The organism is Streptomyces sp. NPDC047081, from assembly GCF_040643775.1.
Classification (GTDB): domain Bacteria; phylum Actinomycetota; class Actinomycetes; order Streptomycetales; family Streptomycetaceae; genus Streptomyces.
The window spans coordinates 115,344-168,730 of sequence record NZ_JBEYUY010000021.1; the positions used below are offsets into that span (position 1 = coordinate 115,344).

A 53,387-nucleotide genomic window follows, 5' to 3' on the forward strand; every position below is an offset into this window, starting at 1 on the left:
TCCGATCGCGGACGCTGTCGAGGCCGCCCTCCGCACCCTGCCCCACCTCACCGTCGACCGTCTCGGCAATTCCGTCGTCGCCCGCACCCACCTCGGCCGCCCCCAACGCGCCCTGATCGCCGGTCACTTGGACACAGTCCCGGCCGCCGGAAACCTGCCCTCCGCACTCCGCGACGACCGCGTCCACGGCCTCGGCGCCTGCGACATGAAGGGCGGTGTCGCCGTCGCCCTCCGCCTAGCCGCCACCGTCCCCGCCCCGACCCGCGACCTCACCTACGTCTTCTACGAGTGCGAGGAGGTCGAGGGCGACCGCAACGGCCTGCACCGGATCGCCGCCGACCGCCCCGAACTCCTCGCGGCCGACCTGGCGATCCTCATGGAACCCTCCGACGCCGGCGTCGAGGCCGGCTGCCAGGGCATCCTCACCGCCGACATCGTCGTACGCGGCGAACGCGCCCACACCGCCCGCTCCTGGCGCGGCCGCAACGCCGCCCACCTGGCCGCGCCCGTCCTCCAGCGGCTCCACGACCACACGCCCGAGCGGGTCGTGATCGACGGCCTGGAGTACCGGGAGGGGCTCAGCGCGGTGGCACTGCGCGCTGGGGTCGCCGGGAACGTCGTACCGGACGAGTGCGTGATCACCGTCAACTCCCGGTTCGCGCCGAACCGTTCGGCCGAGGAGGCGGAGGCGTACGTACGGAAGCTCTTTCCGGAGTACGAGGTGGACGTCACCGAGGTCGTGCCGGGCGCCCTGCCGCGGCTGGACCGGATCGGCGAGGTCGCCGCGGCGCTGGACGCGGCTCCCCGGCCCAAGCTCGGCTGGACGGACGTGGCGCGGTTCGCGGCGCTCGGCATGCCCGCTCTCAACTACGGGCCGGGTGACCCGTCGTTGGCCCACACGGCGGGGGAGTACGTGCCCGTGGAGCAGCTGCGCGCCTGCGAGGAGAGGCTCAGGGGCTGGCTGGGCTGAGTCCCGCCAGCGTCCTCAACTGCAGCCACAGCACCAGCCGTTCGTCGGGATCGTCGAGGTCGATCCCGATGTGCTGCTGGGCCTGGCGCAGCCGGTAGCGGCAGGTGTTCGGGTGGACGGCGAGCAGCTTCGCCGCCCCCGCCATGTCGCAGCCCGCGTCGAACCAACTCACCAGCGTACGCGCGTAGTCGGTGCCGTTCGCCGAGTCGTACGCCAGCACCCGCCGCCACGCCCCCGCGCTCAACTCCCGTCGTTGACCGAGCACTTCGGCCAGCCGCAGCAGCGTGACCCGCGCCCGCACCTCGTCCACCGTCGCCACCGGCAACTCCGGCCCCAGCACCCGCAGCACCAGGTCCGCGTCCTCCCGCGAGGCCACCGCCTCCGCAGCCCCGGCCACCACCTCGCCGAGCGCCGCCCGCACCGGCACCCGCAGCGCCTGCCCCGCCCGCGCCACGATGTCCTCCGCCAGCCGCTTGTGGCTTCCCTTCCGGGGTGCGGACGGCGCGGGCAGCAGCGCGTAGACCACCCCGTCGACCAGCACGCACGCGTGCCGCCCGTAACGAGCCTCGCACTGCAGCCGTACGACGTCCAGCAGCCGCAGTGCGGTCTGCTCGGTGTCCGGGAGGCTCGCCGCGTCCAGGACGAAGGCGGCCACCCGCACGGCACCCTCAAGTCCCAGCCGCTGCACGGCGGTTGGGGCGTCCGCCGTGCCGTCCAGGAGGCGGCGCAGGAGGTCGCTGTTCTGGTGGCGGGCGAGTTCCTGGGCGGCGCGGGCCCGCAGCAGGAGCAGCGCGGCCGTGGACGCGCCCTGCACGAGGGCCTGTTCGGCGTCGGCGGCGAGGGTGCCGTCGTCGACCACCCAGATCGAGCCGAGCGTCTCGCCGCCGGCCCGCACGGCGACCGCGAGCCGGGGCAGGTCGCCCTCGTGGAGCGCGGGCAGCCGTACCGGACCGTCGGCCGCGAACAGCACCCGGTACTGCTCGGTGTTGCGTGAACTGGCCGGCACCTGGAGGCCGAGGATGCCCTCCCGCCGGTCCTCGTCGACCGGCTGCCCGGAGACGGTCGAGTAGGCGAGGATCCGCTGGCGCGGGTCCTCCACGGCCGTCGCCCCGCCGGTCGCCGTGGCCACCGCGTCCGCGAGCGCGAACAGGTCCCCGTGCCCGCCGGCCGCCGGCGCGGGCCGGGCGCCGATCGCCGAGCTCAGCAGCAGATGCACCTGGTGCCAGGCCGCGTCCTCGCCGACCGACAGCAGCGCGAGCCCGCACGCCTCCGCCTCACCCACCGGCCCGTCCCCGCCGCGCACCACCACCCCGGCCATCCCGGCCTCCGCCGCCGCCCGCACCAACGGCCCCGCGGCAGCCGCCCGCACCCCCACCGCCAGCAGCAACGCCCCCGGCGTCCGCGTGAGCGGCACATGGGCGTCGTACAGCACCGCCTCCGTGACGGGCGCGGCGAGCCCGGCGGCGGGCGCGGCGAGCAGGCGTACGGAGGTGCCGCCGACGACGTCGAGGAGGTCGCCGAGGGTGCAGGCGTCCATGAGGGTGCTCCCGGGTGCGGTTGGCTGATTCTGAAAGGAACGTACGCAGGCCTTGTCCGTCCGCACAATGTGAGGGCGCCCACCTGGTCGCGAGACTCGTCCCATGACTCTCGACCGTCCGCCCGGAGTGAGCATCCGCAGCGTCCGCGACGTCGCCGGCCTGGCCGCCGTCGCCGACTACTTCAGCGACGTCTGGCAGACCCCGCGCACCGCCCCGCCCTACCCGGCCGAGGTGCTGCACAGCCTGGTCCACGCGGGCGGGGCCGTGCACGCCGCGTACGACGGGGCGCGGCTGGCCGGGGCTTCGGTCGCCGTGTTCGGGCCGGGCGGCGACACGTACTCGCTGGTCGCCGCCGCCGACCAGGGGCTCGGGCTGGCGGTGAAGCAGGCCCAGCGGGACTGGGCCCTCGGCCTCGGTGCCCGCACCATGCGCTGGACCTTCGACCCGCTGATCGGCCGCAACGCCCGCTTCAACCTGGCCAAGCTGGGTGCCACGGGGACGGAGTACCTCGTCGACTTCTACGGCCCCATGGCCGACGGGGTGAACGACGGGGACGAGAGCGACCGGATGACGGTGACGTGGGAGCTGGGGGAGGAGCTGGGGGAGCCCTCACCCCCGTACGAGACCGGTGAAGGCGACCGCGAAACGGCCCCCGCCACCCACACCGCCCCCGACGGCGGCACCCTCGCGTGTCGTGACCTCGCCGACCGGCGCATCTGGTGCCGCGTCCCGCAGGACATCGTCGGACTCCGCGCCGCCGATCCCGCCCTCGCCCTGCGCTGGCGGCGGGCCGTCCGCGAGGTGTTCACGGAGGCCTTCCGGGAGGGCTTCACGGCGACGGGAATGTCCCGAGACGGCTGGTACACGCTCACCCGGAAGGCCACGGCATGAAGCTCGAACGCGTGGAGATCGTCCACGTCGCGATCCCCCTGGTCACGCCGTTCCGCACGTCCTTCGGCACGATGACGACGAAGGACACCTTCCTGCTCCACGTCGTGACGGACGCGGCCGAGGGCTGGTCGGAGTTCGCCGCGGACCCCGAGCCGCTGTACTGCTCGGAGTTCACGGCCGGCGCGGAGCTCGTGCTGCGGGACTTCCTGCTGCCGAGGGCGGCGGCGCTGCCCGACCTCACCACCCCGCTGCTGGCCCCCGCCCTGGCCAGGATCAAGGGCCACGAGCTGGCGAAGGCGGCGCTGGAGACGGCGGTCCTGGACGCCGAACTGCGGTCGTACGGCATGCCGTTGGCGAGGTATCTGGGCGCGGTACGGGACAGCGTGCCGGCCGGGGTCTCGGTCGGCATCAAGGAGTCCGTCGCCGAACTGCTGGACGATGTCGAGCGCTATCTCGCCGAGGGCTACGTCCGTATCAAGCTGAAGATCGAACCGGGCTGGGACCTCGATCCGGTACGGGCGGTCCGCGACCGCTTCGGCGAGGATCTGCCGCTCCAGGTCGACGCCAACACGGCGTACACGCTCGCGGACGCGGAGCACCTGCGGCGCCTGGACGAGTTCGGCCTGCTGCTGATCGAGGAGCCGCTGGACGAGAACAACCTGCACGCCCACGCGCAGCTCCAGAAACGCCTGCGCACCCCCGTCTGCCTGGACGAGTCCCTCCACAACGCCCGCGATGCCGCGTCCGCGATCGCGATGGACGCGTGCCGGGTGGTGAACGTGAAACCGGCCCGCGTCGGCGGCTATCTGGAGGCCCGCCGCATCCACGACGTGGCCCACGCGCACGGCGTGCCGGTGTGGTGCGGCGGCATGCTGGAGACGGGAATCGGCCGCGCGCCGAACCTCGCGCTCGCCGCCCTTCCCGGCTTCACGCTCCCCGGCGACACATCGGCGTCCAGCCGTTACTTCGCGGAGGACATCACCGAGCCGTTCGTGCTGCGGGACGGCCATCTGCCGGTCCCGACGACTCCGGGAATCGGTATCGAACCGCTGCCGGAGGCCCTGCGGCGCTTCACTCTGGAACGGCGAGACTTGTACGTAAGCCGACCGGCACCTGGCCGGAAGTCACCGTCACGTTAGATTGATCCCGTGCTCTCTCGCCTCACACGCCCCCAGGCCCTCGCCGTCTGTGCCGCGCCCGTCGTGGCGCTGCTCGCCACGGCGGTGTTCGCGCCGCTGCCGTTCTCGTTGGCGCAGCCCGGGATGACGGCGAACGTGCTGGCCGACAACAAGGGGACTCCCGTGATCACGATCTCGGGAGCGGCGGTGCGGAAGACGACCGGGGAATTGCGGATGACGACGATCGAGGCGACGAACCCGGACACGCGGGTGTCGCTGAGTGACGTGCTGTCGGCGTGGTTCGCCACGGACAAGGCGGTCATGCCGCGGGATTCCGTTTATCCGAGCGGGCAGAGCACGAAGCAGATCGAGGAGCACAACAGCGCGCAGATGAAGGAGTCCCAGGACGAGGCGACGCAGGCCGCGCTGGACTACCTCCACCTCAGCGACAAGAACGTCAAGGTCACGCTGAAGCTGGCGGATGTGGGCGGGCCGAGTGCGGGGCTGCTGTTCACCCTGGGCATCATCGACAAGCTCGACGGGAACGGCAGTGGGGGCGAGCTCACGGGGGGTCGCAACATCGCCGGTACGGGGACCATCGACGCGGATGGGAAGGTCGGGGCGGTGGGGGGTGTGGCGCTGAAGACGCAGGCGGCTCGGAGGGATGGGGCGACTGTGTTCTTGGTGCCGAAGGATGAGTGTTCCGACGCCAAGTCCGAGCTGCCGAAGGGGCTTCGACTGATTCCGGTTACGACGCTCAAGGGGGCGGTTTCGTCGCTGGTCGCGCTGGAGAGCGGGAAGGGTTCCGTGCCTCGCTGTTGAGGGCCGGGTGCGGGTGGGTGGGGGCTGGTCGCGCAGTTCCCCGCGCCCCTAAGGGGCGCTTGCTGCCAGCGGTGGCGTCGCGAGGCGTAGGCCTATTTCCACTAACGTCCAGCCGACTCGGGTGCGGAGGGGGCGGCGGGGGTGCGCCGCCGCTGCGAGGCTGTGGGTCTTGGCCTCGGCCTGGAGTTCGGTGGCTCGGGTGTGGTGCAGCGTGAGGTGGATCCCAGGGCCGATCACTGGGTGCTCCTTCGGTCCGTTTCGATGGGGAACAGGTGTGTGTGCAGGCGGACCTGTTCGGCTTCAGGGTCGTCCTCTGGGGCCTCGGACGCGCGATAGCTGTTGAGCAACTCGTGCATCTTGTCGATGAGTTCGTGTGCCTGCTCCGGAGTCAGCCGCAGGCTCCAGTCGCTCAGATCCGTCGAGTGGTCGGTCCAGCGGGGGGACCAGCGATCGCGGGTGGCCAGCCAGGTGGCCAGCTCGCGGTTGTGGTGGTTCGCGAGTTCCTGTAGGAGCAGGTCGGCGGCCCCGCGCACTTGCGGATCCGTGCTCTGGACCAGTTCGGCGTCCCACGTGATGCCCTTGTCCGCGGCCTGCCACCACCGTTCCCGCCCCTTTCCCTGCTCGGGCGCGTCCTTGATGAAACCGTGTGCCGCCAGTTGCCGCAGGTGGTAGCTGGTGGCCCCACTTGACTCGCCCAGTCGTTCGGCGAGCATCGACGCGGTGGCCGGGCCGTGCCGGCGCAGTGCGTTGAGCAGTTCCATACGCAGGGGATGGGCGAGGCCGCGCAAGGAGCGTGCGTCGAGCTTCCGTACATCGGACTGTTCCGCCATGCGTACAAAGGTAGCTATGCAAAGGAGCCTTTGCAACAGGTTCTTTGTAAGTCCCGCCCCTACTTGACCAGCCCCTCCGCCTTCATCCACTCCAGCGCCACCTGATGCGGATCCTCCCCGTCCACGTCAACCTTCGCGTTCAGCGACTGCGCCACCGTGTTGTTCAGTTTCTTCGTCACCGGGGCCAGCACCTCCGCGATCGCCGGCCACTTCTTCAGGGACTTCGTGTTGATCTCCGGTGCCGCGTTGTAGTTGGGGAAGAACTTCTTGTCGTCCTGCATCACCGCGAGGTTCATGGACTTGATGCGGCCGTCGGTCGTGAAGACCTCGCCGTACGTGCAACTGCCTTTCTTCACCTGGGTGTAGATGATCCCGGTGTCCATCTGCGTGATGTTCTTCGCCGGCACCTTCATGCCGTACGCCTTCTCCAAGCCCGGCAGCCCGTCCGCCCGGTTGGCGAACTCGCTCTCCACGCACAGCGTCACCGCACCGGGGTTCTTCTTCGCCAGCGCGGCCACGTCCGAGAGCGTCTTCGTGCCGTACTTCTTGAAGTTGGACTGGTTCATCGCGAGGGCGTAGGTGTTGTTGAGGGCCGAGGGGGACAGCCAGGTCAGGCCGTTCTTGAGGTCCGCGTCCCGTACCGCCTCCCACTGCTTCTGCGGGTCGGTGATCGGTTCGCTGTTGCCGAGATACGTGATCCAGGCCGTGCCCGTGTACTCGTACATGCCGTCCGCGTCACCGGACTTGACCGCCTCGCGTGCGCCGATCGACCCCTGGATGCCGGTGCGGTCGAGGACGTCCGCGCCCGCCGCCTGGAAGGCGATGCCCATCATCGCGCCGAGGATGAGCTGTTCCGTGAACTCCTTGGAGGTGACGGTGAGATGGGCCCCCTTGAGGGGCTCGCCCTTCCCCACCGTGCCCGGCTGCACGTCGTCCACCATGGGGGAGCCGCTCTGCAGCCCGCAGGCGGAGGCCAGCAGAAGAGTGCCGGTCAGGAGGAGACATCCGCGTTTCATGTTCCCGCCTCCAATCCCCTTGGCCTGAGCACGAGTTCGGCCAGCGACGCCAGCCAGTCCACCAGCAGGGCCAGTACGACCGTGAGGATCGAGCCCAGCATCAGCACCGGCATGCGCTGGGTGGTGATGCCGGTGGTGATGAGGACGCCCAGGCCGCCGCCTCCGCCGAAGGTCGCCAGCGTCGCCGTACCGACGTTCAGGACGAGGGCCGTGCGGACGCCGGCGAGGATCAGGGGGACGGCCAGGGGGAGTTCGACCTTCGCGAGGACGCCGAGGGGGGACATGCCGATGCCTCGGGCCGCCTCCAGGAGGGTCGGGTCGTTGGCCTTGAGGCCCGCGATGGTGTTGGACAGGACCGGCAGGACGGCGTAGACGATGATGCCGATCAGGGCCGCCTTCGTGCCGGTGCCGAGCCAGATCACCAGCAGGGCGAGGAGGCCGATCGCGGGGGTCGCCTGGCCCATGTTGGCGAACGCCATCGCCACCGGGGTGGCCTTCCGGAACGCCTTGCGGGTCAGCAGGATGCCCAGCGGGATCGCGATGATCAGCACGAAGAACGTGGAGATCGCGGTCAGCTCGATGTGCTGCCAGAGGGCCTTGGAGACCTGGCCGCCGGAGAGGGCGTTCTTGGAGATCGAGTCGAGGGTCGCCTGCTCGAACCACAGCCAGGTCGCGAGGAGGACGGCGATCAGGACGGCCGGCAGGAACGTCAGCTTCTGCCAGCTGATGCGGCGTGCCGTGCGCTGCGGGGGCGGCGGAGCCTCCTGCTCGGCCTCGCCCTCGTCGCGGAAGGCGAGGCCCTTGACGTCGTGCTCGCCGTCGGGCCGTTTCTGCTCCGCGGGGCTCGTCACGCCTTCGCCTCCCCGCCGGGGCCCTCCTGCTCGGCGTGCGTCTGCGCGGCCCGCGCCTCCTCCAGTTCGTGCTGGTGCTCCATGGCCTCCAGCCGGTCGGCCTCCAGGAGTTCGTGCACGGAGTTCATGAGCGTCTCCATGTCTACGACGCCCTCGTACTCGCCGCGCCGCCCGGTCACCGCGACCCGCCCCGCGTTGTCGGTGAGCACCGCCTCCAGGGCGTCGCGCAGGGTCCCGTCCCTGGTCACCGTGTCGTGCACGAGCGTGCCCGCGCGGGCGAGCGAGCCGCGGGCCCGCATCAGGTCGCCGCGCCTGAGCCACTTGTAGGGGCGGCGGCGCTTGTCGAGCAGCAGGATCTCGTTCGTACCGCTGCCGCGGAGCTTGTTGAAGATCTCCTGGAGCGGGTCGTCGACGGTCACGGTCGGGTAGTCGGTGATCTCCACGTCCCGCACCCGGGAGAGGTTCAGCCGCTTCAGCGCCGCGCCCGCCCCGACGAAACCGGACACGAAGTCGTCGGCCGGGTTGGTGAGGATCGCCTCGGGGGTGTCGAACTGGGCGATGTGCGAGCGTTCGCGCAGTACGGCGATACGGTCACCGAGCTTGATCGCCTCGTCGAAGTCGTGCGTGACGAACACGATCGTCTTGTGCAGCTCGTGCTGCAGCCTGATCAGCTCGTCCTGGAGATGATCACGGGTGATCGGGTCGACCGCGCCGAAGGGTTCGTCCATCAACAACACGGGCGGGTCCGCCGCCAGCGCCCGCGCCACGCCGACCCGCTGCTGCTGGCCGCCCGACAGCTGGCGCGGATAGCGGCCGTGGAACTCGCCCGGGTCGAGGCCGACGAGGTCGAGCAGCTCCTCGACCCGGTTCTTGATACGGGACTTGGACCAGCCGACCATCTTCGGCACGAGGGCGATGTTCTGGGCGACCGTCATGTGCGGGAACAGGCCGGCCGACTGGATGGCGTAACCCACCTTGCGGCGCAACCTGACCGGATCCATGTCGGTCACGTCCTCACCGTTGATCCGGATGCGACCACCCGACGGCTCGATCAACCTGTTGATCATCTTGAGCGTGGTCGACTTACCGCACCCGGACGGGCCGACGAAGATGACGATCTCGCCGGCCTTGATCTCCATGTTGACGTTGTCCACGGAGGGGTTGGGGTTGCCCGGATACCTCTTGGTGAGGTTCTCCAGCTCGATCGTCGCCCCCTGGGTGCTGTCAGGCACGGATCCCCCTCGGAATGGTCAGCCGTCCGATCAGGACGTACGCGGCGTCGAAGAGCAGGGCCAGCACGATGATCCCCAGCGTGCCCGCGAGGACCTGGTTGAGCGCGTTCTTGCTGCCCAGGGAGCCGATGCCGCGGAAGATCTCGTTGCCGAGGCCGGGCCCGGAGGCGTACGCGGCGATCGCGGCGATGCCCATCAGCATCTGCGTCGAGACCCGGATCCCGGTCAGGATCGGCGGCCAGGCCAGCGGCAGCTCGACCCGCAGCAGCCGCGCCGCCCGGGACATGCCGATGCCCTTGGCCGCGTCCACCAGCGCGGGGTCGACCCCGCGCAGCCCGACGATCGCGTTGCGCACGATCGGCAGCAGCCCGTACAGGGTCAGCGCGATCACCGTGGGCGGCACGCCCAGGCCGACGATCGGGATGAGCAGACCGATCATGGCGAGCGAGGGAATGGTCAGAATGGTCGAGGTGGCCATGGTGGCCACGTTCCCGGCCCACTCACTGCGGTAGGTGACGACTCCGATCAACACGCCCAGCAGGGTGGCGACGACCATGCACTGGAAGACGGCGCTCGCGTGCTGATAGGCGTCCGTGAGCAACTGCTGGTGCCGGTTGCCCAGGTACTCCCAGAAATTCACGCGCGCTCACCCCAGGTGGTCGCTCGGATCGCTCAGTCCCTCTCGTCGTCCTCGGCCGCCTGCTCCACCAGCGGGATGATCCGCAGTGGAACGGGGTTCTCCATCACGATCGCCGTGGCGGCCCGGACAATGCCATCAAAACCGACAACCCGGTCGATGACCCGCTGGAGATCGGCGTTGGAGCGGGCCACCAGGCGGCACAGCATGTCGCCGCTGCCGGTGGTGGTGTGCAGCTCCAGCACCTCGGGGACGGTCGCCAAGTGCGCCCGTACGTCCGGTCCTTGGCCCTGCCGGATCTGGAGGGTGGCGAACGCGGTCACGGGGTACCCGAGCGCCGCCGGATCCACCTGCGGCCCGAATCCCCGGATGACGCCATTCGACTGAAGCCGGTCGAGCCGCGCCTGCACGGTGCCCCGGGCGACCCCCAGCCGCCGGGACATCTCGAGCACCCCGATCCGCGGCTCCCGCGCCAGCAGCACGATGATCCGGCCGTCCAGCTGGTCGATCCCCACAGCAGCCTCCCGGGGTGATGGTCATCCTGTACAGGGGACCCGTAAATCCGAGCCCTCCACTGAACAAATTGTCCAGCAGATACGCAAACTATTGCGCACCTTGCCGCTCCAGGACCAGGCTTCCGCTATGACGCAGACCACACACCACACTCCCGACACCGCCCGGCAGGCCGACCCCTTCCCGGTCAAGGGAATGGACGCGGTCGTCTTCGCCGTGGGCAACGCCAAGCAGGCCGCGCACTACTACTCCACCGCCTTCGGCATGCAGCTGGTCGCCTACTCCGGACCGGAGAACGGCAGCCGCGAGACCGCGAGCTACGTCCTGGAGAACGGCTCCGCCCGCTTCGTGTTCACCTCGGTCGTCAAGCCCGCCACCACCTGGGGCCACTTCATCGCCCAGCACGTGGCCGAGCACGGCGACGGCGTGATCGACCTCGCCATCGAGGTCCCGGACGCCCGCGCCGCGTACGCCTACGCCCTCGAACACGGCGCCCGGTCGGTCGCGGAGCCGTACGAACTGAAGGACGACCACGGCACGGTCGTACTCGCGGCGATCGCCACCTACGGCGAGACCCGCCACACGCTCGTCGAGCGCACCGACTACGAAGGCCCCTACCTGCCCGGCTTCGTCGCCGCGGCCCCGATCGTCGAGCCGCCCGCCCACCGCACCTTCCAGGCCATCGACCACTGCGTCGGCAACGTCGAGCTCGGCCGGATGAACGAGTGGGTCGGCTTCTACAACAAGGTCATGGGCTTCACGAACATGAAGGAGTTCGTCGGCGACGACATCGCCACCGAGTACAGCGCGCTGATGTCGAAGGTGGTCGCCGACGGCACGCTCAAGGTCAAGTTCCCGATCAACGAACCCGCCATCGCCAAGAAGAAGTCCCAGATCGACGAGTACCTGGAGTTCTACGGCGGCGCGGGCGTCCAGCACATCGCGCTCAACACGGGCGACATCGTGCAGACGGTACGGACCATGCGCGCGGCCGGCGTGGAGTTCCTCAACACTCCGGACTCGTACTACGACACCCTCGGCGAGTGGGTCGGCGACACCCGCGTGCCCCTCGACACCCTGCGCGAGCTGAAGATCCTCGCCGACCGGGACGAGGACGGCTACCTGCTGCAGATCTTCACCAAGCCGGTCCAGGACCGTCCGACGGTCTTCTTCGAGATCATCGAGCGGCACGGCTCGATGGGCTTCGGCAAGGGCAACTTCAAGGCCCTGTTCGAGGCGATCGAGCGGGAACAGGCCAAGCGCGGAAACCTTTGAATCGCGGGATCTTGCAACCGGTGAACGGCAGTTGACACTCTCAAGTCCTGCGGGTGCCGAGTGGCGCCCCGGGACTGGGAGTGAGCGTGACCGCGCCGATAGACCTCGCCGTACCGTCCGACCGCTGGCTGTGGCAGAAGGCCACGCTCAAGGAACCGACGGTGCTGCAGTCGTTCGCCTTCGACGAGAAGAACAAGCACCTGTACGTCCTCCAGGTCACCGCCGACGGCCACGCCGCCGGTGACCTGTGCCTCAACAGGCTGGACTACAAGGGCAAACGGCTCGGTGCGATGTACCTCAGGGGCTTCGGCCACGGCGTCAGCATGGGCATCCAGTACGACACCGAGGACGGCTCCACCTGGATCTGGACCGAGGCCGACGCCGAGAACGGGTACGGGCAGGGCGTCACCCGCTTCCACTTCAAGGACGGCGCCGTCCGTACGAGCGCGGACGTGCGGATACGCAAGCCGATAGCGGACTCCACCAACAACCAGCCCTCGGTCTGCACGGCCTCGGGCCGCATCGCCGTCCGCTACCGCGACAAGGCCAACAAGCCCCGCTACCGCGTCTGGGACCTCGCCGCCTTCACCGCCCACCACTACGACGCCCCGATCGCGGACGTCGCCCAGGTCGGCGCCCACCCCGACCCGAAGATCCCCTTCCAGGGCTACGCGCTCCACCGCGACACGGTCTTCCAGATCGCCGGCACGGCCTACGACGCCAAGACCAACCCGTTCGCGGGGCGAGGCAACGCCTACGTCTCCAGCCTCGACATCACCACCGGAAAGCTGCTCCAGCAGCAGCGCACCGAGGCCGGCTACACCCTCGTCTACCGCGAACCCGAGGGCATCGCCGTACGCGGCGACTCGAACCCCAAGGCGTACATCGGCTTCGCGTCGGGCGAGCTGGGATCCCGCAGCTTCTCGATCTTCGTCAAGAACGGCAAGCAGTCGTAGGCTGACCGCATGGCCAGGATCAACGACGTGGGCGGCACCCAGGGCTTCGGCGCGATCGACACCACGGAGGACGCCGAGCCCTTCCACGCGGACTGGGAGGCCCGTGTCGTCGGGCTCTTCAACGCCCTGCGCGCGCAGGGGATCTTCAACACCAACGAGTTCCGGGACGCGATCGAGTCGATGCCGCCGACGGCGTACCTGTCGACGTCGTACTACGAGCGCTGGTTCGAGGCGATCCGCGTCCTGCTGGAGCGCAAGGGCGTGCTGAAGCCGGGTGAGCTGGATGCCTGAGGACCGGTTCCCGCCCGGCACGCGCGTCCGCACCTTCCACCACGACCCGCCGCACCACACCCGCCTGCCGCGCTACGCCCGCGGCAAGCGGGGCGTCGTCGTCGAGCCGGAGGGCCCGGCCGAACTCGCCGACATCAGCGCGCAGGGCCGCGCGGACGCGCCGGTCGAGCAGATCTACGCGGTCCGTTTCGAGGCCCGTGACCTGTGGGGCGAGGGCGACCACCACGTCGTACTGGACCTGTGGGAAAGCTACTTGGAAGAGGACCGGGACGCATGAGCGGTGACCACTCCGACGCGGCGGTGGCCCGTCGGGTACGACGGCTGGAGACCCTGCTGGAGGAGAAGGGCGTCCTGTCCGGCGCCCAACTCGACGAGATCATCGACGCGTCGCTGTCCGGGGCGTCCCCGGCGAACGGCGCACGAGTGGTGGCCCGCGCCTGGCTGGACGCGGAGTTCAGGTCCCGTCTCCTCGCGGACGGCACGGCCGCGGTCCGTGAACTCGGCTACATGGAGGGCTCGTACCAGCGCCTGCGCGTCGTCGAGAACACGGCGACCACCCACAACGTCATCGTCTGCACCCTCTGCTCCTGCTACCCGCTGCGCCTCCTCGGCCCGTCCCCCAGCTGGTACAAGTCCGAGGCCTACCGCTCCCGGGTGGTCCGCGAACCCCGCGCGGTCCTGGGGGAGTTCGGCCTCGACCTCCCCGCCGGCACGGAGATCACGGTCTGGGACTCCAGCGCGGAGACCCGTTACATGGTCCTGCCGCGCCGGCCGGAGGGCACGGAGGGGCTGGACGAGGAGCAGCTGGCGGCGCTCGTCACGCGCAACGCGCTCATCGGCACGGCCGCCCTCTGACTCAACGCTCCTTCTCCGTCGGCTCCTTGCTCTCCTCCTCCGTGGGCAGCGGCTCGTCCGGCACATCCCCGAGGGCCGCCAACGCCTCCTCGGCGAGCGGTACTTGGAGCGGTGAGAAGTACGGGTTGGTGCGGAGGGCCTCCTGGAGGTGCCGGCGTGCGGGGCCGTACTGCTCCAACTCCCGCTCGATCACGCCCCGGTGGTACATGTACGGCGCACTCCGGACCCCGCCCCCGTGCACCCTGTCCGTCGCCACCGTCGCGTACCGCAGCGCCTCCTTGTCGTCGCCGGCGCGGTGCAGCGCCCAGCCCAGCGCGTCGGCCACCGCGATCCCCGGCTGCCGCCGCCACTCGGCCCTGAGCCGTTGTACGGCCGCCGCGGGATCACCGTGGTCCGCCTCGAAGACACCCAGCACCAGCTCGTCGTCCACACCCCCGGCGGCCTCCTCCCGCACCCGCGCCCGCAGCAGGTCGTACTGCACCCGGGCGGCCTGCCCGAGGCCCAGCGACTCGTACAACTCCCCGAGTTCCAGGGCGTATTGGGGGCACGGCTGCTTGGCGAGCGCCACCCGGTACGCGTTCAGGGCCTCCGTGGGCCGCCCCAGCCCCGCCAGCGCCCGCCCCTGCCCGGCCAGCGCGGCCCGCTGGTCGGGGTCGATCCGTACGGCCTCCTGGAAGCGGCGGAGCGCGTCCTCCAGGTCCCCGCGCTCGAAGGACAGCTGCCCGGAGCGCTCCAGCCAGGCCGCCCGCTCGGCGGGGGAGTGCGCTGCCGCCGCCGCGTCGGACAGCGCGGCCGCCGCGTCCTCGCGCCAGCCCCGGTCCCGGTACACGGCCCCGGCCCGCGCCATCACCGCCGGCCCGGAACGCAGCTCCATCAGCCGGTCCAGCGTCCGCTTCGCCGCCTTGTAGTCGCCGAGCCCGGTGTACGCGTCGATCAGCAGCGGATACGTCGTCCACCGCTTCGGCGCGGCCTTCAGCGCCGCCTCGCCCCAGGTCCGCGCCGCCCGGAAGTCCCGCCGGGCGTTGGCCAGCGCGGCCATCCCGTCCATGGCCTCGACATTCCCCCGGCCCCGCACCTTCAACGAGGCCCGCAACGCCCGCTCGCCCCGCGGATAGTTCGCGGCGTCCGCGGTCCGCCGCCCCTGCTCGACGTACGCCGCCCCGAGCACCGCCCAGGCCCGGGCGTCCGTGGGATGCGCCCGTACGAAGCCCTCACGCTCACCGATCAGCACGGCGAGCTCGGGCAGCCCGGCGGGCACCCCCGAACCGACGGCGGCGAGCGCCTGCGCCCCCGGCGCCGGAGCGACCACCTTGGGCACGGCCCGCTGCCAGGGCCAGAACATGAGTGCCCCGCCCAGCACGAAGCACCCCGCGACGGCGGCCACCAGCACGCGCCGTCCCGCACGCGAGCGCCGGACCTCTTCCTGCTCCCCGTTGGCGGTTTGGCTGTCCATGCCGATCACTGTGCGCCCATACGACGAGCACACCCGGCATACGTCCACTGCCGTAGACGGGGTTCACACCGATGGCCCCGGGTGCGAACCTGTGATCATGAGCCGTATCGAAGCGCCCACCGACGCCGCCACCGGCAACCTCGTCGACCGGCTGCTCGCCGGGCTGCCCGCCGAAGCCGTGCTGACAGACCCGGACGTGACGGCCTCCTACGCCAATGACATGGCGAGCTTCTGCCCGGCCGGCACCCCGTCGGTGGTGGTCCTGCCACGGACCGTCGAACAGGTCCGGCACGTCATGCGCATCGCCACCGAACTGCGCGTCCCGGTCGTCCCGCAGGGCGCCCGCACCGGCCTGTCCGGCGGCGCCAACGCCTCCGAGGGCTGCATCGTGCTGTCCCTCACCAAGATGGACCGGATCCTGGAGATCAGTCCGGTCGACCGGATCGCGGTCGTCGAACCCGGCGTCGTCAACGCCACCCTCTCCCGCGCGGTGGGCGAGCACGGCCTCTACTACCCGCCCGACCCCTCCAGCTGGGAGATGTGCACGATCGGCGGCAACATCGGCACCGCCTCCGGCGGCCTGTGCTGCGTGAAGTACGGGGTCACCGCCGAGTACGTCCTCGGCCTGGACGTCGTCCTCGCCGACGGCCGCCTCATGTCCACCGGCCGCCGCACCGCGAAGGGCGTCGCAGGCTACGACCTCACCCGCCTCTTCGTCGGCTCCGAGGGCTCCCTCGGCATCGTCGTCAAGGCGATCCTCGCCCTGCGCCCCCAGCCGCCCCAGCAGCTGGTGCTGGCCGCCGAGTTCGGCTCCGCGGCCGCCGCCTGCGACGCGGTGTGCCGGATCATGGCGGGCGGCCACGTCCCGTCGCTCCTCGAACTGATGGACCGTACGACGGTCAAAGCCGTCAACGACCTCGCGCACATGGGCCTCCCCGAGACCACCGAGGCGCTGCTCCTGGCCGCCTTCGACACCCACGACCCGGCCGCCGACCTCGCCGCGGTCGGCGCGCTGTGCGAGGCGGCCGGCGCGACCCAGGTCGTCCCCGCCGACGACTTCGCCGAGTCCGAGCTCCTCCTCCAGGCCCGGCGGCTCTCGCTGACCGCGCTGGAGGCGGTCAAGGGCACGACGATGATCGACGACGTGTGCGTGCCCCGCTCCAGGCTCGGCGACATGCTGGCGGGCGTCGAGCGGATCGCCGAGAAGTACCAGCTCACCATCGGGGTGTGCGCGCACGCCGGCGACGGCAACACGCACCCCACCGTCTGCTTCGACGCGGCGGACCCCGACGAGTCCCGGCGCGCCCGCGAGTCCTTCGACGAGATCATGGCGCTCGGCCTGGAGCTCGGCGGCACCATCACCGGCGAGCACGGCGTCGGCGTACTGAAGAAGGAGTGGCTGGCGCGCGAGATCGGGCCGGTCGGGGTGGAGATGCAGCGGCAGATCAAGCAGGTCTTCGATCCGCTGGACATCCTCAACCCCGGCAAGCTGTTCTGATCCCTTTCGCGTACGGCTCACTGGGCGAGCAGCTGGTCGAGCGCGTCGTCGATCCCGAGCTGCTCGCCCTCAGTCCCCGGGGGCACCACCCGCAACGTGCGCTCCAGCCAGGCGGACACCTGGGCGGCGGGCGCCTCCAGCAGGGCGTCGCCGTCGGGCGAACTCAGCGCCATCAGCACGACGCTCCGACCCTCCGACTTCGTCGGCCACACCCGCACGTCGCCGTGCCCGCAGGGCCGGAACACGCCCTCGACCAGCAGGTCGCGGGAGAACGTCCAGTACACGGGCTGCTCTGAGTTGATGTGGAAGGCGACGTGGACGGCGTACGGGTCGTCGGTGCGGTAGCTCAGCCGGGCCGGGACCGGGATGCTGCGCTCCGGGGACAGGATGAGTTTGAGCTCCAGCTCGCGCTCCACAACGGTGTAGTGCATGTCGTGCGGTTCCTCTCTCGGGCAGGTGTACGGGCCCGGTGAGCGGGCCTGCACACGGGAGAGGGGCGGGGGTGCCCGAGCATTACGCGGGTTCGGAGAAGTTTTTTTCGTCGAGTGGCCGAGCCCTGCCCGGGACTGGTCGGCCTCTTCCCGAAAGTGTGGGTCCGGTGGGACTGGCGGTGGGGATTGCGCCGGTCTGATAGATGTGGAGCCCCCCATATCCACCCCCGAGCAGATACAGGCGACGGACATGAGCGCCCCAACCCCGGCCCCCGGTGACGACAGGCCCCGCGAAGGGTATTACCCGGACCCGTCCATTCCTGGATATGTCCGGTACTGGAACGGTGCCGCGTGGGTGCCGGGCACCAGCCGTCCGGCCCCTTCGGACGGCGAGTCGCTCGCCCCGCCGCCCGGTTCGGCGCCGGCCGCGCCCTCGGTGGAGGAAACGGGCCCGCACTTCTTCGACGAGGACCCCGAGCCGCAGCCCGCGTCCCAGCACGGCAACCGCCCCGAACCGGCGTCCGCGTGGGGCGCCGACCGCTCCCACCAGTCGGGCTTCGGCGGCGACCAGGACCGCCGCGTGTCGTGGGGGGCCGACCCGCGCACGGGGGCCGACGGCGGGGCGACGGGGCCGGACGGGCGTGCTGCGTACGACGGCCAGGCGGCGGGTCCGGACGGGCGCGCCGGGTACGACGCCCAGGCCGGTTCGGACGGGCGCGGCCACGGGGTGTCCGGCGCGCACACCGGCTCCGGCGGCCCCTCCCAGCCGGACGGCCGGTCCTCCCGCACCGACGGCACGGCCACGATCCCGCCCGCGGGCAACGGCTCGGACGACGCGCTCCCTGACGGCACGTTCGTGTTCCGGCGGCCGACGGCGGGTCCGGGGCAGCCGGCGGGCTCGGGGTCGGCCGGTGCGGCGGGCGGCTCGGGCATGGGGCAGGGCGCTCAAGGGACGGCGGGCCCTGGCGCGCACGGCACCCGGGGCACGGCAGCGGCGAGCGGCGCGGCCGCACCCGGCGCCGGACGCCCCGCGGGCGCCGCGACTCCCGGCATCCCCAACCCCGCCACCCCCGCCCCCGACGAGGGCACCATGACCTTCCGCGCGCTGTCCCCGCGCACGGGTCAGCAGGGCGGGGCGCAGAGCGGGGGCACGGGGGCGCCCGCGAGCGGTTCCGCGGGGCAGGCCCCGGCCGGCCTCGGCACACCCAACTCCCCGGGCTTCGGCGCGGGCAAGGCGGCAGCCGACCGCGCAGCCTCGGCCCAGGGCGCCCAGGCTGCCCAGTCCGCGCCCACCGCCCTCTCCGGCCCCCAGCACCCGGCCCCCGCGGTCCCGCAGCAGCCGAGTGGCCCGCAGTCCGCCGGCCAAGCACCCGGTGGTCACCCGCAGGCCGGGCACGCCTCCGCAGGACAGGCCCCCGCCGGTCAGCCCGCCGCCAACCAGCCGCCCCCGGCCAACCAATCCGCCGCCCCCCTGACCAGCGGCCCCGGTGGCGGCCAGCCCTCCTGGGCTCAGCAGGTGCACCGGCTCGCCGGGGCCGAGGGCGAGCAGCCCGTCGCCCCCTGGAAGCCCCCCGTCGAGGACGTCTTCCAGGCCGCCGCCCGACGGCAGGCCGCCGCCCGCCCCGCGGGCCTCGGCAAGCGGCTCGCCGCGCGGCTGCTGGACACCGTCGTCGTGGGCGCCGTAACCGCAGCCGTGGCCGTGCCCCTCGGCACCAAGGCGATCGACCACATCAACGACAAGATCGACGCGGCCAAGCTCAGCGGCGAGACCGTCACCGTCTGGCTGCTCGACGGCACGACCTCGGTCTACTTCGGCGTCATCCTCGCCGTCCTGCTTCTCTCCGGCGTCCTCTACGAGGCGCTGCCCACCGCCAAGTGGGGCCGCACCCTGGGCAAGAAGCTGCTCGGCATCGAGGTCCGTGACATCGAGGCGCACGAGCCCCCGACGTTCGGCGGAGCGCTGCGCCGCTGGCTCGTGTACGTCGTCCCCGGCCTGCTCGGCATCGGTGTCGTCGGCGTCCTGTGGTGCGTGTTCGACCGCCCGTGGCGCCAGTGCTGGCACGACAAGGCGGCCCGTACGTTCGTAGCGGGATAACCGTCTACTCCGAACGGCGTACTTGATTGGGTACTCCGGACGGACGTCCGCCGGATGCGGCGCCGGGCGGTTCGCGGTCCACTCGGGCCATGAGCAGCGAACCCCCCGGCTCCGGCCCGCAGCCGCCGGAAGACGACCCGTTCAGGAAGCAGCCCCCGCCCGGAGCGCCCGGAACGCCGGGAGCGGGCTCGGGCTCTCCCTATGACCCGCCCCAGGGCGGCCCGCAACCGCCCCCCTACGGCGGCCAGCAGCCCCCGTACGGCCAGCAGCCCCCGCCCTACGGCGGCGGCGCCTCCTACCCCAACGACCCCCTCGCCGGCATGCCCCCGCTCGCCGAGAGCGGCAAGCGCACGCTGGCGCGGATCATCGACCTGATCCTCGTCGGCATCGTCGTCTGGCTGGTCACCTGGCCGATGGGCGTGCACGAGTACAGCGTCAACGGCGACAAGGTCGAGTACGGCAAGTCCTTCGCGCAGTCGCTCGTCGCCGCCGTCCTCTACATCGGCTACGACACCTACCTGATCAGCAAGTCGGGCCAGACGCTCGGCAAGAAGTGGCTGAACATGCGGGTGGCCAACCTCGACAACGGCTCCACGCCCTCCGTGCAGACCGCGCTGGCCCGCTCGGCGGTGCTCTGGATCCCGTTCGCCTTCTGCTGCGCGTGCATCTGGACCGCGATCTCGGGCGGCTGGAGCTACTTCGACCGGCCCTACAAGCAGGGCCTGCACGACAAGGCCGCGAAGACGGTGGTGGTCAGCACCAACTGACCGGCGTCACACCGAAGTCACGCAGCAGCTGCGCAGCATCACGCAGCAGTCGACGAGCCCGTCGCCGCCACCGGCACGGGCTCCTCGGCTTTCGCGGACTCCTCGGCCTTCGCGGGGGCCGGTCCGCCCACCGCGACGACCCGGGACTTCGGCAGCGGCACCGTCATGGCGACGAGGAGGCCGAGGGCGAGCGCCGACACTGCGATGATCGCGATCCCCAGACCCGAACTCGTCTGTGACAGCAGCAGCATGGCGAGCGTCGAGAAGATCACGGTGCAGGATCCGTAGGCGAGCTGTGCGGCAGTCGGACGAGGCATGGCAATCGTGTCCTCGGAAGTGGGGGTCCACAGGGGTTGTCGGCCTGGCTTTCCGCCGATTTGGGGGCGTGCCGCCGTCCGACTCTAATCGCGTGCATGCCCGAGCGGAACGAACGGTAAGCGTGACCTAACCAACAGTGCCGGTGCACAGGGGGCGCACGGAGTCATGGCGTCCAGCACGTGGACGTTCGAACGCGCCGGTCGGGGTGTCCGCAAAGCGAACCCCGGCTCCGCATAGTGCACTTGTTCTGTCCAAGTCAAGGTCTGTTTTTTCTTACCAACCTCTAGTCGAATTGCGTCACTTGACTTACCACCTTGACCACGAGGACCTCAAGTGACCCTAAAACCCTGGACGTTCAGAGCGGCCGCGGTCGGTGTCGCGCTCGCGGCGGCCACCGCCACGTTCTCGACGTTCGCCGTGGCGCAGGCCGCAGACAGCGCCAAGTCCGCCACCGTCGACCGCCGCGACCCGTCGGCGGCCGAGAGCAGGACCGAGCACGACCTCGACGGCCCGCTCTCCAAGACCCAGGAAGCTCAGCGCCAAGAAGCCCTGAACCAGGTCATATCCGGCAAGAGCCAGGTCAAGGACCGTGACGGCTCGCAGGTCGTCCAGCTCAAGGGCAAGAAGGGCGACAGCAAGTACGTCGAGCTCGGCCGCGAGAAGACGGACAAGATCTTCACGATCCTGGTGGAGTTCGGCGACCAGACCGACCCCCGTTACAACGGCACGGCCGGCCCGCTGCACAACCAGATAGCCGAGCCGGACCGCACCAAGGACAACTCCACGGCCTGGCAGGCGGACTACAACCAGCAGCACTTCCAGGACCTCTACTTCGGCACCGGCAAGAACACCGAGTCGCTGAAGAAGTACTACGAGAAGCAGTCCTCGGGCCGCTACTCGGTCGACGGCGAGGTCACCGACTGGGTCAAGGTCCCCTACAACGAGGCCCGTTACGGCAACAACGCCTGCGGCTCCAGCACCTGCTCCAGCGTCTGGAACCTGGTCAAGGACGGCCTCACGGCCTGGGTCGCCGACCAGAAGGCGGCCGGCGAGTCCGACGCCGACATCAAGGCGGACCTCGCCCAGTACGACCAGTGGGACCGCTACGACTACGACGGCGACGGCGACTTCAACGAGCCCGACGGCTACGTCGACCACTTCCAGATCGTGCACGCCGGCGAGGACGAGTCCGCGGGCGGCGGCGCGCAGGGCACCGACGCGATCTGGGCGCACCGCTGGTACGCCTTCGGCACCGACGCCGGCGCCACCGGCCCCGAGAACAACAAGCTCGGCGGCACCCAGGTCGGCGACACCGGCATCTGGGTCGGCGACTACACGATGCAGCCGGAGAACGGCGGCCTCGGCGTCTACGCCCACGAGTACGGCCACGACCTCGGCCTGCCGGACGAGTACGACACCAACGGCGGCGAGAACTCCACCGGCTTCTGGACCCTGATGTCCTCCGGCTCGTGGCTGGGCACCGGCAAGAACGCCATCGGCGACCTGCCGGGCGACATGAACGCCTGGGACAAGCTCCAACTGGGCTGGCTGAACTACGACGTCGCCAAGGCGGGCACCAAGTCCGCGCACAAGCTGGGCGTCGCCGAGTACAACACCAAGGACAAGCAGGCCCTCGTGGTCTCGCTGCCCGACAAGGCGGTCACCACGACCGTCGTCACCCCGGCCGAGGGCTCGACCCAGTGGTGGAGCGGCAGCGGCGACAACCTCAGGAACACGCTCACCCGTGAGGTCGACCTGACCGGCAAGTCGTCGGCCACGCTGACCCTCGACGGCTGGTACGACATCGAGTCGGGCTACGACTACCTCTACGCCGAGGTGTCCACCGACGGCGGCGCCAACTGGACCGCCCTGGACGGCACGGTGAACGGCGCGGCCATCCCGCGCGACGGCAGCGACAAGCCGGCCCTCACCGGCTCGGTCGACGCGTACACCAAGCTGTCGTACCCGCTGAACGCCTACGCGGGCCAGAAGGTCCAGCTGCGCTTCCGCTACCAGACCGACGGCGGCGTCGCGCTCAAGGGCTTCGCGGCCGACGAGATCACGGTCACCGCGGACGGCGCGGCGCTCTTCTCCGACAACGCCGAGACGGCGGACGCGAGTTGGACGGCCACCGGCTTCTCCCGCATCGGCGCGTCCTTCACCAAGGACTACAAGCAGTACTACATCGCCGAGAACCGCCAGTACGTGTCGTACGACAAGACCCTGAAGGTCGGCCCGTACAACTTCGGCTTCTCGACGACCCGTCCGGACTGGGTGGAGCACTACCCGTACCAGAACGGCCTGTTGATCTGGAAGTGGGACCTCTCCGAGGCGGACGACAACACCAGCGTCCACCCGGGCACCGGTCTGATCCTCCCGATCGACTCCCACCCGGCGCCGCTGAAGTGGTCCGACGGGACGCTGATGCGCAACCGCATCCAGTCCTACGACTCGCCGTTCAGCCTGTACCCGACGGACGGCATCACGCTGCACAAGGCGGACGTGGCCACCAAGATCAAGTGGTCGTTCGGGGTGCCGGTCTTCAACGACCACACGAACACCTACTACGACTCCTCGAACCCGGCCGCCGGTGTCCAGGTCACTGACACCAACACCAAGATCAAGATCGTCCGGGAGGCCCTGGACGGCTCGACGATCTCCCTGCAGGTCGGCCCTGCGGTGAAGTAGTCGGCATTTTCGCAGGTCAGAAGCGTATCGGCGGTGACCCCCTGGCGGGTCGCCGCCGATCGTGTTTAGGTGCGTCCTGTGGCTTTCTTATTGACACCGACGCGCACGGGGGTATGACCGCATGGCCGCAGGAGGGTTCTGCAAGCTGCCGAACGGCAGAGTCGTGGTGGCGCTGAACCTGCCCGCCCCCGCCGGGGGCCCGGTCGGGGTACGGGTACTGGTCCACGCCCAGAACCGCGCCCGAGCCCTGACCAGGCTCCGCAATCTGGGCATGCGAGCCGTGTACCTGCGGGGCAACGCCGCCCCGCCCACCCCGGACGAGATCACGGCCGTCCTGCACCACCCGGACGGCCTGATATGGCGAACGGAACCCGACAACGGTGTCACGGTGCCGGAGCTGTGGCACCCGATCCGGGCCCTGCTGCGCCGCCCGTCGGCGGTACAGCAGGGCTGACCCCGGTCGGGAGCCGTACCGGCCCTAGCTCAGCACCACGACCTTGTGCATGCCCTCGAAGGCGTGCGGGGCGCCGGTCTCGTCGTCGGGGACGAAGCAGAGCAGGACGTACGTGCCCTTGGGCAGGTGGTGTGCCTGGAGCAGCGCGGTGCGGCCGGGGGAGATGGCCCCCAGGCCGTAGGTGGGGCGGCCGGCGAAGGGCGGCGGGCCGGACGGGTTGTCGAAGAACGCCTGGATCTGGGCGTCCGTGGTGCCCGCCGGGACGGACTGGAGCTCCATCTCGTGGATCTCGTCCGACGCGTTGTGCACCAGGATGTTGTCCTTGGCCCGGTGCACCCCGTTGACGTCGAACCGGGGACCGGCCGAGGTCTCCTTCGTGATCACGATGCCGTCCGGGAAGTCCGCGAGATCCCGGTCGCCGTCCTTCGCCCGCTTCCCGGTCAGCTCCAGCCGGCGCACCACGGGGTGCGACTGGTCCGCCAGGAAGGCGCCGAAGTCCAGCAGATAGACGGGGCCCGCGCCGATCGGCGTGGTGAAGGTCTCCGGCACGGCGTGGGTGACCTGGGCGCCGCCGAACAGCTCGGCGTCCCGGTTGACCGCGTTGATGCCCTGCGCGGCGACGGCCGGGTCCGTCTCGTTGACGGCCTTGGTCAGGTCGGCGAGGACCTTCGTGAGGGTGACGCCGTGCCGCGGCCGGAAGGCCTGGACGAAGTGGCCCGCCTGCCGGTCGTCGGTGGTGACGTGGAAGGCGACCAGACCGGCCTCGGCGGTCCGCGGGGCGTGGATGCCGTCGGTGCCGATGGACACCTCGACGGGGTGCGGCGCGCGGTCGCCGTGGCCGTCGCGGGCGGTGGCGGTGGCGGCGCCGGCCAGGGTGGTGGCCAGTGCCAGGGCGGCGGCCGTGACCCGGGCGCCGTGTCTGTGCAGTGCGGTGCTCATGTGTCTCCTGTCCGTGAGAGATCCCCTTGCCAGGGCAGCACTCACGAACCGGAAAAGGGGCGAGCCACGCAGTGATCAGGTCCGATCGGCCGAGCGCACGACCGGCATCCGGAGGCACCCGCCCGGGCGCACGACGGTGTCCGGCCGCAGCCGCCGCCCGGCCCCGGGCTCAGGCCACGACCGGCTTCCCGGACAGCTCCACGCCCGCCTCGCGCAGCTCCTCCAGCGCCCGGTCGGTGGTCTCCTGGGCCACCCCGGCGGTCAGGTCGAGCAGCACGTGCGTACGGAAGCCCTCCCGGGCGGCGTCCAGGGCGGTGGCCCGTACGCAGTGGTCGGTGGCGATCCCGACCACGTCCACCTCGCCGACCTCCCGCGCCCGCAGCCAGTCGGCGAGCTTGACGCCGTTCTCGTCGGCGCCCTCGAAGCCGCTGTAGGCCGCCGCGTACGCCCCCTTGTCGAAGACGGCGTCGATCGCGCCCGAGGCGACCGCGGGCGCGAAGTTCGGGTGGAAGCCGACGCCCTCGGTGCCCGCGACGCAGTGCGCGGGCCAGGAGTGCCGGAAGTCGGGGTTGTCGGCGAAGTGGCCGCCGGGCGCGATGTGGTGGTCGCGGGTGGCCACCACGTGCTGGTAGCCGGACCCGCCCGCCTGCCCGATCAGCTCGGTGACGGCGGCGGCCACGTCGGCACCACCGGAAACGGCGAGGCTGCCCCCCTCGCAGAAGTCGTTCTGCACGTCTACGACGATCAAGGCGCGGCGCATGGTGGGTGTCCTTCTCGACTATGGGGGCGGGGGTGGGGTGCGGGCCCGGCCGTTGAGCCTCCGAGCCTATTGACTTCCGGGGCGGTACGGGAGGGGCTTCACAGGGGCGCGTCCGAGGGCATCCCGCTTTAGCTACCCGAGCGCCCCACCGCGTACTCCGTCGGGATCACGGGTTCCCCGCGGGACAGCTGGGTCGCCGACAGGGGCAGGTTGGCCCGGGCCCGCACATGCCGCTCCCGTACGGTGTCCAGCGGTTCGCGGGCCACCACGTCGCCGCCCTTGACCAGCTCGACCAGCAGCTGGTGGCCGGCGAGCTCCGGCGGGACCATCCCCGTGCCGACGACCTCGGCCTCCGCGACCCCGTCCGCGTCCGGCCGGCGCGCGGCCCACTTGCGGCCGCCGATGGACGTCTTGCCGCCGGCCGCCTTCTTCGCCACCGGCAGCAGTGGCGCCTTCAGGTCGGCGGACTCGGCGCGCGCGACCAGCTTGTAGACCATCGAGCAGGTCGGGTGCCCCGACCCCGTCACCAGCTGCGTACCCACGCCGTACGCGTCCACCGGCGCCGCCGCCAGCGAGGCGATCGCGTACTCGTCGAGGTCCGAGGTCACGATGATCTTCGTCTTGCCGGCGCCCAGCTCGTCCAGCTGCTGCCGCACCCGGTGCGCGACCAGCAGCAGGTCACCGGAGTCGATGCGGACGGCGCCGAGCTCGGGCCCGGCGACCTCGACGGCCATCCGGACGGCCGCGGCGACGTCGTACGTGTCGACGAGCAGGGTCGTGTTCCGGCCGAGCGAGTTCACCTGGGCCTGGAAGGCGTCCCGCTCGCGGTCGTGCAGCAGGGTGAAGGCGTGCGCGGAGGTGCCGACGGTCGGGATGTTGTAGCGGAAGCCGGCCGCGAGGTCCGAGGTGGAGGTGAAGCCGCCGACGTACGCGGCGCGGGAGGCGGCGACGGCGGCGAGCTCGTGGGTGCGGCGGGCGCCCATCTCGATCAGCGGGCGCTCACCCGCGGCCGAGGACATCCGGGAGGCGGCCGCGGCGATCGCGGAGTCGTGGTTGAGGATCGACAGGATCACCGTCTCCAGGAGCACGCACTCGGCGAAGGACCCCTCGACCCGCATGATCGGCGAGCCCGGGAAGTACACCTCGCCCTCGGGATAGCCCCAGATGTCGCCGGAGAAGCGGTAGGAGGCGAGCCACTCCAGCGTCGGCTCGTCGACGATGTCCCGCTCCCGCAGGAAGCCCAGGACGCCCGCGTCGAAGCGGAAGTTCTCCACCGCGTCCAGGACCCGCCCGGTGCCCGCGACGACGCCGTAGCGCCGCCCCTCCGGCAGCCGCCGGGTGAAGACCTCGAAGACGCTGCGCCGCTCGGCGGTACCGGCCTTCAGCGCGGCTTGCAGCATCGTCAGCTCGTACTGGTCCGTGAAGAGCGCCGTCGAGGGAACGTCCACCGGCAGCCCAAGGTCCGCTACATCCACGACAGCTCTCCTAGCTATGACTCTCCGGGTGTCCCCAGGCCGGCCGGGGGTTCGGGGGTTGTCCCCCGATGCATGCAGCATGGCAAGGAATGCTACACCCCTTTACGTCAGTGTGACGATTTGTGGGGCCCGTGGCAGCATGGGCCATGTGACGTCACCCGCGCCCGTAGAGATCGAACGCACCGAGTCGGCGGAGGAGGTCTTCGCCGTACCCGAGCCCGACGTCCCCTGGGTCACCATCGTCCACAACGACCCGGTCAACCTCATGAGCTACGTGACCTACGTGTTCCAGACGTACTTCGGCTACCCGAAGGACAAGGCCACCAAGCTCATGCTCGACGTCCACCACAAGGGCCGCGCGGTCGTCTCCAGCGGTACCCGCGAGGAGATGGAACGCGACGTACAGGCCATGCACGGCTACGGCCTGTGGGCCACCCTCCAGCAGGACCGCAAGTAGCGGCCGGCAGCGACCACGGCGAAAAGACCCCATGCCCGGACACTTCGAACCGCTCCACGGCGGCGGCGCGGCCGTCGCCCTCGACGACGTCGAGATCTCCATCATCCGGTCGCTGGCCGTCCAGCTCCTGGAGCTCATCGGACCCGGTCCGGGCGGGGACGCCCCCGACGACCCCCTTGCGGAGCTCTTCGCGGAGGGCCCGACCGAGCCGCCCAAGGACCCGGTGCTGCGCCGCCTGTTCCCGGACGCCTACAGCGACCCCGAGGGCACCCCGGGCCCCGAGGAGGCCGAGGAGCAGCAGGCGCACTCCGCCGAGTTCCGCCGCTACACCGAGAACGACCTGCGGGCCGGCAAGCGGGAGAACGCCCTCGCGGTCATCCGCTGCCTGGACGCCCTCACCCCGGCCCTCGACGGCGGCGCCGTCCTCAAGCTCTCCACCGAGGAGTCCCGGCAGTGGCTGGGCGCGCTCAACGACCTGCGCCTGGCGATCGGCTCCCGCCTGGAGATCGAGGACGAGGACGACACCGATCTCCTCTACCGGCTCCCGGACGAGGACCCCCGTAAGCCGATGGTGATGGCCTATCTCTGGCTCGGCGGGCTCCAGGAGACGCTTGTGACCACCCTTATGCCCTGAGTTGTGACCGTTTGGTGTTCGCTCAGAGGACGCTCAAATCCGGATAACGATCGCGTCACCGGTGCGGCCGGGACCGCCCGCGTTGACCCTCGTATGTCCGCTTCTTCCTGTGTGATGCGCCACAAGTCACCCAGTTGATCAATGTTGCGGCCGTGATAAATCTTCACGACCGCCCGGCGAACACCACCCATGTTCGGCCGGGTGCGCCACCGAGCCGGTAACCGCCGGCGGGCAACAGCTCCATCAATCCGGGGGGATCGAGACCCGATCCGAGGCCGACGAGAGGCCCGGGTCGGCATGGAGAAAGGCGCACTTCACTTATGACCTCCGCTCAGGTCGACAGCTCGGAGCAGACCTCCGAAGAGGGGTACGAGCGCGGACTCGGCAGCCGTCAGGTCCAGATGATCGCGATCGGCGGCGCCATCGGCGTCGGCCTCTTCCTGGGAGCCGGGGCGAACATCGCCAAGGCCGGTCCCAGCCTCATCTTCATGTACGCCCTCGCCGGCGTGATCATCTTCTTCATCATGCGGGCGCTCGGCGAACTGCTCCTGTACCGCCCGGTGTCGGGCTCCTTCGCGGAGTACTCCCGCGAGTTCCTCGGCCCGTTCTTCGGCTACTTCACCGGCTGGACGTACTGGCTGATGTGGGTGGTCACCGGCATGGCCGAGCTGACCGCCGCCGCGATCTACGTCAACTACTGGTTCCCGCACATCCCGCAGTGGGTGACCGCCCTGGTCTTCCTGGTGATCCTCTTCGGGGTCAACCTGATCTCCGTGAAGCTCTTCGGCGAGCTGGAGTTCTGGTTCTCGATGGTCAAGGTCACCGCCCTGATCGGCATGATCGTCATCGGCCTCGGCGTGCTCACCTTCGGCTTCAGCAGCGCGGGCGACACGGCCGCCGTGTCGAACCTCTGGGCCTTCGACGGCTTCTTCCCCAAGGGCGTCGGCTCGTCCCTGATGACCCTGCAGGGCGTCATGTTCGCCTACCTCGCGGTCGAGCTGGTCGGTGTCACGGCCGGCGAGTCCGAGGACCCGGAGAAGACCCTCCCCAAGGCGATCAACACCCTCCCGTGGCGCATCGCCCTCTTCTACGTCGGCGCGCTCACCGTCATCCTGTGCGTCGTCAAGTGGACCGAATTCGCTCCGGGCGTCTCGCCGTTCGTCGCCGCCTTCGCGAAGATCGGCATCCCGGCCGGCGCCGGCATCGTCAACTTCGTCGTCCTCACCGCGGCCCTGTCCTCCTGCAACTCGGGCATGTACTCCACGGGCCGCATGCTGCGCAACCTCGCCGACAGCGGTGAGGCGCCGGCGGCCTTCAGGAAGCTCTCCGCGTCGAAGACCCCGGCCCTCGGCATCACGGTCTCGGTCCTCTTCATGGGCATCGGCGTCGTCCTCAACTACGTCGTCCCGGAGAAGGCCTTCGGCTACGTCACCTCGGTGGCCACCGCGGCCGGCATCTGGACCTGGCTGATGATCCTGGTCAGCCATGTCCTCTACCGCCGCGCGGTCGACGCGGGCCGCCTGCCGGCCTCGTCCTTCCCGGCCCCGGGCGGCGCGGTCTGCTCGTACATAGCCATCGCGTTCCTGCTCTTCGTCACGGGCCTGATCGCGTACGACGCCGACTCCCGGGTCTGCCTGTACGTGATGGCCGGCTGGGCGGCCGCGCTGGGTGTGGGCTGGGCGGTCCTCAAGGCCCGCAACCCCGAGGTCACCGAGCGCCGCGAGCCGGAGCTGCAGAAGGTGGGCTAGGACGCGTCCGGCATGTGGGCTGCCCTGTACCGATCCTCGGTATGGGGCAGCCCTTTGCTTATCCTTCGAACATGCTGACCATCACCCAGGCCCTCGTCGACCAGATCGTCGCGCACGCGCGCAAGGACCACCCCGACGAGGCGTGCGGCGTCGTCGCGGGGCCGGCCGGCTCCGACCGCCCCGAGCGCTTCATCCCCATGCTCAACGCGGCCATGTCGCCCACGTTCTACGAGTTCGACTCCGGCGACCTCCTCAAGCTCTACCGCGAGATGGACGACCGCGACGAGGAGCCGGTGATCGTCTACCACTCCCACACCGCCACCGAGGCCTACCCCTCCCGCACCGACATCTCCTACGCCAACGAGCCCGGAGCCCACTACGTCCTGGTCTCCACCGCCGACACCGACGGCCTCGGCGACTTCCAGTTCCGCTCGTTCCGGATCGTGGAAGGCGAGGTCACGGAGGAGGAGGTCAGGGTGGTCGAGGCGTATTGATCTCGAACCCTGGATGAAATTCGTCCGGAATGTGAGATCACACTCCGGAGGGCCGACCGGGAATCGATACGATGACCCCATGGTTCTGAACGACGTGGGCATCGAGGCGCCGAGCACCATGCTCGTGGCGCGGCTGCACGTCGACCTGTGCAGGCTGAACAGCGCCATCTGTTGACGTTCCCTGCCGCCGTACGGCCGTGAGCCGCGGCGCGCCGTCGTGCGCCCACCGACCAGAAGACTTCCCGACAGGAGCCCGCAACCATGGCCATCGAGGTCCGCATCCCCACCATCCTCCGCACCTACACCGACGGTCAGAAGGCGGTGGAGGGCACCGGGGACACCCTCGCCGAGCTCTTCACCGACCTCGAGACCCGGCACGCGGGCATCCAGGCCCGCATCGTGGACAACGGCGAGCTGCGCCGCTTCGTCAACGTCTACCTGAACGACGAGGACGTCCGCTTCCTGGAGGGCATCAACACCAAGGTCGCCGACGGCGACAACGTCACGATCCTGCCGGCCGTGGCCGGCGGCATGGCCTGATCCTCGATGCGCTACGACTCCCCGCTGGCCGCGGTGGGCAACACCCCTCTGGTGCGCCTGCCGCGGCTCTCGCCGTCCGCCGACGTCCGCATCTGGGCCAAGCTGGAGGACCGCAACCCCACCGGCTCGGTCAAGGACCGCCCCGCCCTGCACATGATCGAGCAGGCGGAGAAGGACGGCCGCCTCACCCCCGGCTGCACCATCCTGGAGCCGACCTCCGGCAACACCGGCATCTCCCTCGCCATGGCCGCCAAGCTCAAGGGCTACCGCATGGTCTGCGTGATGCCCGAGAACACCTCGCAGGAGCGCCGGGACCTGCTCGGCATGTGGGGCGCCGAGATCATCTCCTCCCCGGCCGCGGGCGGCTCCAACACCGCCGTACGCGTCGCCAAGGAACTCTCCGCCGAGCACCCCGACTGGGTGATGCTCTACCAGTACGGCAACCCGGACAACGCCGGCGCCCACTACGCGACGACCGGCCCCGAGATCCTCGCCGACCTCCCGTCCATCACCCACTTCGTCGCCGGTCTCGGCACCACGGGGACGCTGATGGGAGTCGGCCGCTTCCTGCGCGAGAACAAGCCGGACGTGAAGATCGTCGCCGCCGAGCCGCGCTACGACGACCTGGTGTACGGCCTGCGCAACCTCGACGAGGGCTTCGTACCCGAGCTGTACGACGCCTCCGTCCTCACCACCCGCTTCTCGGTCGGCTCCGCGGACGCCGTCACCCGCACCCGCGAACTCCTCCAGCAGGAGGGCATCTTCGCGGGCGTCTCCACGGGCGCGGCCCTGCACGCGGCGATCGGCGTCGGCAACAAGGCGGTCAAGGCGGGGGAGTCCGCCGACATCGTCTTCGTGGTGGCCGACGGCGGCTGGAAATACCTGTCGACGGGCGTGTACACGGCCGCGACAACAGAGGAAGCGATCGAGACGCTCCAGGGCCAGCTCTGGGCCTGAGGCTCTACGTCGCCAGGTGACGGACCTGGTCCCACAGGACCGGGTCCACCACACCCACCCGCCGCCGGAACTCCCACACCGGCACCTCGCGCAGCTCGTCCGTCTCCAGGAAGCTCGCGCGTCCCTGCGCGTCACCGACCGCACCCGGCGGCAGCGGAATCACTCCGGCCCGCTCGTCGTGGTACTTGCTGGTGATCTTCGCGACCGTCGCCCGCTCCCCGTGCACGACCAGCACCAGACACGGCCGGTCCTTCGTACCCGGCCCGTCCTCGTAGGGCACGTTCGCCCACCAGATCTCCGCGGGCTTGGGCCGCCCGCCCCCGCCCCGCGTCCCGGGCCGACCCGGCGGCCGGGTCCGCCGCCCCGCGGGCCGACGCCCGCGCCCCCACCCGTCGACGAGCGTGGCGACCAGCGCGAGCAGTACCACCGCCGCGAGCGCCAGCCACCAGGACGTGTCCATACGACGACGTTACCGGCGCGCGCCCGCAGCCGCGCGCCCTCTCTCACACCTCACACGCCCCGCTTCCAGCCGAACCGGTGACACCACAGGTGAGTTCGCCCACAACAGCCCCTGGCGGAGGAGCGACGGGGGGTTTTGCGCCTTACGCTCGACGGACCGCACGACCCCCGTCTCCTTCCCGGAAAAGTTCCCGCCAGCGGAGGTTTCTGCTTCATGAAGCTCACCGTCGTCGGTTGCTCGGGGTCGTTCCCGTCCGCGGAATCGGCCTGCTCGAGCTACCTCGTAGAGGCCGACGGCTTCCGGCTGCTTCTCGACATGGGCAACGGTGCCCTTGGCGAGCTGCAGCGCCACTGCGGTCTCTACGACCTCGACGCGATCTTCCTCAGCCATCTGCACGCCGACCACTGCATCGACATGTGCGCGTACTTCGTCGCGCGCTACTACCGCCACGACGGCGGCCGCTGCGACCCGATCCCGGTCTACGGCCCCGAGGGCACCGAACACCGCCTGACCACGGCCTACGCCGACACCCCCACCGCCTCGTCCATGAGCGAGGTCTTCGACTTCCACACGGTCAAGCCGTCCACGTTCGAGGTCGGCCCCTTCACCGTGCACACGGAGCGGGTGGCGCACCCGGTGGAGGCGTACGGCATCCGCGTCGAGCACGCCGGCAAGTCGCTGACGTACTCCGGGGACACCGGAGTGAGCGAGGCCCTGACCGAACTCGCCCGTGACACCGACCTGTTCCTGTGCGAGGCCGCGTTCACCCACGGCAAGGAGAACATCCCCGACCTCCACCTCAACGGCCGCGAGGCGGGCGAGACGGCGACCCGTGCGGGCGCCCGCCGTCTGCTCCTCACCCACATCCCCCCGTGGACCGACCCGCAGGTCAACCTCGTGGACGCGCGCGAGGTGTACGCGGGGCCGGTGGAACTGGCGGCGCCGAGGCGGTCGTACGAGATCTGACGCCTTGCCCTGACGTTTACGACGCCGACGGCCCCCGGAGCTCTGCTGCTCCGGGGGCCGTCGTCACGCCGTACGCCTCACGCCTTGGTGAGGTCCTCGACCTCCTCCTCGGGCTCGCGGCCGGGGGTGGGGAGGTTCCACTTGGCTATCGCGAAGCGGAAGACGAAGTAGTAGATCGCACCGAAGACCAGACCGATCGGAATGATCAGCCAGGGCTTGGTGGCGAGGTTCCAGTTGAGGCCGTAGTCGATCGCGCCGGCCGAGAAGGTGAAGCCCGCGTGCACACCCAGGGCCCAGGTGACCGCCATGGACAGGGCGGTGAGCACCGCGTGGATCCCGTACAGCACGGGGGCGATGAACATGAACGAGAACTCGATCGGCTCGGTCACACCGGTCACGAACGAAGTGAGCGCGAGGGAGATCATCATGCCCATCACGGCCTTGCGGCGCTCGGGACGAGCGGAGTGCGCGATAGCGATCGCGGCGGCCGGCAGACCGAACATCATGATCGGGAAGAAGCCGGACATGAACTGACCGGCGGTCGGGTCACCGGCGAAGAAACGGGTCAGGTCGCCGTGCACGACGGCACCCGTGGCGTCCTTGAAGTCACCGATCTGGAACCAGGCGACCGAGTTGACGAACTGGTGCATGCCGATCGGGATCAGACCACGGTTGATCAGACCGAACAGTCCGGCGCCGAAGGCCCCGAGACCGGTGATCCACTCGCCGACATTCGAGATGCCCTCACCGATCGGCTTCCAGACCAGGCCGAAGAAGACACCCATGGCGGTGCCGACGAACGCCATGATGATCGGCACCAGACGGCGGCCGTTGAAGAAGCCGAGCCAGTCCACCAGCTGCTTGCGGTGGTAGCGCTGCCAGAGCACCGCCGACAGCAGACCCATGATGATGCCGCCGAGCACCCCGGGGTTGTTGTAGGTCGCGGCTACGTCCGCGCCCTTCAGGATCTTCGCGTCGGTGACCGGGAAGGCCTTGAGCACGTTGCTGTAGACCAGGAAGCCGACGAGCGCCGCCAGCGCGGTCGAGCCGTCCGACTTCTTGGCGAAGCCGATCGCCACGCCGATACAGAACAGCAGCGGCAGGTTGTCGAAGATCGCGCCGCCCGCCGTGGCGAAGACCGCCGTGACCTTGTCGGGCAGGTGCAGCTTGTCGTGGATGTCGGTCTGCCCGAGCCGCAGCAGGATGCCGGCCGCCGGAAGCACGGCGATCGGGAGCTGCAGGCTGCGTCCTACCTTCTGCAGGCCCTGGAACAGGCCGGGTCCCCACTTCTTCGTGGGGGCCGCCGTGGGCGCGGTGGCGGTGCTCATAGACTTCCTCCATCGGGTGGTGGTCTACACCACTCAGTGGTGTAGACCTGTTGTACACGATGGAGGCCGATATAAGGAACCCGTCAATTCCGCAACCGCGGAGCTACGCAGGGTCAGGCCTTGGTGACGTCCTCGCGCTCCTCCTCCGGCTCCCGGCCGGGCGTCTTCAGATCGAATCTCGTGATCGCGAAACGGAAGATGACGTAGTAGACGACCGCGAAGCACAAGCCGATCGGAATGATCGCCCAGGGTTTCGTCGCGAGGTTCCAGTTGATGATGTAGTCGATCAGCCCGGCGCTGAAGCTGAAGCCGTCGTGCACGCCCAGGCCCCAGGTCACCGCCATCGACACGCCCGTCAGCAGCGCGTGGATCGCGTACAGCAGCGGCGCGATGAACAGGAACGAGTACTCGATCGGTTCCGTGATGCCGGTGACGAACGACGTCAGCGCGACCGACAGCATCAAGCCGCCGACCTCTTTGCGACGGCTCGGCTTGGCGCAGTGCGTGATCGCGAGCGCAGCCGCCGGGAGCGCGAACATCATGATCGGGAAGAACCCGGACGTGAACTGACCCGCGTTCGGATCGCCCGCCAGGAACATGTTGATGTCACCGTGCACCACCGACCCGTCCGGCTTCGTGAAGCTGCCGAACTGGAACCAGATGGGCACGTTCAGGAACTGGTGCAGGCCCACGACGAGCAGCGCGCGGTTGGCGACGCCGAACACGCCCGCGCCCCAAGCACCCAGATCGCTCAGCCAGTTGGAGAAACTCTCCAGCCCGTCACCGATCGGCGGCCAGATCCACAGACACAGCGCCGCGAACACGATCGCGACGAACGCCATGATGATCGGGACCAGCCGCCGCCCGTTGAAGAAGCCGAGCCAGTCCACCAGCTTCGTGCGGTGGAAACGCACCCAGAAGAAGGCCGCCAGCAGCCCCATCACGATGCCGCCGAAGACCCCCGGATTCTGGTACGAGAACGCCGTCACCGTTCCGTCCGCGGCCTGGCAGCCGATGTCCGGGAGCGCCTTCGCCCCGCCGGTGCAGTCCTTCGGGAACTGGTGCAGCACGCTGTAGTAGACGAGGAACCCGGCCACCGCGGCGAGCGCCGTCGAGCCGTCCGACTTCTTCGCCATCCCGATCGCCACGCCGATGCAGAACAGCAGCGGCAGCCCGAGCGACCCGTCGAGGAGCGCCCCGCCCGCGCCGTCCATGACCTTCGAGACGTTCGTCCACCCCAGCCCGTCGTCCCCGAACACATCAGGCTGGCCGAGCCGGTTGAGGATGCCCGCGGCCGGCAGCACGGCGATCGGCAACTGCAGACTTCGGCCCATCTTCTGCAGGCCCTGGAACGCCGACTGCCACCGCCGGCGCTCGGGAGGGGTCTCGGTGGTGTCCGCGCTCATCAGTTGGCGACCGCCCGTCAGGTGGTGTAGACCAGTTACGACGATTGGGATGCTGTGACGTCAGCTTTCGGTACGCGCGGCGCAATCGCTCGTGAAGTTGGGCCAACTGTGCATGAGGAGAGCGAAATGGCCAGCAAGGCAGAGAAGATCGTCGCCGGGCTCGGTGGCATCGAGAACATCGAAGAGGTCGAGGGCTGCATCACCCGCCTGCGTACCGAGGTCGTCGACGCCGGCAAGGTCGACGAGGCCGCCCTCAAGGCCGCGGGCGCACACGGCGTCGTCAAGATGGGCACCGCCATCCAGGTCGTCATCGGCACGGACGCCGACCCCATCGCGGCGGAGATCGAAGACATGATGTGAGGCAGGGATCCGGGGGGTTCGAACGCCTCGCGGTTCACCCTTGAGGGCCCCTTCCCACCACGGGAGGGGCCCTTTCCGTATGTGCCGATAGGCTCGACGGCATGTCTCGAATCGACGGCCGCACCCCCGAACAACTCCGCCCGATCACCATCGAACGCGGCTGGAGCAAGCACGCCGAAGGCTCCGTCCTCGTCTCCTTCGGCGACACCAAGGTCTTCTGCACCGCCTCCGTGACCGAAGGCGTCCCCCGCTGGCGCAAGGGCAGCGGCGAGGGCTGGGTCACCGCCGAGTACTCCATGCTGCCCCGCGCCACCAACACCCGCGGCGACCGCGAGTCCGTCCGCGGCAAGATCGGCGGCCGTACGCACGAGATCTCCCGCCTCATCGGCCGCTCCCTGCGCGCGGTCATCGACTACAAGGCGCTCGGCGAGAACACGATCGTCCTCGACTGCGACGTCCTGCAGGCCGACGGCGGCACGCGTACGGCGGCGATCACCGGCGCGTACGTGGCACTCGCCGACGCGGTCGCCTGGGCGCAGGGCAAGAAGCTGATCAAGGCCGGCCGCCAGCCGCTGACCGGCACGGTCTCGGCGGTCTCCGTCGGCATCGTCGGCGGAGTCCCGCTCCTGGACCTCTGTTACGAGGAGGACGTCCGCGCCGACACCGACATGAACGTCGTCTGCACCGGCGACGGCCGCTTCGTCGAGGTGCAGGGCACGGCGGAGGCGGAGCCGTTCGCACGCGAGGAGCTGAACGCGCTGCTCGACCTGGCGGTGACCGGCTGCTCGGAACTCGCTGTCATCCAGAGCAAGGCCCTTGATACGGTCCTCGAAAAGTAAAGGGCGCACCAAGAAAAGGCGGCCGGCGGGGCAACCCCCGACACCTTCGGGGGCGTCCCTATGAATGCGGGCGCACGGCACACCACCGTGCGCCCGACCAGTACGGGGGGCCTTTTCGGGCCTGGACAGGGAGGAACCACAGTCATGGCCGGGAACGCGAACCGGGGCCGCCGTCGTCGCCGTATCGCCACCACTCTCGCCGCACTCGCGGCAGTCGGCCTGACGGCCGGTCTCACCGCCGGCTGCGACGCCGTCGACAAGGCCCTGGACTGCGTCCAGACCGCCGACACCATCGCCGACAGCGTCACCGCGCTCCAGCAGGCGGCGGAGAACGCGGCGAACGACCCGACCCAGCTCGACGAGTCCCTCGCCTCGATCGACAAGAACCTCGACAAGATCGGCGACAAGACCGACAACGCCGACGTCAACAAGGCGGTCGACGACCTGGACAAGGCGGTCTCCAACGTCCGCACGTCGATCAAGAACGGCGACAACACCCCGGACATCAGCCCGGTGACGGACGCGGCGGGGGAGCTGACGAAGGTCTGCACGTCGTAGGAACGGGAAGCGGGGGGTCGGAGAACGGGAAGCGGGGGCCGGACCGGTCCGGGCCCATGAATACTCTGGGCCCATGACCCGCTTGATCCTCGCCACCCGTAACGCCGGAAAGATCACCGAGCTCAGGGCGATCCTCGCCGACGCCGGACTCGCCCATGAGCTGGTCGGCGCGGAGGCCTATCCGGACATCCCCGACGTCAAGGAAACAGGGGTGACGTTCGCCGAGAACGCGCTGCTGAAGGCCCATGCCCTCGCCCGGGCAACCGGTCTCCCGGCCGTCGCCGACGACTCCGGCCTCTGCGTCGACGTCCTCAACGGCGCCCCCGGCATCTTCTCCGCCCGCTGGGCCGGCCGCCACGGCGACGACAAGGCCAACCTGGACCTCCTCCTGGCCCAGCTCGCCGATATCGCCGACGAACACCGCGCGGCCCACTTCGCCTGCGCGGCAGCCCTCGCCCTGCCGGACGGCACGGAACGGGTCGTGGAGGGCCAACTCCGAGGCGTACTCCGCCACACCCCCACCGGCACGAACGGCTTCGGCTACGACCCGATCCTCCAGCCGGAGGGCGAGTCCCGAACCTGCGCCGAACTGACCCCGGCCGAGAAGAACGCGATCAGCCACCGGGGCAAGGCGTTCCGGGCACTGGTGCCGGTGGTGCGGGAGCTGTTGGGCTGAGCATTGGTGCGGCCGGAGGGACTCGAACCCTCACGGGAGTTACCCCACTGGGACCTAAACCCAGCGTGACTGCCAATTCCACCACGGCCGCCTGAGACTGCCCGGCCATGCTACTGGCCGGGCAGTGCCGTCAGATCCCCAGGTCCTTGATGATCTTTGCCACGTGGCCCGTCGCTCGGACGTTGTAGAGGGCCCGTTCGACCTTGCCCTCCTCGTCGACCACGATCGTGGAGCGGATCACGCCCATGTACGTCTTGCCGTAGTTCTTCTTCTCGCCGTACGCGCCGTACGCCTCCGTGACCTTCTTGTCGGGGTCGGCGGCGAGGGTGACCTTCAGGGACTCCTTCTCGCGGAACTTCGCCAGCTTCTCCGGGGTGTCGGGGGAGATGCCGATGACGTCGTAGCCGGCGCCGGCCAGGACGTCGAGGTTGTCCGTGAAGTCGCAGGCCTGCTTGGTGCAGCCGGGCGTGAGGGCCGCCGGGTAGAAGTAGACGATGACCTTGCGGCCCTTGTGGGCCGAGAGGGACACGTCGTTGCCGTCGGCGTCCGGGAGGGTGAAGTCGGGGGCCACGTCCCCGGGCTGGAGTCGCTCGCTCATCGGACCAGCGTAACCGGGGGTCCTGACAGTGCGGGCGCGGCAGGAACTGACAGACTGTCCAGAACACCACACCATCGCCTGACTTCGGAGGCCCCACCGTGGCGGACACGTCGGACACCAGAACCCCGGCGCAGATCGAGGCGGACATCAGGCGCCGCCGCGACGTGCTGGCCGAGACCCTCGACGAGATCGGTGTGCGCGTGCACCCGAAGACGATCGTCGGCGACGCCAAGGCCAAGGTCGTGTCCAATATCGATCACACGCTCGGGCGGGCGTACGTCGGCGTCAACAAGGCCGTCAGCGATGTGAAGGCCCAGTTCGTGGACGAGGAGGGCGCGCCGAGGCTGGAGCGGATCGTGCCGGTCGCGCTGGTCGTGGTCGGGGTCGTGGGGCTGATCGCCTTCGGTACCCGGCGGCGCAAGAGCTGAATGAGAGCTGTAGGTTCGAGGTCGTGAGCGCCAACAGAAACGAGCACAGCGGCAGCCAGCACGACAAGTTGCCCATCCGGATGCTGCACGACCGGGTTCTGGTCAAGCAGGAGACCGGTGAGGGTGAGCGGCGGTCCGGCGGGGGCATCCTGATTCCCGCCACCGCGGCGGTCGGGCGGCGGCTGGCCTGGGCCGAGGTCGTCGCCGTCGGGCAGAACGTCCGTACCGTCGAGCCCGGCGACCGCGTCCTGTTCGACCCGGAGGACCGTGCCGAGGTCGAGGTGCGGGGCGTGGCGTACGTGCTCATGCGCGAGCGCGACCTGCACGCCGTGGCCGCCGACCGCTTCGAGGGGTCCGAGGACACGACGGGCCTGTACCTCTGATTCAACGGTTCAAAAGGGCTGGTGACCATCGTCACCGGCCCTTTTTGTCGCTGTACCGGGTGATGAAGTCCCTTCCCATCGGTACCGCCTACGGCGTCTGGGTCGGGATCGGGGCCGACGGGGTGGCGGTGCTCGGCATGGTGGGGCTGAAGGCGACCTCCGGGCGTTGAGGGGTCACTGGCCTCTCGGGCCGCTCATTGTCTGCGGCTCGTCGACTGCGGGCCCGCCGTGCCCGCCGTCGTGCCTCCCGTGTCCGTCCCGGTCGTGCTGCCGGTCGTGCCTCCCGTGGTCCCAGCCGTGGTGTCCCCGGTCGTGCCGCCCGTCGTCGTACCGGCGCTCGTGTCACCCGTCGTACCACCGGTCGTCGTACCGCCCGTGGTCGTGTCGCCCGTGGTCCCGCCGGTCGTGTCGCCGCCGGTCGCGGTGGTCGTCCCGCCCGTCGTCGTACCGCCGTTGTCCTGGCCCTGGGTCGGGCCCTGGTTGGCCTGGCCGCCGTCCGTGGTCGCGCCGCCGTTGTCCTGGCCGCCGGGGCCGGGCTGGGTCGGCTCGACGCTCGGCGGCGCGGTCTGCTCGGCGCCCGCCTGGAGCTGCAGGTCGAAGTCGCTTACCGGCTTCCCCTTCAGCGCGGCCTTGGTGTACTGCGCCCAGATCTGGGCCGGCGGGCCACCGCCGTTGACGCGCTCCAGGCCCATCGCGCCGTACAGCGGCTCGTGCTGGGCGGTCACCGGGTTCTGGCCCATGACCGAGACGACGGTCGCGAGGTCGGGGGTGTAGCCCGCGAACCAGGCCGCCTTGTCGTCCTCCGCCGTGCCGGTCTTGCCGGCGGCGGGGCGGCCCGCGGCCTGGGCTGCGGTGGCCGTGCCGTTCTCGACGACGCTCTGCAGGATCGACGTCGTGGTGTCGGCGGCCTCCCGGCTGACGGCCTGGTCACCGGTGCTCTTCGGCAGCTCCATGACGTCCTTGCCGTCCTTGGTGACCGAGTCGATCATCGTGTACGTGCCGTGCTTGCCGTGGTTGGCGAGCGTCGCGTACGCCTCCGCCATGTCGAGGACGCTCGCGGTGTTCACGCCGAGCGCGATGGAGGGCGTCGCGGTCAGGTCGGGGGTGTCGGAGGGGATGCCGAGGCTGATCGCGGTCTGCTTGACCTTCTCGGGGCCGACGTCCACCGCCATCTGCGCGTACACCGCGTTGACCGACTTGTCGGTGGCGGTACGCACCGTGATGTTCCCGTACGACGCCTGGTCCTCGTTCTCCGGCGCGTACGTGCCGCCGGACCAGCCCTGCACGGGGCGCTTGTTGGTGCCGTCGTAGTACGTGTTCGGCGTGATGGTCTCGCCGTCCTGAGTCTCCGAGTGGTTCTGGACGGCCGAGGTGAACACGAAGGGCTTGAAGGTGGAGCCGACCTGGAAGTCGCCGCGGGTCGCGCCGTTCGTGTACTGCTTGACGTAGTCGATGCCGCCGTACATCGCGACGACCTTGCCGGTCTTCGGGTCGACCGAGGCGCCGCCCGCGCGGACGTAGTTGTCGACCTTGCGGTTCTTCTTGTCGAGCTTGTCCATCACCTGGTCGTTCACCGCCTTCACGAAGGCGTCCTGCTTGCTCTTGTCCAGGGTGGTGGTGATGCGGTAGCCGCCGCGGGCGAGCTCGTCGCTGGTGACGATCTTGTTGGTGGTGAGGTAGTCCTTCACCGCCTGCACGATGTAGCCGCGCTGCCCGGACATGCCGGTGGAGACGGTCTGCTCCTTCGGCATCGGGAACTTCAGACCGGCCCGCTTGCTCTCGCTCAGCCAGCCCTTCTTGACCATGCCGTCCAGGACGTAGTTCCAGCGGGCCACGGCCGCCGTCTTGTTCTCCGGGTGGGCGACGACGTCGTACTCGCTCGGCGCGTTCACCAGCGCGGCGAGGTAGGCGGCGTGCGCCGGGTCGAGGTCGGTGGCGTCCATGCCGTAGTAGGCCTGGGCGGCGGCCTGGATGCCGTACGCGTTGCGGCCGAAGTAGCTGGTGTTGAGGTAGCCCTCCAGGATCTCGTCCTTGGACTTCTCGCGGTCCAGCTTGATCGAGATGAAGAACTCCTTCACCTTGCGGGTGACGGTCTGTTCCTGCGCCAGGTAGTAGTTCTTGACGTACTGCTGGGTGATCGTCGAGCCGGACTGCTTGCCCTTGCCGGTCGCGGTGTTCCAGCCGGCCCGCAGCATCGCCTTGGGGTCGATCGCGGACTCGGTGTAGAAGTCCCGGTCCTCGGCGGCCAGTACGGCGTGCTGGGCGTCCTTGGAGACCTGCGCGAGGGTCACGTTCTCCCGGTTGATCTCGCCGTCGCGGGCGATCTGGGAGCCGTCCGCGTACAGGTAGACGTTGGCCTGCTTGGTGGCGAGCGCGTTGGCAGGCGGGATCTGCACCATCGAGTAGCCGAGGAAGAACAGGCCGATCAGCAGCAGTATCCCGACCACGAAGGTGCCCAGCACCATGCGCCAGGTCGGGATGATCCGCCGCCAGCCCGTGCGCCCCGGCCGCTTCGGCTTCTTGCCGCCGGGTTCCCCGGGTCCACCCGGCACGGCGGGTCCCTGCGGTTCCCTCGGCGCCCAGCCCTCCGGCCGGGGTGCCTGCTGCGGCTGCGACTCGTCGCTCATGTCGTGCACGGACTCCTGTTTTACGTGACTTCTGTGCCGTACGTTCCCGTACGCCCTCGTACGCCTTCTGCGCCCCCTCTTGAAGACTCTCGCACCAAGCGTTCCGTTCCCGGATCACGGCACGCTTCGGGTTCCGAAAATGCGTGGCGTGCGTCACTGGCCGGGCAGTAGGCTCCTGCGCTTCGGTGTCGGCGGGCCGAGGAGGGCTGTGGTGTGGGCGCGGGACGGTTGTACGTCACCGTCGCGGCGGGCGGATTCAGACGGTACGCGACGTATCGGGCGGCGACGGCGGCGGGGGTGTTCACCAACACCGTCTTCGGGGTGATCCTCGTCTACACGTATCTCGCGCTGTGGGACGAGAAGCCGCACCTCGGCGGGTACGACCAGGCGCAGGCCGTCACTTACGTGTGGCTGGGCCAGTGTCTGTACGCGACCCTCGCCATCCAGGGCGGCGGCGCCGAGAAGGACCTGATGGACCGCATCCGCACGGGCGAGATCGCCGTCGACCTGTACCGGCCGGCCGACCTCCAACTGTGGTGGCTGGCGAGCGACTTGGGGCGCTCGCTGTTCCAGCTCCTGGGCCGGGGCGTGATCCCGTTCGCGTTCGGCGCGCTGTTCTTCCCGATGGCCCTGCCGGTCGGGGCCGGCCCGTGGCTGGCCTGTCTGGTCGCGCTGCTGCTCGCGATGGTGGTCAGTTTCGCGATCCGCTACCTGGCCGCGCTGAGCGTGTTCTGGCTGCTGGACGGCATGGGTGTCTCGCAGGCCGTGATGATCGCCGGGGTGTTCTTCTCCGGCATAGTGCTGCCGCTCAACGCGTTCCCGGGCGCCTTCGGCGACCTCGTGCAGGTGCTGCCGTGGGCGGCGCAGATCCAGATGCCCGCGGACGTGCTGATGGGCGAGATCGACCCGTGGCGGGCGTTCGCCTTCCAGGCGGCGTGGGCGCTCGTACTGCTGGCGGCCGGGCGGCTGCTGCAGTCGGCGGCGACCCGGCGGGTGGTGGTCCAGGGTGGGTGAGCGCGGCAGGCTCTCCGAAGGACTGCGGGCCTACTGGCTGATCGCCGGGATGTGGGTGCGGTCCGCCATGACCTATCGCGCCTCCTTCGTCGTCACGATGTGCGGCAACGGACTGATGACCGCCATGGACTTCGTCGCGATCCTGCTGATGTACGCGCAGATCGACTCGCTGGGCGGCTGGACGCTGCCCGAAGTCGCCTTCCTGTACGGCCTGTCGGCGACCGCGTTCGGAATCGCCGACCTGGTGCTCGGCTCGATGGACGTGCTGGGCTCCCGGATCCGCGACGGCTCCTTCGACACGCTTCTCGTACGACCCGCGCCGGTGCTCGCGCAGATCGGCGCCGACCGCTTCGCGGTGCGCCGGCTGGGCCGGATCACCCAGGGCGGGGCGGTACTTGGCTGGGCCCTGACCGCCGTGGACGTCGACTGGACCCTGCCGAAGGTGCTGCTGGTGCCGGTGATGCTGGTCAGCGGCGCGGCGATCTTCTGCTCCCTGTTCGTGGCGGGCGCGGCCTTCCAGATACTGGCGCAGGACGCGTCCGAGGTGCAGAACGCCTTCACCTACGGCGGTACGACACTGCTGCAGTACCCGCCGACCGTGTTCGGCAAGGACCTGGTGCGCGGGGTGACCTTCATGCTCCCGCTCGCCTTCGTCAACTGGGTGCCCGCCTCCTACGTGTTGGGGCGGCCGTACCCGCTGGACCTGCCCGAGTGGGCGGCCTTCGCACCGCCGCTGGTGGCCGCGGCGTGCTGCGCGCTGGCCGGGCTCGCGTGGCGGGCGGGGCTCGGGGCGTATCGGAGTACGGGGAGTTAGCGATGGACGGGGAGTCGGCGATGGGCGCCTTCATTGAACTCGACCGCGTCGAGAAGGTCTTCGAGGTCCGCAAGAAGGCGGGCTTCCTGAAACGGGAGCGGCGGCAGGTACGGGCGGTCGACTCGATCTCCTTCACCGTGGCGCGCGGCGAGATGGTCGGCTACATCGGGCCGAACGGCGCCGGGAAGTCGACGACGATCAAGATGCTGACGGGCATCCTGACGCCGAGCGCGGGCCGGCTGCGGGTAGCGGGCATCGACCCCTCCCGCGAGCGGACGCGGCTCGCGCACAGGATCGGGGTGGTGTTCGGACAACGTACGACTTTGTGGTGGGACCTGCCGCTGATCGACTCGTACAAGCTGATGCACCGCATGTACCGCATCCCGGACGGGCGTTACCGCGAGAACCTGGAGCGGTGTGTCGAACTCCTTGAACTGGGCGAGCTGTTGGACGTCCCGGTCCGCCAACTCTCCCTGGGCCAGCGGATGCGGGGGGACATCGCGGCGGCGCTGCTGCACGAGCCCGAGGTGCTGTACCTGGACGAGCCGACGATCGGGCTGGATGTGATTTCGAAGGCCAAGGTGCGGGGTTTTCTGCGGGAGTTGAATGATGAGCGCGGCACGACGGTGCTCCTGACGACCCACGACCTCCAGGACATCGAGCAGCTCTGCTCCCGGGTGATGGTCATCGACCACGGGCGGCTCATGTACGACGGTGCGCTCGCCGGGATGCACGAGGTGGGGGAGAGCGAGCGGACGCTGGTGGTGGACCTGGAGCGGGAGCTGCCGCCGATCGACGCGGCGCCCGCGCGGGTGGTGAGGGTGGAGGGGCCGAGGCAGTGGCTGGCGTTCCCGGCGGCCGAGTCGGCGGCGCCGCTGGTGGCGCGGATCGCGGCGGAGTATCCGTTGGCGGACCTCTCCGTACGGGAGCCGGACATCGAGGCGGTGATCGCCAAGATGTATGTGGAACAGGCCGAGAAAGCGGTCTCGTAGCCTCCTGCCGGGGGAACTCGTACGCTGCTGTACATGACCGACGACGCAGACGCAGTCCCGGAACTCCGCGCATCCGACGCCGACCGTGAGCGAGTCGCCGAGGTCCTGCGGGACGCCCTCGCCGAGGGGCGTCTCGACATGGAGGAGTTCGAGGAGCGGCTGGAGGCCACGTACAAGGCCCGGACGTACGGCGAACTGACGCCGATCACCCGGGACCTGCCGGCCGCCGGGGTGGTCGTACCCCCCATCTCGCTGGTCAAGGAGCCGGTGGCGAGCGGGAGTTGGGCGAGCCGGATCACCGGCGGCGAGGGCTCCTCGACATGGGCCGTCGCCGTGATGTCCGGGTTCCAGCGCAAGGGGCGGTGGACCGTGCCGAAGCAGTTCAACTGCTTCGCGTTCTGGGGCGGCGGCGAGATCGACCTGCCCGAGGCGAACTTCGCGGACCACGAGGTCGAGATCAACTGCGTCGCCATCATGGGCGGGATGAACATCATCGTGCCGCCCGGCGTCGAGGTCGTGGTGCGCGGCATCGGGATCATGGGCGGCTTCGACCACAGCGAGGAGGGCGTGCCGCCGGAGCCGGGCGCGCCGCGGGTGATCGTGAACGGGTTCGCCTTCTGGGGCGGGGTCGGCGTGGAGCGCAAGCTCACCAAGGAGGAGCGCCGCCGCCTGAAGGAGGAGCGGCGGCAGGGGAAGCTGGACCGCAAGGCCTCGATGCGGGAGCTCCAGGAGGACTACCGCGAGGACATGATGGACGCCCACCGCCGCATGCTCGAGGGCCACCGGGACCTGCTGCGGGAGCGGCACGAGGAACGGCGTGAGCGGCACCGGGAGCGCAGGAACCGGCGGCGGTACGACGACTACTGAGCCGGTGGCATGGCTGCGGGTCGGCTACAGCTCCGCCGGTGCCGAGCCCTTCAGGTTCTTCAGGTCGAAGACGGCCGCCATCCGCGCGTAGCCCTTGTCGCTGGGGTGCAGATGGTCGCCCGAGTCGTAGTCGGCGCGCAGCTTGCGCGGGTTGTACGGGTCCCTCAGCGCCTTGTCGAAGTCGACCACCGCGTCGTACACCCGGCCCGAGCGGATCTCGGCGTTCACCTGTTCCCGTACCGCCTCGCGGGCCTGGCTGTAGCCGCGGTGGCCCTGGAAGGGCATGAGGGTCGCGCCGACGACCTTGATGCCGTGGGCGTGGGCCTGGCGGACCAGGGTGCGCAGACCGGCGACGATCCTGTCGGGGTCGGCTAGCTGCGGGTTGCGCAGGATGTCGTTGACGCCGAGGTCGATGATCACGACCTTGACGTTCGTACGGGAGAGGACGTCACGGGAGAAGCGGCTCAGGCCGCTCTGGTTGTCGGCGGGGCGGCCGAGGCCGTTGGCCAGGACCTGGTTGCCGCTGATGCCCTGGTTGACGACGCTGTAGCGGGGCAGGTCCCGGCCCGACTCGACCGCGGTGCGCAGCCGCTGCGAAAGGACGTCCGGCCAGCGGTGGTTGGCACCCTGCGTGGACGTGATCCCGTCGGTGAGCGAGTCGCCGAACGCGACCACCGTGCCGTCGGCGTCATGGCTGAGCAGGTCGACCGCGGTGACGTACCGCCAGAACGGTGTCTGCTCGGTGTACCCGGCGCCGGTCACGTCCTCGGTGAGGTCGCCCTGGGCGACGTACGAGATCTGGCGGGCTCGCGGGTGGTAGGTGACCGGGCCGGACGCGGTGGGGGAGTACGTGGTGACCAGGACGTCGCTGCCCTGCGGGACGACGATCCGGACCGCGTCGCTGAGGATCTGCCGGCCGGCCGGGATGACGACCGTGGTGTTGCCGTTGAAGGTCAGCCGCCGCATGGTGTCGGCGGTGGCGACCGCGGTGTCGGCGGCGGCCGCCACGGCGATCGACGCGTGCGTGATGGTCAGCGCCGACTGGCCGTAGAGGTTCGAGAGGGTGATACGGGCGCTGGTGCCGCCCACGCTCATGTGCACGACGTTGCGGACCGAGCGGCCGGCCATCCCGGTCGTCTCGGTGCCGGGCTCGGCGCCCGCCGGGGACGCGGACCAGGCGCCGACCCAGATGCCGGTGGAGGCGGGGGCGGCGGGGTTGCGCGCGGCACCGCCGCTGCCGAGGGCGTTGGTGCTGGTGGTGCCGTCGTCGGCCGCGACGCCGACGTATATAGCTGCGGAAAGGCCCACGATCAGGGCGATGATCGCGGAAAGCAGGGCATAACCGTTTCGCCTGGTCATGCGGTGCGGGTCTCCTCGGGCGAGTGGGAGCCCGAGGCTCCGAAGTGATCATCCCAATGATGCTTCATGGGATGAGGGGTAGTTGAACAGGACCCCCCATTGGGTCACCGGAGTTCGCGAGAGCTTCCCCCTCCGGACAGACGCCGGGAACTCTTGTTCCGTTCCAGGAGTCGGTCAGGAAGGGACAATGTGTGCAGGGGATCACGATCGGGTGGAGTGGATGGAACGTACGAATCCAGACAAAGCCTCCTCAGCTGTGCGTGCGATGACGACCTTCAGCGCCGCCGACCTGGAGAAGCAGCGCGGGGTGCGGCGGATGAAGCTCACGGCCACGGGGCTGCTGCTGTTCGTGGCGCTGGTGTACGTCCTGGCCAAGTGGGCGGACAACTCCGGCGCCGGCGCCTGGGCCGGGTACGTCGCCGCGGCGGCCGAGGCCGGCATGGTCGGCGCGCTCGCCGACTGGTTCGCGGTCACGGCGCTGTTCCGGCGGCCGCTCGGGCTCCCGATCCCGCACACCGCGATCATCCCGACGAAGAAGGACCAGCTGGGGATCTCGCTGGGGGAGTTCGTCGGCGAGAACTTCCTGTCCCAGGATGTCGTACGGCAGCGGCTGCGGGCGGTGGGCATCGGGAGCCGGCTCGGCGCGTGGCTCGCCGAGCCCGAGCGCGCGGACCGGGTGACCGCCGAGCTGTCGGCCGCGCTGCGGGGCGCGTTGACCGTGCTGCGGGACTCGGACGTGCAGGCCGTGGTGGGGGAGGCGATCACCCGGCGGGCCGACGCGCAGGAGATCGCGCCGGGCATAGGGAAGATGCTGGAGAAGATCGTCGCCGACGGTGGTCATCGGCGGGTGGTCGATCTCGTCGTCACTCGTGCGCACGACTGGCTCGTGTGGCACGACGACGAGATCATGAACGCCGTGCAGGGCGGAGCGCCGGGGTGGACGCCGCGGTTCGTGGACAAGCGGGTCGGGGAGCGGGTCTACAAGGAGCTGCTGCGGTTCGTGACCGAGATGCGGGACATGCCGACGCATCCTGCGCGCGGGGCGCTGGACCGGTTCCTGAAGGACTTCGCGTCCGACCTCCAGTCCGACACGGACACGCGGGTGCGGGTCGAACGGCTCAAGGGTGAGGTCCTCGGGCGGGGCGAGGTGCAGGACCTGATCGCGTCCGCCTGGACGTCGGTGCGGTCGATGATCGTGTCCGCGGCGGAGGACGAGCGCAGTGAGCTGCGGCTGCGGGTGCGGGCCTCGCTGCTGTCGCTGGGGGCGCGGATGGCTGTCGAGCCGAAGCTGCAGGGGAAGGTCGACGGGTGGGTGGAAGGGGCGGCGGTGTACGTCGTCACGACCTACCGGAAGGAGATCACCTCGCTGATCACCGACACGGTGGCGGGCTGGGACGCCGAGCACACGACCCGGAAGATCGAGGCTCACATCGGGCGTGACCTGCAGTTCATCCGGATCAACGGCACGGTGGTGGGGTCGCTGGCGGGGTTGTTGATCTATACGGTCTCGCGGGTTCTGGGGGCGTAGGCGGTCTGGGCCGGGCACTGGAGCGGGGGCGTAGGGCGGTCGGGGCCGGGCACTCGGGCGGGGTTCGCTCGACGCGGTTCGCTCGAAGAGGAGTGTGCCTATGACCACCGCGCAGGCCGACACCGGCCGTACCGTGACCACGAACATCCCGGCCAGGCTCGACCGGCTGCCCTGGTCGCGCTGGCACTGGACGATCGTCATCGGGCTCGGCACCGTGTGGATCCTCGACGGCCTGGAGGTCACGGTCGTCGGGAACATCGCGAGTCGGTTGTCGGAGCCGGGGAGCGGGTTGCCGATCAGCTCGGGGCAGATCACCGGTATCGCGGCCGCGCTGTATGTGGCCGGGGCGTGTGTCGGTGCCCTGTTCTGGGGGCGGCTGACCGACAAGTGGGGCCGTAAGCGGCTGTTCATGATCACGCTGGGGGTGTATCTGGCGGCCACCGCGCTGACCGCGGTGTCGTTCTCGTCGTGGTGGTTCTTCACGTTCCGGTTTCTGACCGGGTTCGGGATCGGGGGCGAGTACGCGGCGATCAACTCCGCGATCGACGAGCTGATTCCGGCGTTCTACCGGGGCCGGGTGGACCTGATCATCAACGGGAGCTTCTGGCTGGGGGCGGTGGGGGGTTCGCTGCTGTCGATCGTCGCGCTGAACACGGACGTATTCCCCGCGGATGTCGGCTGGCGGCTGACGTTCGCGCTGGGGGCGGTGCTGGCTCTGGTGATCCTTCTCGTACGACGGCATGTTCCGGAGAGTCCGCGGTGGCTGTTGATCCACGGGAGGGAGCGGGAGGCCGAGGAGATCGTGGGGTCGATCGAGGAGACTGTGGAGGCGCAGAAGGGGGAGGCTCTCGCGGTGCCGGAGGGGGAGATCACGATCCATCAGCGCCGGAGTGTCAGCTTCGCGGAGATCGCGCGGACGCTGTTCGCCGACTACCGCAAGCGGTCCGTGCTGGGGTTCTCGCTGTTCATCGGACAGGCGTTCCTGTACAACGCGATCACGTTCGGCTTCGGCGCGATCCTGACCAAGTTCTTCGATGTGCCGAGCGGGAACACGGGGTACTACTTCGCGGTCATCGCGGTCGGGAACTTCTGCGGGCCGCTGCTGCTGGGGAAGCTGTTCGACACGGTGGGGCGGCGGGTGATGATCTCGGGTACGTATCTGCTGTCGGGGCTGTTGCTGTTCGGTACGGCGTGGTTGTTCGACCGGGGGTCGTTGAACGCGGCGACGATGACGGCGTGTTGGTGTGCGGTTCTGTTCTTCGCGTCGGCGGGGGCGTCGAGTGCGTATCTGACGGTCTCGGAGGTCTTCCCGATGGAGACGCGGGCGATGTCGATCGCGTTCTTCTACGCGCTGGGTACGGCGGCGGGCGGTATCAGCGGGCCGCTGCTGTTCGCGGACCTCACGGGGACGGGGAAGGTGGCGGACACGGTCCTCGCCTTCCAGATCGGGGCGGCGCTGATGTGCGCGGCGGGGCTGGTGGCGGCGGTGCTGGCGGTACGGGCGGAGCGGCGGTCACTGGAGGACATCGCCCGGCCGCTCACGGCGGTGGGGGCGAAGGCGCGGGCTTCTGCGGCGGGGTCGGGGTCGGGGTCGGGGTCGGGGTCGGGGGCGAAGGGGTCCCGGCCGGCTGCGGCGTAGTGGCGCGCCGGGGGTGCGTTGTGGGTCGGGGTCGTGGGGGTACGGCGAACCCGTCGCCCACGGTCTCACTGTCTCCTCGAGAGGCGAACGAGCCCGACTGCGATGTACGCGACGGGTTACGCCGCACCCCCACGACCCACTCCCGCGCGTGGACGGCCGCGGGACGGTGGCTCCGGCCCACTGCGGCGCGGGGGCGGCTGCGGGGCGGTGGCTCCGGCCCACTCCGGCGCGCGGGAGGCTGCGGGCCGCCGTATCGCCGGGCGCGTGCACGCCCTCAGGGGCGCGGGGAACTGCGCGACGAGCCACGACGAACCGGCAGCCGCTCTTCGACCTGTCGTGGCACTCTCGTAGGCTGCTCTCCGACCTGTGCGGGGGCGGCGCCGGGCGCGTGTACGTGCCTCAGGGGCGCGGGGAACTGCGCGACCAGCCACGACGAACCGGCAGCCGCTCTACGACCTGTCGCGGCACCCTCGTACGCTGCTCTCCGCCCCGTGCGTGTACGTGCCTCAGGGGCGCGGGGAACTGCGCGACCAGCCACGACGGACCCGCAGCCGCCCCACCACCTGCCGCGGCACCCTCCTACTCCGCGCTGCCCCGCCGCATCCGCTCCCGTCGGCGCAGCAGAAGCACGCCCCCGGCGACCGTCGTGATCCCGGCCGCCGCTGCCCAGCCGACCACGTCACTGGAACCCGTGGCCGCAAGGTCGTTGCCGCTGCCGGCGGGCGAAGAGGACACGGGCGTGCTGTCGGCCGACTGCGGGCGGGCATCCGCACTCGTCGGCGCCGGAGAAGCAGTCGCCGTCGGTGTCGTCGACCTGTCCCGGGTGAACGCGAGCGTGCCGAAGCCCAGTTGGTCGTAGCCGCCGCTGTTGGGGCCGTAGTCCCCGCCACCCCCCTCGGGCGCCGACTTGGCCGTGATCTGGGTGAGGTAGGTCGCGGGCAGCGCTCGGCGTTTCGTGTAGTGGTTGGAGATCATGGCCCATATGGGCCGGGTCATCGCCGGGTCGACAGGGGCCGCGGCGGTGGCCGTCTCCGACCCCGACCAGCCACCGATCGCGCCCTTGCGGCGGGTGTTCGCCGTGTAGTCGACCTTCCCGCCCATGCTCCACTTGGCAACGTACTGCGCGCCCTTGAGGAAACGGCTGTCGTCGTAGCCGTAAAGGTCGATCCCCTGGTTCCACGCCATCTCGCAGAACGTGCCCATGAGGCCGACGCCGAGGAGCGCGTGCCCTTGGTCACGGCCCGCCTCCAGCCACTCGCCGAGCCCGTCGTCGTACACGACCGGGATCGCGTTCTTGATCGAGCCGAGCCCCTCGCCGTGCTTGAAGTAGTCGACCGCGCGGGCCACTTGGGCCTTGTCGTCGCAGAAGATGCCCGTCGCCAGGAGGCACGCCATCGCGCAAAGGTCCCAGTTGGTCCAGTAGTTGGTGACGACGGCGTTGTTGTGGTGGACCAGGAAGTCGTCGCTGAGCGGGGCGAAGACCTTGCTGAGCATCTCCTGGAAGCGGGCGAGGTCGAAGTCGCCGTGGTCGCGGACGAGTTCGGCGGCGTTGGCGAACTGGTAGCCGTAGAGCCCCGCGGCCAGAAAGCGGTCGGCGCTGCCGGCGACGGCCGTGAGCTTGGCCGACCACGCGTTGAGGATCGCGACCGCCGTGTCGGCGTGGGCGCTGTCGCCGCCGACGTGGTAGCGCAGGGCGTTCTGGTAGGCGGCGTGGATGTCGTTGTAGAGGGTCGCGTAGTTCTGCGGGCTGCCCGCGCCGCGGTAGACCGTGGCCTGCGGGTTGGCCGTCCAGCCCGCCTGCGCATGGCGGTTGGCGGTCAGCTTGGCGTAACCGGCCGTGTAGGGCGCCGCGTTCGCCTTCACCTTGGCGGCCATGCGGGTGAGGTCGGTACGGGTGTGCAGCAGCCCGGGGTGCGCGAAGCCGCCTGTCGCCGCCTGCGCGGGCGCAGCAACGACGGCACCCCCGACACCGACGGCCCCTGCTGCCACGCCGGTGGCCTTGAGCAAGGTGCGGCGGCTGATCTGTCCTGTCACATGCATGCCACGGAGACGTGCGAAGGCACAGCCGATAACAAAAACTGGAGCCGCCGTGCCGCAGACGACCAACAACTCAGCGCGGCCCAACCGGCGGAGCTACCCGCGTCGGTCCGCCACCGCCCACGAAGCCAGCGCCACCGCACCCGCCACCCCGAACACGGCCGGCCAGGCACCCACCTTCTTCGCGAGCGGATGCGACCCCGCGAAGGCCGCGACGTACGTGGCCGTCAGCGCCCCGGCCGCCTTCCCACCCGCCCGCTGCCGCCACTGCTGCGCGGCCGCGGCCCCCGCGACGGCGAGCACGGCCCCGCCCAGCTGCCGCTTCTTCGTCCACCGAGCCACGCCGTACCCACCGACGAGCCCGGTCGCCGCGACCACCGCACTGGGAACCCTGGCCATGCCTGCCTCCTACCGCCCGCTTTGACCGTTGCGCCCGAGGTTAACGCCGGCACACCGACCCCGACCAAACATGAGTCGAGGACTGTCAAGTCTCGCCGGCGCCGAATTCACTGGCGTCGACGGCCGGGCTGGGCCACTCTGACCGCGGCGCTCAGATCACCGCAGCCGGAGCCCACCCGCCCCCCACGGAGCTGATCCCCCTGCCCCACCTCACCACCCCCGACGGCACGAAGATCGCATACGAGGATCACGTCCCGCCCCAAGCCCCGGACCGCACGATCCTCCTCCTGCACGGCCTCGCGGGCGACCGGGCCGAATGGAGCGACCTGATCCCGCGCCTCCTCGCCGACGGCCACCGCGTCGTCGCCTACGACGCCCGGGCCCACGGCGCCAGCACCCGCCGCCCGGCGGACGTGACCCGAGCGGCGCACGTCGCGGACGCCGTGGCCCTCGTAGAGGAACTCGGCCTGGCTCCCGTAACCCTCATCGGCCAGTCCCTCGGCGGCCACACGGCCCTCCTCCTGGCCGCGGCCCACCCCCACCTCCTCCGCTCCCTGATCCTCATAGAGGCGGGCCCCGCGGGCCGCAACCCCAACCTGCCCTCGC

The 53,387-nt window shown here is 70.1% G+C and carries 57 protein-coding genes, 1 tRNA gene and 1 pseudogene (2 of these 59 cut by a window edge); 36 read left to right on the plus strand and 23 right to left on the minus strand.

The window, feature by feature from the left end:
* On the plus strand, window positions 1-970 hold the 3' portion of the coding sequence (dapE, locus tag ABZ848_RS33040) for a succinyl-diaminopimelate desuccinylase (RefSeq protein WP_360837864.1). The gene continues 83 nt to the left of window position 1, outside the view; the window shows 970 of its 1,053 coding nt (coding positions 84-1,053); its start codon lies off the left edge, out of view; the stop codon is at window positions 968-970.
* Here the strand turns inward: dapE and ABZ848_RS33045 are convergent.
* Complete coding sequence (locus ABZ848_RS33045; RefSeq protein WP_360837866.1) at window positions 951-2,507, minus strand: helix-turn-helix domain-containing protein; 1,557 nt, start codon at window positions 2,505-2,507, stop codon at window positions 951-953. The two genes, dapE and ABZ848_RS33045, sit on opposite strands and share 20 nt — an antisense overlap.
* A gap of 103 nt (window positions 2,508-2,610) precedes the next feature.
* Between ABZ848_RS33045 and ABZ848_RS33050 the strand changes: the two genes are divergently transcribed.
* From ABZ848_RS33050 to ABZ848_RS33060, 3 genes are read left to right on the plus strand one after another with little or no spacing between them, the layout of a single operon-like run.
* On the plus strand, window positions 2,611-3,399 hold the full coding sequence (locus ABZ848_RS33050; protein WP_360837867.1) for a chorismate synthase: 789 nt from the start codon (window positions 2,611-2,613) through the stop codon (window positions 3,397-3,399).
* Window positions 3,396-4,538 carry an o-succinylbenzoate synthase gene (menC, locus tag ABZ848_RS33055; RefSeq protein ID WP_360837868.1) on the plus strand — a complete coding sequence of 381 codons (1,143 nt, stop codon included), beginning with the start codon at window positions 3,396-3,398 and terminating at the stop codon, window positions 4,536-4,538. Before ABZ848_RS33050 ends, menC begins: the two co-directional genes overlap by 4 nt.
* 9 nt (window positions 4,539-4,547) lie before the next feature.
* Window positions 4,548-5,339 carry a S16 family serine protease gene (locus ABZ848_RS33060; RefSeq protein ID WP_360837870.1) on the plus strand — a complete coding sequence of 264 codons (792 nt, stop codon included), beginning with the start codon at window positions 4,548-4,550 and terminating at the stop codon, window positions 5,337-5,339.
* Between the two features lie 48 nt (window positions 5,340-5,387).
* Here ABZ848_RS33060 and ABZ848_RS33065 read toward each other — a convergent pair whose 3' ends face one another.
* From ABZ848_RS33065 to ABZ848_RS33095, 7 genes are read right to left on the minus strand one after another with little or no spacing between them, the layout of a single operon-like run.
* On the minus strand, window positions 5,388-5,573 hold the full coding sequence (locus ABZ848_RS33065) for a hypothetical protein (RefSeq protein ID WP_360837974.1): 186 nt from the start codon (window positions 5,571-5,573) through the stop codon (window positions 5,388-5,390).
* Entirely contained in the window at window positions 5,573-6,169 is a 597-nt protein-coding gene (locus tag ABZ848_RS33070; protein WP_360837871.1) for a helix-turn-helix domain-containing protein, read from the minus strand. Before ABZ848_RS33070 ends, ABZ848_RS33065 begins: the two co-directional genes overlap by 1 nt.
* Before the next feature lie 59 nt (window positions 6,170-6,228).
* On the minus strand, window positions 6,229-7,185 hold the full coding sequence (locus tag ABZ848_RS33075) for a glycine betaine ABC transporter substrate-binding protein (protein ID WP_360837873.1): 957 nt from the start codon (window positions 7,183-7,185) through the stop codon (window positions 6,229-6,231).
* Window positions 7,182-8,036 (minus strand): ABC transporter permease, encoded by an 855-nt coding sequence (locus ABZ848_RS33080; protein ID WP_360837875.1) that lies wholly within the window; start codon window positions 8,034-8,036, stop codon window positions 7,182-7,184. The genes ABZ848_RS33075 and ABZ848_RS33080 overlap by 4 nt, the downstream gene beginning before the upstream one ends.
* Window positions 8,033-9,268 carry a betaine/proline/choline family ABC transporter ATP-binding protein gene (locus ABZ848_RS33085; protein WP_360837876.1) on the minus strand — a complete coding sequence of 412 codons (1,236 nt, stop codon included), beginning with the start codon at window positions 9,266-9,268 and terminating at the stop codon, window positions 8,033-8,035. Before ABZ848_RS33085 ends, ABZ848_RS33080 begins: the two co-directional genes overlap by 4 nt.
* The gene (locus ABZ848_RS33090; protein WP_360837877.1) at window positions 9,261-9,908 is read right to left on the minus strand and encodes an ABC transporter permease; all 648 of its coding nucleotides are present in this window, start codon (window positions 9,906-9,908) and stop codon (window positions 9,261-9,263) included. The genes ABZ848_RS33085 and ABZ848_RS33090 overlap by 8 nt, the downstream gene beginning before the upstream one ends.
* Window positions 9,909-9,940: 32 nt before the next feature.
* On the minus strand, window positions 9,941-10,420 hold the full coding sequence (locus ABZ848_RS33095) for an Lrp/AsnC family transcriptional regulator (protein ID WP_360837879.1): 480 nt from the start codon (window positions 10,418-10,420) through the stop codon (window positions 9,941-9,943).
* Between the two features lie 127 nt (window positions 10,421-10,547).
* Between ABZ848_RS33095 and hppD the strand changes: the two genes are divergently transcribed.
* From hppD to nthA, 5 genes are all read left to right on the plus strand, one after another.
* Window positions 10,548-11,693, plus strand: coding sequence for a 4-hydroxyphenylpyruvate dioxygenase (gene hppD, locus ABZ848_RS33100; RefSeq protein WP_360837880.1), 1,146 nt, complete (start codon window positions 10,548-10,550; stop codon window positions 11,691-11,693).
* Window positions 11,694-11,779: 86 nt separating this feature from the next.
* Complete coding sequence (locus tag ABZ848_RS33105) at window positions 11,780-12,649, plus strand: Teichoic acid biosynthesis protein C (Precursor) (RefSeq protein WP_360837881.1); 870 nt, start codon at window positions 11,780-11,782, stop codon at window positions 12,647-12,649.
* 9 nt (window positions 12,650-12,658) lie between these two features.
* A complete protein-coding gene (locus tag ABZ848_RS33110) occupies window positions 12,659-12,940 on the plus strand; it encodes a hypothetical protein (RefSeq protein ID WP_360837882.1) in 282 nt (93 codons plus the stop codon).
* Complete coding sequence (locus ABZ848_RS33115) at window positions 12,933-13,217, plus strand: SH3-like domain-containing protein (protein ID WP_360837883.1); 285 nt, start codon at window positions 12,933-12,935, stop codon at window positions 13,215-13,217. The genes ABZ848_RS33110 and ABZ848_RS33115 overlap by 8 nt, the downstream gene beginning before the upstream one ends.
* A complete protein-coding gene (gene nthA, locus ABZ848_RS33120) occupies window positions 13,214-13,795 on the plus strand; it encodes a nitrile hydratase subunit alpha (protein WP_360837884.1) in 582 nt (193 codons plus the stop codon). The genes ABZ848_RS33115 and nthA overlap by 4 nt, the downstream gene beginning before the upstream one ends.
* Window position 13,796: 1 nt before the next feature.
* Here nthA and ABZ848_RS33125 read toward each other — a convergent pair whose 3' ends face one another.
* The gene (locus ABZ848_RS33125) at window positions 13,797-15,248 is read right to left on the minus strand and encodes a tetratricopeptide repeat protein (protein WP_360837885.1); all 1,452 of its coding nucleotides are present in this window, start codon (window positions 15,246-15,248) and stop codon (window positions 13,797-13,799) included.
* 91 nt (window positions 15,249-15,339) lie between these two features.
* On the opposite strand from ABZ848_RS33125, the gene ABZ848_RS33130 reads away from it, so the two are divergent.
* The gene (locus ABZ848_RS33130; protein ID WP_360837886.1) at window positions 15,340-16,746 is read left to right on the plus strand and encodes an FAD-linked oxidase C-terminal domain-containing protein; all 1,407 of its coding nucleotides are present in this window, start codon (window positions 15,340-15,342) and stop codon (window positions 16,744-16,746) included.
* Window positions 16,747-16,763: 17 nt separating this feature from the next.
* Here the strand turns inward: ABZ848_RS33130 and ABZ848_RS33135 are convergent, their stop codons facing one another.
* A complete protein-coding gene (locus tag ABZ848_RS33135; protein ID WP_242772990.1) occupies window positions 16,764-17,177 on the minus strand; it encodes an SsgA family sporulation/cell division regulator in 414 nt (137 codons plus the stop codon).
* Between the two features lie 250 nt (window positions 17,178-17,427).
* Between ABZ848_RS33135 and ABZ848_RS33140 the strand changes: the two genes are divergently transcribed.
* Entirely contained in the window at window positions 17,428-19,272 is a 1,845-nt protein-coding gene (locus tag ABZ848_RS33140; protein WP_360837888.1) for an RDD family protein, read from the plus strand.
* A gap of 89 nt (window positions 19,273-19,361) precedes the next feature.
* On the plus strand, window positions 19,362-20,039 hold the full coding sequence (locus tag ABZ848_RS33145) for an RDD family protein (protein WP_360837890.1): 678 nt from the start codon (window positions 19,362-19,364) through the stop codon (window positions 20,037-20,039).
* 38 nt (window positions 20,040-20,077) lie between these two features.
* Here ABZ848_RS33145 and ABZ848_RS33150 read toward each other — a convergent pair whose 3' ends face one another.
* The gene (locus tag ABZ848_RS33150; RefSeq protein WP_360837891.1) at window positions 20,078-20,356 is read right to left on the minus strand and encodes a hypothetical protein; all 279 of its coding nucleotides are present in this window, start codon (window positions 20,354-20,356) and stop codon (window positions 20,078-20,080) included.
* A 334-nt stretch (window positions 20,357-20,690) separates the two neighbouring features.
* Here ABZ848_RS33150 and ABZ848_RS33155 point away from each other — a divergent pair, with 334 nt between their 5' ends.
* Entirely contained in the window at window positions 20,691-23,045 is a 2,355-nt protein-coding gene (locus tag ABZ848_RS33155) for an immune inhibitor A domain-containing protein (RefSeq protein ID WP_360837893.1), read from the plus strand.
* 121 nt (window positions 23,046-23,166) lie between these two features.
* Complete coding sequence (locus tag ABZ848_RS33160; RefSeq protein ID WP_360837894.1) at window positions 23,167-23,499, plus strand: hypothetical protein; 333 nt, start codon at window positions 23,167-23,169, stop codon at window positions 23,497-23,499.
* A gap of 24 nt (window positions 23,500-23,523) precedes the next feature.
* Here the strand turns inward: ABZ848_RS33160 and ABZ848_RS33165 are convergent, their stop codons facing one another.
* The 3 genes from ABZ848_RS33165 to ABZ848_RS33175 all read right to left on the minus strand — a co-directional run bounded on the left by ABZ848_RS33165 (window position 23,524) and on the right by ABZ848_RS33175 (window position 26,673).
* Entirely contained in the window at window positions 23,524-24,438 is a 915-nt protein-coding gene (locus tag ABZ848_RS33165; RefSeq protein WP_360837895.1) for a hypothetical protein, read from the minus strand.
* A 169-nt stretch (window positions 24,439-24,607) separates the two neighbouring features.
* Window positions 24,608-25,198: a nicotinamidase gene (locus tag ABZ848_RS33170; RefSeq protein WP_360837896.1), complete on the minus strand. Its 591-nt coding sequence runs from the start codon at window positions 25,196-25,198 to the stop codon at window positions 24,608-24,610.
* A gap of 128 nt (window positions 25,199-25,326) precedes the next feature.
* On the minus strand, window positions 25,327-26,673 hold the full coding sequence (locus tag ABZ848_RS33175) for a nicotinate phosphoribosyltransferase (RefSeq protein WP_360837897.1): 1,347 nt from the start codon (window positions 26,671-26,673) through the stop codon (window positions 25,327-25,329).
* Window positions 26,674-26,812: 139 nt separating this feature from the next.
* Here ABZ848_RS33175 and clpS point away from each other — a divergent pair, with 139 nt between their 5' ends.
* The 7 genes from clpS (at window position 26,813) to ABZ848_RS33210 (ending at window position 31,503) form a co-directional block, all read left to right on the plus strand.
* A complete protein-coding gene (gene clpS, locus ABZ848_RS33180; RefSeq protein WP_155054666.1) occupies window positions 26,813-27,130 on the plus strand; it encodes an ATP-dependent Clp protease adapter ClpS in 318 nt (105 codons plus the stop codon).
* A gap of 31 nt (window positions 27,131-27,161) precedes the next feature.
* On the plus strand, window positions 27,162-27,764 hold the full coding sequence (locus tag ABZ848_RS33185) for a DUF2017 domain-containing protein (protein ID WP_360837899.1): 603 nt from the start codon (window positions 27,162-27,164) through the stop codon (window positions 27,762-27,764).
* A 320-nt stretch (window positions 27,765-28,084) separates the two neighbouring features.
* Window positions 28,085-29,512 carry an amino acid permease gene (locus tag ABZ848_RS33190; RefSeq protein WP_360837901.1) on the plus strand — a complete coding sequence of 476 codons (1,428 nt, stop codon included), beginning with the start codon at window positions 28,085-28,087 and terminating at the stop codon, window positions 29,510-29,512.
* 71 nt (window positions 29,513-29,583) lie between these two features.
* The gene (locus ABZ848_RS33195; RefSeq protein ID WP_360837903.1) at window positions 29,584-30,006 is read left to right on the plus strand and encodes a M67 family metallopeptidase; all 423 of its coding nucleotides are present in this window, start codon (window positions 29,584-29,586) and stop codon (window positions 30,004-30,006) included.
* A gap of 79 nt (window positions 30,007-30,085) precedes the next feature.
* The gene (locus ABZ848_RS33200) at window positions 30,086-30,181 is read left to right on the plus strand and encodes a putative leader peptide (RefSeq protein WP_360837905.1); all 96 of its coding nucleotides are present in this window, start codon (window positions 30,086-30,088) and stop codon (window positions 30,179-30,181) included.
* 86 nt (window positions 30,182-30,267) lie between these two features.
* A complete protein-coding gene (locus ABZ848_RS33205; RefSeq protein WP_360837906.1) occupies window positions 30,268-30,546 on the plus strand; it encodes a MoaD/ThiS family protein in 279 nt (92 codons plus the stop codon).
* A 6-nt stretch (window positions 30,547-30,552) separates the two neighbouring features.
* On the plus strand, window positions 30,553-31,503 hold the full coding sequence (locus ABZ848_RS33210) for a cysteine synthase (protein WP_360837907.1): 951 nt from the start codon (window positions 30,553-30,555) through the stop codon (window positions 31,501-31,503).
* 4 nt (window positions 31,504-31,507) lie between these two features.
* On the opposite strand, the gene ABZ848_RS33215 is transcribed toward ABZ848_RS33210, so the two are convergent.
* Entirely contained in the window at window positions 31,508-31,963 is a 456-nt protein-coding gene (locus ABZ848_RS33215) for a type II toxin-antitoxin system PemK/MazF family toxin (RefSeq protein WP_360837909.1), read from the minus strand.
* Window positions 31,964-32,176: 213 nt separating this feature from the next.
* Between ABZ848_RS33215 and ABZ848_RS33220 the strand changes: the two genes are divergently transcribed.
* Complete coding sequence (locus ABZ848_RS33220) at window positions 32,177-32,929, plus strand: MBL fold metallo-hydrolase (protein WP_360837910.1); 753 nt, start codon at window positions 32,177-32,179, stop codon at window positions 32,927-32,929.
* Between the two features lie 77 nt (window positions 32,930-33,006).
* On the opposite strand, the gene ABZ848_RS33225 is transcribed toward ABZ848_RS33220, so the two are convergent.
* Both ABZ848_RS33225 and ABZ848_RS33230 read right to left on the minus strand, forming a co-directional pair.
* Entirely contained in the window at window positions 33,007-34,257 is a 1,251-nt protein-coding gene (locus ABZ848_RS33225) for a PTS transporter subunit EIIC (RefSeq protein ID WP_360837912.1), read from the minus strand.
* 113 nt (window positions 34,258-34,370) lie between these two features.
* A complete protein-coding gene (locus ABZ848_RS33230) occupies window positions 34,371-35,663 on the minus strand; it encodes a PTS transporter subunit EIIC (protein WP_360837914.1) in 1,293 nt (430 codons plus the stop codon).
* Between the two features lie 126 nt (window positions 35,664-35,789).
* Between ABZ848_RS33230 and ABZ848_RS33235 the strand changes: the two genes are divergently transcribed.
* The 4 genes from ABZ848_RS33235 (at window position 35,790) to rdgB (ending at window position 38,096) form a co-directional block, all read left to right on the plus strand.
* The gene (locus tag ABZ848_RS33235) at window positions 35,790-36,023 is read left to right on the plus strand and encodes a PTS glucose/sucrose transporter subunit IIB (RefSeq protein WP_242773036.1); all 234 of its coding nucleotides are present in this window, start codon (window positions 35,790-35,792) and stop codon (window positions 36,021-36,023) included.
* Between the two features lie 101 nt (window positions 36,024-36,124).
* Window positions 36,125-36,862: a ribonuclease PH gene (gene rph / locus ABZ848_RS33240; RefSeq protein ID WP_360837915.1), complete on the plus strand. Its 738-nt coding sequence runs from the start codon at window positions 36,125-36,127 to the stop codon at window positions 36,860-36,862.
* Between the two features lie 144 nt (window positions 36,863-37,006).
* Window positions 37,007-37,420 carry a hypothetical protein gene (locus tag ABZ848_RS33245; protein ID WP_360837916.1) on the plus strand — a complete coding sequence of 138 codons (414 nt, stop codon included), beginning with the start codon at window positions 37,007-37,009 and terminating at the stop codon, window positions 37,418-37,420.
* 73 nt (window positions 37,421-37,493) lie between these two features.
* Window positions 37,494-38,096: an RdgB/HAM1 family non-canonical purine NTP pyrophosphatase gene (rdgB, locus tag ABZ848_RS33250; RefSeq protein WP_360837918.1), complete on the plus strand. Its 603-nt coding sequence runs from the start codon at window positions 37,494-37,496 to the stop codon at window positions 38,094-38,096.
* A 4-nt stretch (window positions 38,097-38,100) separates the two neighbouring features.
* Here rdgB and ABZ848_RS33255 read toward each other — a convergent pair.
* A tRNA-Leu gene (locus ABZ848_RS33255) sits at window positions 38,101-38,187 on the minus strand.
* 39 nt (window positions 38,188-38,226) lie between these two features.
* On the minus strand, window positions 38,227-38,694 hold the full coding sequence (bcp, locus tag ABZ848_RS33260) for a thioredoxin-dependent thiol peroxidase (protein WP_360837920.1): 468 nt from the start codon (window positions 38,692-38,694) through the stop codon (window positions 38,227-38,229).
* Window positions 38,695-38,792: 98 nt separating this feature from the next.
* On the opposite strand from bcp, the gene ABZ848_RS33265 reads away from it, so the two are divergent.
* The 3 genes and pseudogenes from ABZ848_RS33265 to ABZ848_RS33275 all read left to right on the plus strand — a co-directional run.
* A complete protein-coding gene (locus ABZ848_RS33265; protein WP_360837921.1) occupies window positions 38,793-39,122 on the plus strand; it encodes a DUF3618 domain-containing protein in 330 nt (109 codons plus the stop codon).
* Window positions 39,123-39,145: 23 nt separating this feature from the next.
* On the plus strand, window positions 39,146-39,505 hold the full coding sequence (locus tag ABZ848_RS33270; protein ID WP_242773052.1) for a co-chaperone GroES: 360 nt from the start codon (window positions 39,146-39,148) through the stop codon (window positions 39,503-39,505).
* 44 nt (window positions 39,506-39,549) lie between these two features.
* Window positions 39,550-39,675, plus strand: a pseudogene (locus ABZ848_RS33275) (SMR family transporter); the annotation flags it as partial.
* 24 nt (window positions 39,676-39,699) lie between these two features.
* Here ABZ848_RS33275 and ABZ848_RS33280 read toward each other — a convergent pair.
* Complete coding sequence (locus ABZ848_RS33280) at window positions 39,700-42,132, minus strand: transglycosylase domain-containing protein (protein ID WP_360837923.1); 2,433 nt, start codon at window positions 42,130-42,132, stop codon at window positions 39,700-39,702.
* 213 nt (window positions 42,133-42,345) lie between these two features.
* On the opposite strand from ABZ848_RS33280, the gene ABZ848_RS33285 reads away from it, so the two are divergent.
* From ABZ848_RS33285 to ABZ848_RS33300, 4 genes are read left to right on the plus strand one after another with little or no spacing between them, the layout of a single operon-like run.
* Window positions 42,346-43,146 (plus strand): ABC-2 family transporter protein, encoded by an 801-nt coding sequence (locus ABZ848_RS33285; RefSeq protein ID WP_360837924.1) that lies wholly within the window; start codon window positions 42,346-42,348, stop codon window positions 43,144-43,146.
* Window positions 43,139-43,960, plus strand: coding sequence for an ABC transporter permease (locus ABZ848_RS33290; protein ID WP_360837926.1), 822 nt, complete (start codon window positions 43,139-43,141; stop codon window positions 43,958-43,960). Before ABZ848_RS33285 ends, ABZ848_RS33290 begins: the two co-directional genes overlap by 8 nt.
* 20 nt (window positions 43,961-43,980) lie before the next feature.
* Window positions 43,981-44,952 (plus strand): ATP-binding cassette domain-containing protein, encoded by a 972-nt coding sequence (locus ABZ848_RS33295; protein ID WP_360837928.1) that lies wholly within the window; start codon window positions 43,981-43,983, stop codon window positions 44,950-44,952.
* Window positions 44,953-44,985: 33 nt separating this feature from the next.
* Window positions 44,986-45,819 (plus strand): DUF1707 domain-containing protein, encoded by an 834-nt coding sequence (locus ABZ848_RS33300; protein ID WP_360837930.1) that lies wholly within the window; start codon window positions 44,986-44,988, stop codon window positions 45,817-45,819.
* A gap of 24 nt (window positions 45,820-45,843) precedes the next feature.
* Here the strand turns inward: ABZ848_RS33300 and ABZ848_RS33305 are convergent, their stop codons facing one another.
* Window positions 45,844-47,178, minus strand: a complete 1,335-nt coding sequence (locus tag ABZ848_RS33305; protein ID WP_360837932.1) for an SGNH/GDSL hydrolase family protein — start codon at window positions 47,176-47,178, stop codon at window positions 45,844-45,846.
* Window positions 47,179-47,365: 187 nt separating this feature from the next.
* On the opposite strand from ABZ848_RS33305, the gene ABZ848_RS33310 reads away from it, so the two are divergent.
* Both ABZ848_RS33310 and ABZ848_RS33315 read left to right on the plus strand, forming a co-directional pair.
* Window positions 47,366-48,706, plus strand: coding sequence for a DUF445 domain-containing protein (locus ABZ848_RS33310; RefSeq protein WP_360837934.1), 1,341 nt, complete (start codon window positions 47,366-47,368; stop codon window positions 48,704-48,706).
* Between the two features lie 100 nt (window positions 48,707-48,806).
* On the plus strand, window positions 48,807-50,345 hold the full coding sequence (locus tag ABZ848_RS33315; RefSeq protein WP_360837935.1) for an MFS transporter: 1,539 nt from the start codon (window positions 48,807-48,809) through the stop codon (window positions 50,343-50,345).
* Between the two features lie 579 nt (window positions 50,346-50,924).
* Here the strand turns inward: ABZ848_RS33315 and ABZ848_RS33320 are convergent.
* Window positions 50,925-52,385, minus strand: coding sequence for an alginate lyase family protein (locus ABZ848_RS33320; RefSeq protein WP_360837937.1), 1,461 nt, complete (start codon window positions 52,383-52,385; stop codon window positions 50,925-50,927).
* A gap of 93 nt (window positions 52,386-52,478) precedes the next feature.
* Complete coding sequence (locus ABZ848_RS33325; RefSeq protein ID WP_360837939.1) at window positions 52,479-52,781, minus strand: hypothetical protein; 303 nt, start codon at window positions 52,779-52,781, stop codon at window positions 52,479-52,481.
* 233 nt (window positions 52,782-53,014) lie between these two features.
* On the opposite strand from ABZ848_RS33325, the gene ABZ848_RS33330 reads away from it, so the two are divergent.
* Window positions 53,015-53,387 carry the 5' portion of an alpha/beta fold hydrolase gene (locus tag ABZ848_RS33330; RefSeq protein ID WP_360837975.1) on the plus strand. Its footprint extends 311 nt past the window's final position, so the window shows 373 of its 684 coding nt (coding positions 1-373); its start codon is at window positions 53,015-53,017; its stop codon lies beyond the right edge, outside the window.

What these genes read in the sequence shown, in the direction of transcription:
- ABZ848_RS33045 (WP_360837866.1), bottom strand. Translation starts at nt 2,507, where the DNA reads ATGGACGCCTGCACCCTCGGCGACCTCCTCGACGTCGTCGGCGGCACC.
- ABZ848_RS33050 (WP_360837867.1), top strand. Translation starts at nt 2,611, where the DNA reads ATGACTCTCGACCGTCCGCCCGGAGTGAGCATCCGCAGCGTCCGCGAC.
- menC (WP_360837868.1), top strand. Translation starts at nt 3,396, where the DNA reads ATGAAGCTCGAACGCGTGGAGATCGTCCACGTCGCGATCCCCCTGGTC.
- ABZ848_RS33070 (WP_360837871.1), bottom strand. Translation starts at nt 6,169, where the DNA reads ATGGCGGAACAGTCCGATGTACGGAAGCTCGACGCACGCTCCTTGCGC.
- ABZ848_RS33075 (WP_360837873.1), bottom strand. Translation starts at nt 7,185, where the DNA reads ATGAAACGCGGATGTCTCCTCCTGACCGGCACTCTTCTGCTGGCCTCC.
- hppD (WP_360837880.1), top strand. Translation starts at nt 10,548, where the DNA reads ATGACGCAGACCACACACCACACTCCCGACACCGCCCGGCAGGCCGAC.
- ABZ848_RS33110 (WP_360837882.1), top strand. Translation starts at nt 12,659, where the DNA reads ATGGCCAGGATCAACGACGTGGGCGGCACCCAGGGCTTCGGCGCGATC.
- ABZ848_RS33115 (WP_360837883.1), top strand. Translation starts at nt 12,933, where the DNA reads ATGCCTGAGGACCGGTTCCCGCCCGGCACGCGCGTCCGCACCTTCCAC.
- nthA (WP_360837884.1), top strand. Translation starts at nt 13,214, where the DNA reads ATGAGCGGTGACCACTCCGACGCGGCGGTGGCCCGTCGGGTACGACGG.
- ABZ848_RS33125 (WP_360837885.1), bottom strand. Translation starts at nt 15,248, where the DNA reads ATGGACAGCCAAACCGCCAACGGGGAGCAGGAAGAGGTCCGGCGCTCG.
- ABZ848_RS33135 (WP_242772990.1), bottom strand. Translation starts at nt 17,177, where the DNA reads ATGCACTACACCGTTGTGGAGCGCGAGCTGGAGCTCAAACTCATCCTG.
- ABZ848_RS33140 (WP_360837888.1), top strand. Translation starts at nt 17,428, where the DNA reads ATGAGCGCCCCAACCCCGGCCCCCGGTGACGACAGGCCCCGCGAAGGG.
- ABZ848_RS33145 (WP_360837890.1), top strand. Translation starts at nt 19,362, where the DNA reads ATGAGCAGCGAACCCCCCGGCTCCGGCCCGCAGCCGCCGGAAGACGAC.
- ABZ848_RS33150 (WP_360837891.1), bottom strand. Translation starts at nt 20,356, where the DNA reads ATGCCTCGTCCGACTGCCGCACAGCTCGCCTACGGATCCTGCACCGTG.
- ABZ848_RS33160 (WP_360837894.1), top strand. Translation starts at nt 23,167, where the DNA reads ATGGCCGCAGGAGGGTTCTGCAAGCTGCCGAACGGCAGAGTCGTGGTG.
- ABZ848_RS33165 (WP_360837895.1), bottom strand. Translation starts at nt 24,438, where the DNA reads ATGAGCACCGCACTGCACAGACACGGCGCCCGGGTCACGGCCGCCGCC.
- ABZ848_RS33170 (WP_360837896.1), bottom strand. Translation starts at nt 25,198, where the DNA reads ATGCGCCGCGCCTTGATCGTCGTAGACGTGCAGAACGACTTCTGCGAG.
- clpS (WP_155054666.1), top strand. Translation starts at nt 26,813, where the DNA reads ATGGGCCATGTGACGTCACCCGCGCCCGTAGAGATCGAACGCACCGAG.
- ABZ848_RS33185 (WP_360837899.1), top strand. Translation starts at nt 27,162, where the DNA reads ATGCCCGGACACTTCGAACCGCTCCACGGCGGCGGCGCGGCCGTCGCC.
- ABZ848_RS33190 (WP_360837901.1), top strand. Translation starts at nt 28,085, where the DNA reads ATGACCTCCGCTCAGGTCGACAGCTCGGAGCAGACCTCCGAAGAGGGG.
- ABZ848_RS33195 (WP_360837903.1), top strand. Translation starts at nt 29,584, where the DNA reads ATGCTGACCATCACCCAGGCCCTCGTCGACCAGATCGTCGCGCACGCG.
- ABZ848_RS33200 (WP_360837905.1), top strand. Translation starts at nt 30,086, where the DNA reads ATGGTTCTGAACGACGTGGGCATCGAGGCGCCGAGCACCATGCTCGTG.
- ABZ848_RS33205 (WP_360837906.1), top strand. Translation starts at nt 30,268, where the DNA reads ATGGCCATCGAGGTCCGCATCCCCACCATCCTCCGCACCTACACCGAC.
- ABZ848_RS33210 (WP_360837907.1), top strand. Translation starts at nt 30,553, where the DNA reads ATGCGCTACGACTCCCCGCTGGCCGCGGTGGGCAACACCCCTCTGGTG.
- ABZ848_RS33215 (WP_360837909.1), bottom strand. Translation starts at nt 31,963, where the DNA reads ATGGACACGTCCTGGTGGCTGGCGCTCGCGGCGGTGGTACTGCTCGCG.
- ABZ848_RS33220 (WP_360837910.1), top strand. Translation starts at nt 32,177, where the DNA reads ATGAAGCTCACCGTCGTCGGTTGCTCGGGGTCGTTCCCGTCCGCGGAA.
- ABZ848_RS33225 (WP_360837912.1), bottom strand. Translation starts at nt 34,257, where the DNA reads ATGAGCACCGCCACCGCGCCCACGGCGGCCCCCACGAAGAAGTGGGGA.
- ABZ848_RS33230 (WP_360837914.1), bottom strand. Translation starts at nt 35,663, where the DNA reads ATGAGCGCGGACACCACCGAGACCCCTCCCGAGCGCCGGCGGTGGCAG.
- ABZ848_RS33235 (WP_242773036.1), top strand. Translation starts at nt 35,790, where the DNA reads ATGGCCAGCAAGGCAGAGAAGATCGTCGCCGGGCTCGGTGGCATCGAG.
- rph (WP_360837915.1), top strand. Translation starts at nt 36,125, where the DNA reads ATGTCTCGAATCGACGGCCGCACCCCCGAACAACTCCGCCCGATCACC.
- ABZ848_RS33245 (WP_360837916.1), top strand. Translation starts at nt 37,007, where the DNA reads ATGGCCGGGAACGCGAACCGGGGCCGCCGTCGTCGCCGTATCGCCACC.
- rdgB (WP_360837918.1), top strand. Translation starts at nt 37,494, where the DNA reads ATGACCCGCTTGATCCTCGCCACCCGTAACGCCGGAAAGATCACCGAG.
- bcp (WP_360837920.1), bottom strand. Translation starts at nt 38,694, where the DNA reads ATGAGCGAGCGACTCCAGCCCGGGGACGTGGCCCCCGACTTCACCCTC.
- ABZ848_RS33280 (WP_360837923.1), bottom strand. Translation starts at nt 42,132, where the DNA reads ATGAGCGACGAGTCGCAGCCGCAGCAGGCACCCCGGCCGGAGGGCTGG.
- ABZ848_RS33295 (WP_360837928.1), top strand. Translation starts at nt 43,981, where the DNA reads ATGGGCGCCTTCATTGAACTCGACCGCGTCGAGAAGGTCTTCGAGGTC.
- ABZ848_RS33300 (WP_360837930.1), top strand. Translation starts at nt 44,986, where the DNA reads ATGACCGACGACGCAGACGCAGTCCCGGAACTCCGCGCATCCGACGCC.
- ABZ848_RS33305 (WP_360837932.1), bottom strand. Translation starts at nt 47,178, where the DNA reads ATGACCAGGCGAAACGGTTATGCCCTGCTTTCCGCGATCATCGCCCTG.
- ABZ848_RS33310 (WP_360837934.1), top strand. Translation starts at nt 47,366, where the DNA reads ATGTGTGCAGGGGATCACGATCGGGTGGAGTGGATGGAACGTACGAAT.
- ABZ848_RS33315 (WP_360837935.1), top strand. Translation starts at nt 48,807, where the DNA reads ATGACCACCGCGCAGGCCGACACCGGCCGTACCGTGACCACGAACATC.
- ABZ848_RS33320 (WP_360837937.1), bottom strand. Translation starts at nt 52,385, where the DNA reads ATGCATGTGACAGGACAGATCAGCCGCCGCACCTTGCTCAAGGCCACC.
- ABZ848_RS33325 (WP_360837939.1), bottom strand. Translation starts at nt 52,781, where the DNA reads ATGGCCAGGGTTCCCAGTGCGGTGGTCGCGGCGACCGGGCTCGTCGGT.